This window comes from Micromonospora sp. WMMD998 (genome assembly GCF_029581235.1).
Lineage (GTDB): Bacteria > Actinomycetota > Actinomycetes > Mycobacteriales > Micromonosporaceae > Micromonospora.
On the sequence record NZ_CP120740.1, the window covers coordinates 4,291,625 to 4,347,631 of the forward strand.

The window sequence follows — 56,007 nt, forward strand, 5'->3', positions numbered from 1 at the left end:
CATCCGGCGCAGCGCGGTCCCGGCCGGCCCCCGCCACGGTTCGGTCGTGGGGTGGGGGGTGGCGGCGGCCGGGGCGGCCTTCTCCGCCGGCCCCGGCGTCGCGGCGTCCAGCTCACCCGGCGCGACGAGCCGGCCGACCGAGGCGTCCCGGGGCAGGGCGAAACCCCAGTCGAGCAGTTGCGCGCCCTGCTGCCAGCCGCGTACCGGCCGGGCCTCGGCGCCGAGCAGCGTGACCACCAGCCGCCGGCCGCCGCGCTGGGCGGCGCCGACGTAGCTGTGCCGGGCCAGCTCGGTGAAACCGGTCTTTCCGCCGAGCGCACCCGGATAGCGGTAGATCAACTGATTCTCGTTCTGGATCTGGAACCCGCCCTTCTTCAGCGCCGGCTGGGCCGGGATCTGGGTCCGCTCGGTCCGCGCGTACCGGCCGAACGCCGGGTCGGCGAAGCAGGCCCGGGCGATCAGTGCCAGGTCGTACGCGCTGGTGAACTGCCCCGGACCGTCCAGCCCGGAGGGCGTGACGGCCCGGGTCTGCAACGCGCCGAGCCGATGGGCCTCGGCGTTCATCTCGGCGACCCCGGCCCGGGCGCTGCCGGCGCCCAGCCGGGCCAGCATGTTCGCCGCGTCGTTGCCGGACTGGAGCAGCAGGCCCAGCCAGAGCGTCTCGACCGGGTAGCGTCCGCCGACCAGCAGCCCCACGGCCGAGCTGCCCGGTTCGATGTCCAGGTCGGCGCGGGTGGCGACGGCCACCTGCTTCGGGTCGAGCCGGTTCAGCATGGTGGCGGCCAGTAGCAGCTTCTGCGTGCTCGCCGGCGTGCCGTACGCGTGCGGGCCACATCCGCCGAGCACGGCGCCGCTGTCCAGGTCGGCGACCAGCCAACTGGTGGCGGTGACGGCCGGCGGCGCGGGACTGCCCGGCGGGGTGACGAGGCCCGGCCCGGCCAGCGCCGCGCCGCCCACGACCTGCTGCTCGGGCACCGACTCCGGCGGGGTGGGGCGCGGCGGCCGGGACACCTTCGGGGCGGGCAGGCGCGGGCAGGGCGCCGTCGCCGCGGGGACGGCGCCCGCCGCGGGCGCGCTCGCCGCCGGGGCGGGCGCCGCGGCGACGAGCAGGGTGACGGCGGGGACGGCGGCCAGGACCCGAGCTCTCACGAGGAGGCACCTTACCGAGCGCGGCCTCCGGGCCGGCGCGGCTCACCGGGCCGGTGACGCTGCGCCGATGCGCCGGCGGCGCGCCGTGGTCGGACGTGCGGCGTCAGCGGACCCCGCGCAGCCACCACCGCTGCCACGGCGTCTCCACGGCACGCGGGTGGTAGTGGGCGCGTACCCACGCCACCGCCCGGCCGGGGTCGAGCCCGTCCAGGACGGCCAGGGCAGCGAGCGCGGTGCCGGTCCGGCCGACGCCGCCGCGGCACGCCGCCTCGACCCGCTGACCCGCGTACGCGCGCCGCCACGCCTCGTGCAGCGCGTCGAGGGCGTCGGCGCGCTCCAGTGGCACCCAGAAGTCGGGCCAGCGGATCCGCCGAGCCGGCCAGGCCGGGTCGGGTGCGGGCGCCAGCACCAGCGCGAAGTCGGCCGGCGAGGCCGGTGCGGCGACCCGACGCCCCCGCACGGTGGCGCCGCCGGGCAGCGTGAGCAGACCGGCCGGATCCGTCCACGGCGTCGTCGTCTCCACCTCGCCATTCTGGCGCGTGCCCCGGACGCGCGGGTGCCCGCCGGACTCTCGTCCGGCGGGCACCTCACGCCCTCGCCCGGGATTGGTCCCGGGGCGCCTCGGTCAGCCGAGGCGACGGCGACGCCAGGCCAGCGAGCCCAGCAGCAGCACCGCGCCGGCCGCGGCCAGGCCGCCACCGAGCTTCAGCGGCGTGCCGATGTCGCCGCCCGTGACGGGCAGGTGCCCGCCGTGGTGCGGCGGACGCGGCTTGTGGGTCGGCCGCACCGGAAGGACCGTGCCGGTCGTGCTGGCGGTCCGGCCCGTCGTCTCACCGGTGGCGGTGAACGTGTAGCGGCCGACGCGGGTCGGCCGGTACGTGACGCGGAAACTGCCGTTCGCGTCGGCCTGCACGGTGAAGTGCGTCGGTGCCGGCTGCGGCGCGGCACGGTTCGGCGTGTAGGCCACCGCGGCCATCGCCACCGTGCTGCCGTCGCTGCGCCGTGCGGTCCCCTCGGCCGGAGCGGCGGCCGGGAGTCCGGTGATGGCGACGTCGATCGACACCGTCTCGTTCGGCCCGAAGCCGGTGCCGACCAGGGTGAAGGTCTCACCGAGGAAGATGGTCGGGTCGACCAGGGTCAGTGACGGTTGTGCGGGCGGGTAGACCGGTGGCTGCGGCTGTGCCGCCCCGGCCGCGGTCGGCGCAGCCGCGACGGCCAGGCCCACCGTGAGCGCCATGATGATGCGGGATAGCCGCATGATGGTTTCCCTCCTACTGTTCACATCTGGGTGCGTTGACTATCTGGGTGGTCCACGGGGTGACGGTGGGAGTGAGCACGAGCTCGGCCGTGCCCGAGCCGTTCTGTCCGGTGAGCAGCGTGACGTCGAGCGTCCGGGTCCGCCCCGGCCCCACCTCCACGTTCGCGACCGCCACCTGTCGGCGGCCGTCGGTTCCGCTGCCCATCGCGGTGTCCTTCCCGTCCAGTCGGCCGGTCAGGACCGCGCCTCCGCTCGGCGTGTGCACCGAGACGAAGGTCCGGGCGGTGTACTTGTCGCCGGACAGGGCGAGGCCCGTGACCGACGTGGTCAGGCCCGACCGCGGGGCGGTGGAGCGCACCGTGACCCGCAACCGCAGTTCGCGGCGTCCGTCCGGGTGGCATTCGCCGACCGTCAGGGTGGCCGAGAACCTGAGGTAGTAGCCGAGCTTCGCGCCGCTGCCGTCGTTGAGGAACACGCCGACCGTCGGCACCGTGTCCTTCTCCGGAAGCTGTCCGGCCAGGCGACTGCCGGCCAGTACACGCTGTTCCTCGGATCGGACACTCCAGAACAATATCCGACGTTCTTGTATTGAGCGGTCAATAACGGATAAAACACCTTTAGGGTCGACCGATCTGGTGAACAGCGCGTCGAACACGCCCGAGGTGGCCCGCGCGTAGAAGTCGTCCTGTCCGCCCACGTCGAGGTCCCGGTACGAGTCGCTGAGCAGGGTCCGCACGGCGGTGCCGCCGGACAGCTCCGGCCCGTCCGGCACGGCCACCGGGCCGATGGCGCCGAGCAGGTACGACAGCATCACCGGGTCCACCGCCATGACGCCGTCCACCGCGGTCCCGGTGCGGCGGCGCACCATCTCGCGATAGAGCGCGGCGGCGGTTGGAAAGTCCGGGCTGAGGTTGACGTCCGCCGGGAACATTCCCGGCAGGTCGGACCAGAGTCGGCGTATCTCCGGGGACACCGCGAGCGGCGGGTCGAACGACTTGAGATCGGTCGCGGAGCCCTGCCCGGCCAGCCGGATGCGACCGGCGTCGGCGTGCAGCACGGCGTACGCGCCGAACATGCCACCGGTGGCGCGCAGCTCGGCCGGATTCTGCGACACGATCAGATAGCTGCGCGGCCCGTCCGCGCCGAGCAACGGCGGCAGCAACCGGACGGCGCGGTCGGCGGCCGAGGTCAGGTCGCCCAACCGGTCCAACTCCTCGCGCAGGGCGGTGACCGCGTCCCGCACCTGGGCCACCAGGCCACCGGTCGGCACCGCCCGCAGGCGGTCCGCCGTCCGCCGGACCGCCTGGTCGGCGGCGGACACCTCGGCCGAGACCGCGCGCAGGCGGCCCAGGTCGAGCCGTCCCTGTTTCGGCAGGAACGAGGCGAGGTCGACCCGGAGCAGGGTGGGAAAGGCGAGCCGGGCCAGGTCGTCCACCGACACCGAGATCTGCCGCACCGCGGTCAGGTCGTCCCCGGCGTACGGGGTCTGCTGGCCGAGCCGCCAGAGCACGCCGCCGGTCGCCCCCCGGGCCGCGGTGGCCTGCTCCTGCAACGCGGACAGGGTCCGCTGGGCCCGCGCCAGGTCGCCGACCCGCACCTGGGCGCTGAGATCCTTGGCCAGCCCGGCGGCGTTCACCAGGTGGGCGCGGGCCTGCCAGCCCCGGAACGTGACCCAACCCCCCGCGCTCAGCAGCACCGAGGTGACGACGAGCCCGACGAGGAGGGCCCGGCGGATTCGCGCCCGACGGCGTCGCCGGGCGCGTCCCCGCCCTCGTCGGCGAGGCAAGACACCGGATTGCGTCACACCACTCTCCCCACACGCGAATCGGGCGTTGAGCACGTTTGACTGTTTTCTAGCAGAAGACCAACGCATTTGTCGGGTTTCTACTGATGCGCAAGCTAGATGACCTGAAGCGGGTTCTGTTCGTTTCGTCGCGATCCGGCGGCCTCGCGCAGCAGCCCTTCGACCCGCTCGACGCCGGCCCGCAGCGACATCTGCCGCAGGTACGCCTCCCGCCCCCGGCGGCCCATGTCGGCCCGGGCGGCCGGCGGGATCGCGGCGGCCAGCCAGAACCGGTCGGCAAGCGCGGTCCAGTCCTCGGGCGGGCAGGACAGCCCGGCCCGGGCCCGCTCCACCAGCTCGGCGGTGTCGCCGCCGGCCGAGGCGAGCACCGGGGCGGCGCAGGAGAGCGCGGCCTGCAACTTGCCCGGCACGGTGCCGCGCAACTCCGGCAGGTCGCGCTGCATGACCAACTGGTAGTCCGCGGCGGCGTACAACTGCGGCATGTCCGCCGGCGAACGCCGCTCGACGAACCGGATGTTGTCGGCGCCGAGTTCGGCGGCGAGGCCCCGCACCCGCCGTTCCTCGCTCCCCGAGCCGACCAGGACCAGGTCCGTCCGGTCGCCGAGCGCCGCCGCCGCGCGGACGGCGGTCTCCAGACCCTGTCGTACGCCGATGGTGCCGGCGTGCATCACCACGCACCTGCCGTCCCGACGGATCAGCCGCCGGGCCACCGGGCCGGGTTCGGCGGGGCGGAACAGGCGCTCGTCGGTCCAGTTGAGCACCGTGCGGACCCGGTCCGGCCGGGCCCCGCCGGCGAGCACCAGGTCCCGCATGGACGGCGCGCTGACCGCGACCACGGCCGCCTCCCGGTACAGCCGGCGCAGGCCGGCGTCCAGCCGCCGCGTCCACCGGCGCGACCCGCCGGGCCGGGCCGGGTCCTCCTCCGTCCACACGTCCTGCACGTGCAGCACCGTCGGCACCCGGCCCAGCAACCGGAGCAGTCCGGCCGCGGCGAAGGTCACCGCGGGAAGCTGGAAGACGTACAGCGCGTCGAGGTCCCTCAGGTAGCGCCGGCCGACGAGCGCCGCGCTGCCGGCGAAGGAGAGCCAGCCGGCCGTGCGCGCCCCGGGTGCACCGTCACCAGCGGTGTACCGGGGCACCCGGCGGACGGTCAGCCGCTCGCTGTGCGTCTGGTGCCGCCACCGCTGCCGCCAGCCCGGATAGACCTGCCCGCCGGGATAGTCCGGAAAGCCGGTCAGCACCCGCACCTCGTGACCGCGGGCGGCCAACTCCTCGGCGAGGCTGCCCGGGATGAACGCCGGTTCCGGCGGGAAGTGGTACGACAGGATGCCGATTCTCATGGTCACGCCCCCGGCGCGGCCCGCCGGGCCGTCGGCGTCCGCGCCGCGTACGATGCCGACATCCCCTCTCCGACCGGCTGTGACCGCCGGCCGTACGCCGTCGCGGCGCCGTTGCCGGCTCCCGCGCCGACCAGAGGGGTACGAATGCTCGACGGGTTGCTCTTCGTGTGCCAGGCCAACATGTGCCGGTCGCCGATGGCCGAGTTCATCGCCCGCCGGTTGCTGGCCGACCTCCCGGTGGTGGCCGCCAGCGCCGGCACCGACGCGGTCGACGGCGGCGGCATGCACCCGTACGCCGTCGAGGTGACCGGCGCGGACGTCACCGGTTTCCGCACCCGCCGGTTACGCCCGGAGCACCTGACCGGCGCCGCCCTGGTGCTGACCGCGACCCGGCAGCAGCGTTCGACCTGCACCGCGCTGGCACCGGCCGCGCTGGGCCGCACCTTCACGCTGCGCCAGTTCGCCCGGCTCGCCGCCGCGGCGACGCCCGCCCGCGCCGACGGGGACACCCCGCTGCGGGCGGCCGTGGCCGCGGCCGTCCGCGCCCGGGGGCGGCTGCAACCTGCCGCCCCCGGCGCGGACGACCTGCGGGACCCGGTCGGGGGTACGCCGGCCGACTTCCGGCGCTGCGCCGAGGAGATCGAGCGGTCGATCCGGCCCGTGCTCGCGCTCATCGCGACAGCCGGGTGAGTTCCTGCGTCCGGTCGCCCGTGGGCTCCTGCCCATCCCGCCGGGTCGCCTCGGCCCGGTCGGTCGGCACCGGCGGCGCGGGCACGACCACCTTGTACGTCTCGTACTGGTAGGCGTCCGCCTTGCCCACCTTGGACATGTTGAGCACGCAGCCGAGCAGGCGTACCGACACCGAGTTGAGCGCCCGGGCCGCCGCCGCCACCTGGCTGCGCGAGGTCCGCCCCTGCTGGGTGACGAGGAGCGCGCCGTCGGCCTGCACCGCCACCACCACGCCGTCGGTGACCGCCAACAGCGGCGCGGTGTCGATGATCACGATGTCCGCCGACTCGCGCAGCGCCACCAGGAGATCCGCCATCGCCTTGGACCCGAGCAGTTCGCTGGGGTTCGGCGGGGTCGCGCCGCTGGGCAGCACCAGCAGGGACTTCTCGCCCCACCGCTGCACCACGTCACCGACCTGGACGTCGCCGACGAGCACGTCGGTGAGGCCGACCCCGCCGTCGAGTCCGAGATAGTCGGCGGCCTTGGGGCGGCGCAGGTCGGCGTCGATGAGCAGGACGCGCCAGCCCGCCTCGGCCAGCGCGATGGCCGTGTTGCAGGCCATCGTGGTCTTTCCCTCGCCCTGGAGCGCGCTGGTGACCGCGATGACCCGGGCCGGCTCGTGCACGTCCACGAAGCGCAGGTTGGTCCGCAGCTTACGGACCGCCTCGGCGCGGGCCGAGATGGCCGCGTCGCCGACGATGAGCGGCGCCGTCCGCGCGGAGGTCTCGAACGGGATCTCACCCAGCAGCGGGCTGCCGGTCACCCGCTGGAGCGCGGCGGCGTCCCGCATCCGGACGTCGGCCAGGCCGCGCAGCACCGCCAGGGCGGCACCCGCCAGCAGGCCGAGCAGCCCGCCCAGGACCAGGTTGCGCACGGGCTGGGGCGAGACCGGGCTGGACGTCACCCGCGGACCGCTCACCACCTCGATCTTGATCGGTGACGGCTCGTTGTCCCCCGGCGTCTCCACCTTCTTGACCAGGTCGGTGAACTTGGCCGAGAGCGCCTCGGCGGTCTTGAGCGCCCGGTTCTGGTCGGTGTCGGTGACGGTGGCCGTGAGCAGCACCGTGTCCGGCTTGGTGGAGGTGGCGATCCGGCCGCGCACCTGGTCGGCGGTGAGCCCGAGCGGGGCGTCGGCGACCACGCTCTGCGCCAGCCGGTCGCTGGTGAGCAGGTCGGCGTAGGACTTCACCCGCTGTTGGAGGAAGAGGCTGCCCTGGTAGGCGGCGGTGACGCCCTGGCTCGGCGTGTTGACGAAGAAGGTCACCGAGGCCTGGTAGCGAGGCGTGGTGCGGACCGTCACCAGGGCGGCGGCACCCACGGTCAGCATCACCGTGACGAGCACGATCCACCAGTGGCGTCGGACCAGGCGCAGATAGCCGAAGACATCCATCAGGCTCCCCCTCGCGACACGCCGGTCTGCCGATGAAACTGCACGAAAGCCCCCTAAAAGCCCCAGTAGCCATGCCAGGATCGAATCACCCATTCACCACGTCGGGTGACCGGATGAATATAAACGACCAGACATGCACGGATGACGCAAATCCGCTTAATATGGATGGACTGCAGAGGGCAACCCATGGATCGTGAAGCCACCGCCGCCGAGGACGCCGTGCGACCCCACAGCCGAACCACCCACCGCGCCGCCACCCTCTCCCTGTTAACGCTCGATACGGCCGCGTGGTGCGGAGGATTTCTCGGCGCCGCCTGGACCCGGTACGAGTTCGAGCTGACCGGCGCCCGCAGCGCCCGCGCCCTCGGCGTGGCGCTCGCCTGCGCCGTGCTCTACGCGCTCCTCGCCTCGCTGCGATCCCGCGTCTACGGCCGCTACCCGATCGGCAGCGCCGGCGACGCCCGCGGGCTGGCCGCCACCGTCGGGATCGCCGCCGTGGTCACGCTCGCCGCCGTGCTGCCCTGGACGCAGCGGCCGGTCCCGGCGACCACCCCGCTGGTCGGCGGCGCCGTCGCGCTCGTCGTGATGGCGACCGGTCGCGGACTGTGGCGGGCGCACGCCGACCGGCGCCAACCGGTCCCGCGGCACGCCGAACGCTGCCTCGTCTACGGCGTCGACGCGGCCAGCGAGCGCCTGGTCCGGGTGCTGCTGCACGACCCGGACAGCAACTACCGGCCGGTGGGCCTGCTCGACGACGCCCCGGACAGCCGCGGCCTCCGGCTCGAAGGGCTCCGGGTGCTGGGCGGGCGGGAGCAACTCGGCACCGTGATCCGCGCCACCGGCGCCCGTACCGTCATCTTCTCGATGAGCGGCTCGAACCCGCGGCTGCTGCGCGACGTGCGTGCCCGCACGCTGGAGGCCGGGGCCGCGTTCAAGGTGCTGCCACCGGTGCGCGAGCTGCTCGACCGTCCGGTCGCCGTCACCGACGTACGCGACCTCCAACTCACCGACCTGCTCGGCCGCGCCCACCGGGTCGCCGAGCTGACCGTCGAACGCGGCGGGCTGGCCGGACGCCGGGTGCTGGTCACCGGCGCGGGCGGCTCGATCGGCTCGGAGCTCTGCCGGCAGATCGCCAGGTGCGAGCCGGACGAACTGATGATGCTCGACCGGGACGAGTCGGCGCTGCACGCGCTCCAGATGTCGCTGCACGGCCGGGCACTGCTGGACGGCCCCGAACTGATCCTGGCCGACATCCGCGACGCCGAGGGCATCGCCCGGGTGATCGCCGACCGGCAGCCCGACGTGGTGTTCCACGCGGCGGCGCTGAAGCACCTGACCATGCTCCAGCGGCACCCCGGCGAGGCCATCCAGACCAACATCCGCGGCACCCTCAACGTGCTGGAGGCATGCCGGGACGTGGCCGAGTTCGTCAACATCTCCACCGACAAGGCGGCCAACCCGACGAGCGTGCTCGGCTACACCAAGCGGATCACCGAGCGGCTCACCGCCCACCAGGCGCAGCGGCTGGGCGGCACCTACCTCAGCGTGCGGTTCGGCAACGTGCTCAGCAGCCGCGGCTCGGTGCTCACCGCGTTCCAGGCGCAGATCCGCGCCGGCGTGCCGATCACCGTCACCCACCCGGACGTGACCCGCTACTTCATGACCGTGCAGGAGGCCGTGCACCTGGTCCTGCAGGCCGCCACGATCGGTCGCGGCGGCGAGGCGCTGGTGCTCGACATGGGTGAGCCGGTCCGGATCGCCGACGTGGCACGCCGGCTGGCCGCCGAGGCGGACCACCCGGTGGACATCGTCTACACCGGCCTGCGTCCGGGCGAGAAACTGCACGAGCACCTCTTCGGCGCCGACGAGTCGGACACCCGCCCGCTGCACCCGCTGATCTCCCACGTGCCGGTGCCCCCGCTCGACCCGGAGGAGGTGCGCGGGCTGGACCCGTACGCCGACCCGGACGAGCTGATCAAGCGGTTGGCGGTGTTCTGCGACAGCGGCGCGTCCCTGCCGGCGTTGCCCGGGCAACGGTGAGCCGCCGGCCGGGGGGACCCCCGCGCCCGGATCATGAGAGACATGTCCCACCGGTTCCGCTCGCCGCCACCGGGAGCAGCCGTTACGGTTGATCCCGGTGTGCCGGGAAGCCTGGTCGGCGTCCACGTCGTCGACCCCTGCTCCCGAACGGACGCCGCATGCCCGAACAGACCCCGCCCCCGTTCCGCCTGCTGTCCCGCCGCTCCTGGCCGGAGGCCCGCTTCCTGGCCGACGTGCTGCGCACCGAGACGGTCGGCGGCGGGTTGCTGCTGCTCGGCGCGGTCCTCGGCCTGATCTGGGCCAACTCGCCGTGGCGCTCGGCGTACGCGGCGCTGGGCCGCCACGTGCCCTGGCCCGGCGGCGCGCCGCTGCACCTCGACCTCAGCCTCGGCACCTGGGCCGCCGACGGGCTGCTGGCGATCTTCTTCTTCGTGGTCGGCCTGGAGCTCAAGCGCGAGTTCGTCGCCGGTGACCTGCGCGACCCCCGACGGGCCGCGTTGCCGGTGGTGGCCGCGCTCGGCGGCATGGTGGCGCCGGCGCTGATCTACCTGGCGGTGACCGTGGGCGCCGGCGGCTCGGGGCTACGCGGCTGGGCGATCCCCACCGCCACCGACATCGCCTTCGCGCTCGCCGTGCTCGCCGTCGTCAGCTCGCACCTGCCGCAGGGGCTGCGGGCCTTCCTGCTCACCCTCGCCGTGGTCGACGACCTCTTCGCCATCACCGTCATCGCGGTGTTCTACACCGCCGACTTCCACCCGCTGCCGCTGCTCGGCGCGCTCCTGCCGATCGCCGGGTTCGCGCTGCTGGTGCAGCGGCGGCGCACCTGGTGGTGGGCGCTGATCCCGCTCGCGGCGATCGCCTGGACGCTCGTGCACGCCTCCGGGGTGCACGCCACGGTCGCCGGGGTGCTGCTCGGCTTCACCGTGCCGGTGCTCCGCAGCCGCCGGGGCGAGCCCGGGCTCGCCGAGCGGCTGGAACACCGCTGGCGGCCGGTCTCCGCCGGCTTCGCCGTACCGGTGTTCGCGTTCTTCGCCGCCGGTGTGACAGTCGTCGGCGTGGGCCTGGGCGACGTCCTCACCAGCCCGGTGGTGCTCGCCGTGGTCGCCGGCCTCGTGCTGGGCAAGGTCGTCGGCGTGTTCGGGTCGGCGTACCTGCTCGCCCGGTTCACCCGGGCCGAACTGGACGACGAGATCACCTGGACGGACCTGATCGGGTTGGCGCTGCTGGCCGGCATCGGCTTCACGGTGTCGTTGCTCATCGGTGAGCTGGCGTTCGGCGCGGGCAGCCCGGAGGAGGACAGCGTCAAGGTGGCGGTGCTGCTCGGCTCGCTGACCTCCGCCGTCCTGGCCGCGGCGGTGCTGATCCGCCGCAACCGGGCCTACCGGCGGATCAGCGAGCGGGAGAGCCGGGACGTCGACGGTGACGGCGTGCCCGACGTCTACCAGGAACGCCCGGCCTGACCTGCGCGGCGCCGGCCGCCGTGCCCCCGGAAGGCGAGGCACGGCGGCCGGCGCCGCGGGCGGGTCAGCGCCGCCCGGCGCGACGGGCCCCGTCGTCGTCCCCGGTCTCCTCCAGCGCGTCAGCGACCGGCTCGGTCAGGTCGTCACCCGGCACCGCGACCTGCTCGGCGCGGTCCCGCTCGTCCGCGCGACCGCCGGCCGGCGGCTCCGGCGCGGTGGCGCCCCCGGCGAAGCCGTACTCGTTGGGCTCGTCATGCCTGCTCATACGCGGAACCTCCCGCTCGTCGGATCTCGTCACACCGTCACGGCGTCACGCTTGGTCCTTACCCACCGAGGTCGTACCCGATCACCCGAGCCGGAATCAGCTCAGCTCCCGGATCGCCTCGAAGATCAGCCAGAGGCCGCAGATGGCGAAGAGCACGGCCGCGCCGTAGCGGATGGCCCGCTCCGGCAGGTGCCGGCCGAGCATCCGGCCGACCAGGATCGCCAGCGCGTCCGCCGCGACCATGCCGAGCGTCGAGCCGAGCCAGGTGCCGAACCAGCCGTACTTGGTGGCGAGCGTGATGGTCGCGAGCATGGTCTTGTCGCCCAGCTCGGCCAGGAAGAACGCGACGCCGACCGCGACGATCGCCGACCTGGTGCCGCGTTCGGCCTTGCGCTTCTCCTCATCGGTCAGCTTGTCACCGCGGAGCGTCCAGGCGCCGAAGCCGAGGAACGCCAGGCCGGCGACGAGCGAGATCCAGCCCGTGGGCAGGGCCGCGTGGAGACCGACACCGATGGCCACCGAGGCCAGGTGGACGACGGCGGTGGCGACGGTGATGCCGATGAGGACCGGCAGAGGCCGGAAGCGTGTGGCGAACGTCAGGGCCATGAGCTGGGACTTGTCCCCCAGCTCGGCGACGAAGATGACGCCGAAGCTGACCACCAGCGCGACGAGGAAACCGTCCATGTGAACCTTCCCGATCAAGCCGGGAGGAGAGACAGGGGTGCCCTCGACCCGGCTGCGACAGCCTGAGTCGAAGGTCTCGCCCGCCCCGGGGACCGGGGCCGCGTGGCCGGATGCGGAACGCACCAGTGTGTCGACCACGACATTGGGGGCTACTCCCCTTCGCGCCGGCCAGCCTAGCCGATCGCCGCCGCACGCGGTCGCCCGGTGTGGCCGGAACCACGGCGGCGGTCAGTCGGCCCGGGCCAGGCTCACCCCGAACAGCCCGGCCGGGTCGGTCCAGAACGCCTGCCGCGCGAACCCCGCCTCGGTCAGCTCCGCCGCGATCCCCGCCGGCCGGAACTTGGCCGACACCTCGGTGCGCAGCTCCTCACCCGCGGCGAACGCGACGTCGAGGTCGAGCACCCGCGCCCGGGTCGGACGCTCGGCGCGCAGCCGCATCTCGATCCACTCCCGGTCCGGGTCCCAGACCGCCACGTGGCGGAACGCCGACAGGTCGAAGTCCGCGCCCAACTCCCGGTTGATCACCCGCAGCACGTTGCGGTTGAACTCGGCGGTCACCCCGGCCGCGTCGTCGTAGGCGGGCACGATCACGCCCGGGTCCTTCACCAGGTCGGTGCCGATCAGCAGCCAGTCACCGGGCTCCAGCGCCGCCCGCGTCGCGGCGAGGAAACCGGCCCGCTCCGCCGGCAGCAGGTTGCCGATGGTGCCGCCGAGGAACGCCACCAGACGCCGGCCGCCGGTGGGCAGCCGGTCCAGGTGCCGGGTGAAGTCACCCACGATGCCCCGCACCCGCAGCCCCGGGTACGCGGCGGCGATCAGCTCGGTGGCGGAACGCAACGCGCTGACCGAGACGTCCAGCGGCACGAACGTGCCCAGGTCGCCGTGGCGGGTGAATGCGTCCAGCAGCAGCCGGGTCTTGTCCGAGGAGCCCGACCCCAGCTCGATCAGCGTCTTCGCGCCGGTCATCGCCGCGATGTCGTCGGCGTGCGCCGCCAGCACCGCCCGCTCGGCCCGGGTCGGATAATATTCCGGCAGGCGGGTGATCTCCTCGAACAGCTCGCTGCCCCGGGCGTCGTAGAACCACTTCGGCGGCAGCCACTTCGGCGCCGCGGTCAGCCCGACCCGTACGTCCTCCCGCAACGCGCGGTCGAGGTCCCGCTCCTCCAGGTGGATCTCCAACGGCTCCGCGTTCATCAGGCGTCCTCTCTGCTCCCGGCCGATACGGTCAGCTCCGCGGCGGTCAACTCCCGGATGTCCAGCCCGGTCGCGGTGGCCACCACCAGACGCCCGTCCGGCACCGCCCGCCAGCCGGGGTCGTCGTCCAACGGTTCGGAGGCCAGCAGCACCGAACCCGGGCCGCGCCGCACCGACAGCGCGTGCCCGGCCACGCTTGCCGCGACCGTCACCCCGTCGGTCAGCAGCAGGTTCAGCCGCGAGCCGGGCGCCGCCGCGCCGACCGCCGCGACCGTGTCGGCCACCGCCGCGCCGAGCTCCGCGCCGGCCCGCAGCCGGTGCCGCACCAACGCCCAGAGCAACGCCGCGTCGGTCGGCACGTCCAGGGTGAGCAGGTCGCGGACGGGCAGCCCGGCGGCGAGCGGGACGAGGCTGTCCGGCCAGCCCCGGACCACGCCGTTGTGGCTGAACAGCCAGCGCCCCTCCGCGAACGGCGCGGCGGCGGTCTCGTGCAGCGGCATGCCGACCGTCGCCGAGCGGACGGCGGCCAGCACCGCCCCGGCGGACGTCACCGCGGCCAGCTCGGGCAGCGTCGTGTCGCTCCACATCGGCTGGGCCCGCCGGTAGCGGACCGGGTCGGCGCCGTCCGGATACCAGCCGACGCCGAAGCCGTCGGCGTTGATGGTGCCGCCGCCGCGCATGTCGCGCGGCGCCCAGGACTGCCGCAGCAGCCCGTACGGCGGGTCGTGCAGCAGGCTCCGCAGGGTGACCGGGGGGCCGAGGTACGCGAGATGACGACACATCGGCCGCGTCACTCCCCGGGGTCGGCGTCGCGGGCGCAGCGGAAGCCGCTGAAGATCTGCCGCCGGATCGGGTAGTCCCAGTTGCGGAACGTGCCCCGGCAGGCCGACCGGTCGGTGCCGAACGACCCGCCCCGCAGCACCCGGTGGTCGTCGCCGAAGAAGACCTCCGAGTATTCCCGGTAGGGGAACGCGGTGAAGCCGGGATGCCCCCGGAACGGGCTGGCGGTCCACTCCCAGACGTCGCCGACGAGCTGGTGCACGCCGAGCGGCGAGGCGCCCAGGGGGTACGCGCCCACCGGCGCCGGCCACAGGTGCCGCTGCCCGAGGTTCGCGTGCGCGACGCCGGGGTCCTCGTCGCCCCACGGGTAGCGGCGGGAGCGGCCGGTCGCCGGATCCCAGCGGGCCGCCTTCTCCCACTCCGCCTCGGTGGGCAACCGCCGGCCGGCCCAGGCCGCGTACGCCTGCGCCTCGTACCAGCAGACGTGCACCACCGGCTCGTCGTCGCGCACCGCGGACCAGCGGCCGAACCGGCGGTAGGCCCAGCCGTCGCCGTCCCGCCGCCAGTGCAGCGGCGCGGTCAGACCGGCCTCGACCCGGTGCCGCCAGCCGGCCTCGCTCCACAGGCGCGGCTCGTCGTAGCCGCCGTCGGCGATGAACGCGCGGTAGTCGCCGTTCGTCACCGGCGTCGCGTCGATGCGGTATGCCGGCAGGTCGACGGTGTGCGCCGGACGCTCGTTGTCGAGCGCCCACGGGTCGGTGGAGGTGCCCATGGTGAACGGCCCGGCCGGCACCAGCACCTCGCCGCCGACGCGCACCCGGGGCTCGGGCGGGGGCGGGGCGGGCAGCACCGGAGCGCCGGCACGCAACTGGTGGGTGGCGAGCATGGTCTCGTCGTGCTGCTGCTCGTGCTGCACGATCATGCCGAACGCGAAGCCGTCCTCGACCAGCCTGCGGTCGGTGAAACGGATCCCGTCCAGCAGGTCGTAGACCTTGTCCCGCACCGTGCGCACGTAGGCGCGGGCCTCCGCCGGGGGCAGCAGCGGCAGCGACGGCCGGTCCCTGCGGGGCTGTTTGAAGGCGTCGTAGAGGTCGTCGATGTCGCGACGCACCGGGTCGCGCCCGCCCACGTCGCGCACCAGCCACAGCTCCTCCTGGTTGCCGACGTGCGCCAGGTCCCAGACCAGTGGCGACATCAGGGTCGAGTGCTGCCGGACCAGGTCGTCGTCGTCCACGGCGTCGGTCAGCGACGCGGTACGGGCGCGGGTGCGCTCCAACTCGGCCGCGATCCGGGCGCGCAGCCGCTCGGCGTCGGCACCCGGCCGCTCGATGGTGGTCACCGGTGTCCCCTCTCCGCGGCGGCACGTCGCCGCCGGATCGCTCGGTGGGTCTGGTCGTGGCGGCCGGCCGGCAGGCCCAGCCCGGGCAGGGCGGCCAGCGCCAGGTCGAACAGGGTCGCCGCGACGGTCGCCAGCGCACGCTCGGCCGGCCCGTGCCGGGCCGCCGCGTGCCAGCGGTCGGCGACCGGCGTGGCGGCGGCCAGCGCGTCCCGGGTGGTCGCCGGGTCGGCGAAGAGCGCGGCCAGCACCGCCACCGGCACGGTCCACTCCCGGCCCGGCTGGGCGTCCAGATAGCGCAGTTCCAGGTAGCCGCGCGGGCGGACCGGCGGGAACAGCGTGCTGACGTGGTATTCCAGGTCGTCGGTGGTGGGCGGGCGGGGCAGCGCCCCGGCCAGCCAGTCGGCGAAGGTCACGCCCTCCGGCGGGGCCCAGTCGGGGCCGTCGCCGCGCACGCAGAGCAGCGGCGCGGCGAGCGCGTAATCGGCCCAGGCCGCCGCCGGGTCGCGGTCGGCCCGCCCCGGGGACCACACCGGGCGGGTCCGTGCCGGCTCGATGGCCAGCCAGGCGGCCATCCGGGCGGACGCCCAACCGGTCCGCCGGCCCGCCTGCCGGTCGGCGGTGGCGAAGGCGGCCAGCAGCGGCGGGCCGACGGCGTGCGCGGCGGCCCAGCGCTGCGCCACCTGGTCCGGCTCACCGGCGTCCAGACAGACCTGGAGCCCGGCCGTGCTGTACATCATCGTCCGACCGGCCGGGCCGTGCCGGTCGAAGACGCCGCGCATGGCGCGGTAGCGGGGGGTCTCCACCACCGGACGCGGCGGTCGCCACGGGTCCATGCCGGAGGGGCCCAGCACGAGGCCGGCGGCGTCCAGCAGGGCCCGCAGCTCGGCGACGTCGGCCTCGGTGGCCGCGAGGAGCGCGGCGACCGACGGTCGCGGCGGCGCCGAGATCTCCACCTGCCCGCCGGGCTCCACGGTCACGGCGCCGCCGTGCCGGAGCTCGTCGGCCGGGCTGGTGGGGTCGAGGGTGACGGGGCGGTGCCGCCCCAACGCCCCGCGCAGTCGCTCGCGGTCGACCGGGCGGGCCGGGTCCGCGGCGTCGTGCACCGTCCATTCCAGTTCGACGCCGGTGAGGGTGGGTGGACCGGTCTTGAAGCAGATCCTGGCGAGGTGTCCGCGGGCCGCGGCTTCGTCCCCCAGGACGGTGCCCCGATCAAGCTCCGGCGACATCACCACGTGACGGCTCCTCTCCCGGAGACGGACGACCGCACCGTCTGCCCGCGTGTCCCACCATCCTCTGTCTAGCAGAAGGATCTGACGCTCTCGGGAAGATGAATATTTGTCCGGAGTTCGGCGGGGCGGACGGCTCAGTCCTCGTCGCCGCGACCGGGCTCGCCGTCGCCCGCGTCCGGTGGCGCCTTCGGCGGCGGTCCCTTCGGCGCCGATTCCTTCTGCGCCGGTCCCGTCGGCGCCGGCGTCATCCGCCGGCAGTAGCTCTCCACCTGGTCCGGGCCACCGGCGGCGGCCACCAGGTCGGCGAAGCCGGGCTTGGTCAGGGCCTTGGCCCGTTGCCGCTCCGGCTTGGCCAGGTAGGCGCGACAGTGGGCGGCGAGCTTGGCGTCGACCGGCGGCGGGACGGACGGGGCACCGGTCGGCGCGGCGGAGACCGACGGCGCGGGCGACGGCACCGCGCCGGACGCCTCACCGGGTGGGCCGCTGGGCGTGGGCCGCGACGGACCGGCGTCGGACGGCCCGGCACCCGACGTGCCGACACCGGACGGGCCGACGCCGGTCGAGGTCGACACCGACGGGCGCACCGGCTCCGGGCCACGGTCCAGGCGGACGGCGGCGAACGCCACCCCGGCGACCGTGGTGGCGGCGAGCCCGGACAACGCGGCGGCGACCCGCAGGCGGCGACGCGGACGCGATGCGGCAACCGGGGCCGGGGCCGCCCGGGCGGCCCGGAAGGCGGCGAGCGCCCGTTCCTCCCCGTCGAGTTCGTCGCGGGTGGCCGGGGCCGCCGCGGCGGCGAGCAGCCGGGCCAGCGCGTCGCCGCCGGCCACCGGTGGCGTCCCGGCGCGCGCGGCGTCGACGTCCGGCGACGTCGCGGCGGGTGCGGCGTCGGCCACCGGGGGCGTCGCGGCGCGCGCGGCGTCCAGGAGCCGGTCGGATTCCGACCGGTCGGCCGGCCCGCCGGGCCGGGCAGAGTTCATGCCGATTCCCCTCACATCAGCCCTCCGCCGGCTCGGCCTCGGGCGCGTGCGGCGCCGGGCGGTCGGTGCGGGGACGGGGCGCGACCGCGCCCGGGGCGTTCTCCGGGGCGGCGCGCTCCAGCAGCACGGCCAGCCGGCGCAGCCCGCGGTGCGCCGCCGTACGCACCGCGCCGGCCCGCCGGCCCAGCACCCGCCCGGCGGTCTTCGCGTCGAGGCCGATGACCGCGCGCAGCATCACCGCTTCGGCCTCGGCCGGCGGCAGCGTACGGATCAACGCCAGCGCGCTCGCGGTGCCGAGGGCCTCACCGGCCCGGTCGGCGGTGTCGGAGTCCGCCGCCAGGTCGCTGAGGTCCTGCGTCGGCACCGGCACCGTGGGACGACGTCGCTGCCGACGCAGGTGGTCCATGGCCCGGTTGCGGGCGATGGTGACCGACCAGGCGCGGAACTCACCGCCGGTGAACGACGGCAGGTCCCGGGAGATCTGGAGCCAGGTCTCCGAGGCCACGTCCTCGGCGTCGGCGCCCACGAGCGTGGTCAGGTAACGCAGCAGCGCCGGCTGGAGGGCGCGGTAGAGGAAGCGGAACGCCTCCTCGTCGCCGGCCTGCGCCGCGGCGACGGCCTCGTTCAGCTCCACGGTCACGGTCGGCGCCCGCGCGGGGCACGGGTGCGGGATCGGGCGTTCGCCGACGCGGGAGAGCACACCGCCATCCGCACCCCGGCCCCCCGCTGCTCGGCACCGGCACGGAACCGGTGCGCACCTCGACACTGCCGCCGGCACGGCCGGGGCGGGTCATACCGTACCGGCGTTCCGAGGCGAGCGGGAGCCGGGCCGACGCTAGGAGGCCACGGCGGGGCCGACAAGGCACGGACGGGCGAAAAGAGGAGAGAAATGTCTATCGCCGACGTCGGCGTGTCGATGTAACGAAGACCACCACCGCGTGCCGCCCATCGCGGAGCGGGGGCGAAAAGAACGGACATCCGGCGGGAGACCGGCACTTGCTGGCGGATCGCACCCGGTCGGTCACGGTCAGCGCACCGGCCGCGCCGCGGCCGACCGTTCGGTTGACCGGTGCGGAGCCGGTCGCCGGCAGCGACGGGAGAGATCGCCGGAAATACTCCGCGACCGCTGTGGGTACGGTATGGGGATGCTCACCTCCGACGTCGTACTCAGCGGTCGGTACCGCCTGGATGACCGTGTCGCCACCGGCGGCATGGGCGACGTCTGGCGCGCGAAGGACCTGGTGCTCGGCCGTCAGGTGGCGGTGAAGGTGCTTCTGCCGGCGCTGGTCTCCGACCCGGACTTCATCGCCCGGTTCCGCTCCGAGGCGCGGATCATGGCGTCGCTGCGCCACCCCGGCGTGGTCCAGGTCTTCGACTGCGGCGAGGACGAGCTGCCCGACGGCAGCCGCGCCGACTACCTGGTCATGGAGTTCGTGGCCGGGGAGCCGCTGTCCCGGCGGATCGAGGCGGCCGGGCAGCTCGGGGTCGCCGAGACCATGTCGATCGTGGCCCAGACGGCGCAGGCGCTGCACGGGGCGCACGGCCGCGGCATCGTCCACCGCGACGTCAAGCCGAGCAACCTGCTCGTGCAGGAGGACGGCACCGTGGTCCTGGTCGACTTCGGGGTCGCCCGGTCGACGAACGTCACCAGCATCACCAGCGCGAACGCGGTTCCCGGCACCGCCCTCTACATGGCGCCCGAACAGGCCGCGGGGCGTCCGGTCTCGGGCGCCACCGACCTGTACGCGCTGGGCGCGGTGGCCTACTGCTGCCTGACCGGGAACCCGCCGTTCACCGGCGACAACCCGCTCCAGGTCGCCGTGCGCCATCTCGACGACGAGCCGCCGGAGCTGCCGGCGGAGATCCCGGCGCCGGTCCGCGAGCTGGTGGCCCGCGCCCTGGCCAAGGACCCGGCGGACCGCTACCCGAGCGCCGCGGCGATGGCCGACGCGGCGCGGGCGGCCGGCGGCGGCTCGGCGACCGCGACGGTGCCGGCGGCGCTGCGGGGCGCGGCCGGTCCGGGGCGGACCCGCGACGAGCAGCCGGTGGTGCGCACGGCGGCCACCGTCGCCCGCCCGCGGCGCGGGGGGCGGCGCGGCGCGCTCGTCGGCGCGCTGGGCGCGGTGCTGGTGGCGGTGACCGCGTTGGGCGCGCTGCTGGCCGCCACCACGGACGCCAACGCCCCGGCCACCCAGATCGACTCCACCCGGCCCGCGGTCGCGCCGAGCAACTCGGTGGCGGACACCGCGGTCACCGCCGGGCCGTCGAGCGGCGGCGGCGACGTCACCTACCGTCCGGCGGGTCCGGGCGGCCGGCCGTCGACCTCGACCTCCGTCTCGCCGAGCGTCTCACCGAGCCCGTCCGACCAGCCGAGCCCGTCGAAGGCGCCGTCGACGACGCCGACCCCGCCGAGCGACCCGCCGACCACCACCTCGGCGCCGTCCCCGACCAGCGCCCCGACCGAGACGACCACCACCACGACCGCTCCGGCCGGGGGCGGCGACGACGACGCCGGCGGCCAGCCGGTCACCCGCCCCTGACCTCGGCGCCGGCCGCGGCGGGCAGCGGCAGCCGCACCTCGACCCGCCAGCCGCCAGCCGGCGTGGGGCCGGCGGCGAGGCTGCCCTCGTACACCCCGACCCGCTCCCGCATGCCGACCAGGCCGTGCCCGCCGGACGGCGCCGGCCGCACCACCGGACGGCCGCGTCCGTCGTCCACGGCCCGGACCGCGACGGTGTCGGGGTCCCAGTCGAGCGTCAGCTCCACCGACGCGCCCACGCCGGCGTGCTTGAGCGCGTTGGTCAGGCTCTCCTGCACCACGCGGTAGACGGTCAGCTCCAGGCCGGGCGGCAGCGGCACCGCCGTGCCGGCGCCGGCGCAGTCGATCCGCAGACCGGCGGCGCGGAACCGGTCGAGCAACCCGGGCAGTTCCACAAGCGCCGGGCGGCGGTGCGCCGGCTCGCCGGTGGGCCCGTCCGCCAGCGCGGCCGGCTCCGGCCGGCTGGCTTCCCGGAGTACGCCGACCAGCCGCCGCATGTCCTCCAACGCCTGCCGGCCGGTATCCGCCACCACCTTGGCCGCCTCCCGCGCGGTCGCCGGGTCCCGGTCGAGCGTGAACCGCACCCCGTCCGCCTGCACGATCATCACGGCCAGGCTGTGCGCGACCACGTCGTGCAGCTCGCGGGCGATCCGGGCGCGTTCCTCGGCGACCGCCGCCCGGGACTCCGCCTCCCGCTCCCGGTCCGCCGTCGCGGCGCGTTCCTCCAGGCTGAGCACGTAGAGCCGGCGGGTCCGCACGTTCAGCCCGACCAGCCACACCGCGCCGGTGATCAGGCCGTAGTAGAGCGTGCCCGCCCACCAGGGCGCCGGCCCCGGCCAGGAGAGCGCGCAGAGCAGCACGCCGATCGCGGCGCCGATCCCGGCCAGGATGCCGTCCCGCGCGCGGTCGGCGTACTTGACCACGCTGTAGAGGGCGATCAGCACGCCGATGTCGTAGCCCAGCGGGCCCCAGCCGACGATCACCTGGAGCAGCGCCAGCGCGGCCACCGCGACGGCGACCGCGGACGGGTGGGTACGCCGGAAGAGCAGCGCCACCGCCATCGCCACCCCGACCGTGAACGCCGGCAGGCCGCCCTGCCCGGCGGCGAGGCCCAGCACGGCGACGAGGACGACCAGCCCGGAGACGGCGACGTCGAACGCGACGCCGCGTAGCGGGCGGCCGAGGATGAGGCGGTCCACGGTCACCCAGCGTACGGGGTGGGTCAGGGGGTGAGCAGGACGCGCATCCGGCCGATCTCGGTGGTCTGCTCGACGGCCACCCCGTTGGCGAACTCCTGCATGGCCTGGTCGGCGCCGACCTTGAGCAGATCGGTGGACATCACCACGGCGCCCTGGTGGTGGGCGGTCATCATCCGCACGAAGAGCCGGTCGAACGCCGCGCCGTGGGCGGCGGCGAGCTGCCGCATCGACGCGGCGGACTGCATCCCGCGCATGGTGCCGTGGTCGTGGCCGGTGACCTCGGCGGGCAGGTCACGGGTGCTGAGCCAGGCCCGCAGCACGCCGACCTCCGGGCCCTGGGCGGCCCGGATCCGGTCGGCGACGGCGCGCACCCGGGGGTCGGCGGCCCGGCCGGGGGCCAGCGTCGCCATCTCCAGGGCCTGCTCGTGGTGCGGGATCATCATCCGGACGTACCAGACGTCGAGGCTGTTCCACCGCGGGGACGCGGCGTCGCGGAGCGGCCCGGCGGCACGGGTGGCGGCCGGCTCCCCCGGCCGGCCGGGAACCAGCACCGGTGGCGCCGAGACGGCGGCCGGGTCGGTGCTGGTGACGGTGGCGGACGGGCTCGGCCGGGCCGCCGCCGGACCGGTGTCGTCGCACCCGGCGAGCGCCAGGCCACCGGCGGCCAGCAGCGCCGCGAACGCTGTGACGGGAAGCCACACACGAGCCTGCCGGATGGTCATACGACCCTCCCTCCGGTCGAGGTGACAGCGATCCTATCCACAGCCGAAAGTTCCCGGATGTGACCGGCATCACATTGATGACGGTCGCATCTCGGTAAGGTGTGACGAATCATCATCCCCTTTCGAAGGGTGTTGCCGATGATCAACCTCCACGTGTCCCGTGCCCGGGTCGTCAGCCTCGCCGCCGCCGGCCTGCTACTGGCCGGCGTGGTCGCCGCGCCGCCGAGCAGCGCCCAGGAGATCCCCCGCGCCCGGCCGGCGCCGGCCACCGTGGACGGCGCCGTCCCCGGGGTCGACGAGATCTCCAGCAGCCCCAACCTGCGCCAGGTGGCGAACCTGCCGAAGCAGGGTCCGTTCGACACCACGTCCGCCCTCGGCACCGACATCGCCTTCCAGGGCCGGTACGCGTTCGTCGGCAACTACGAGGGATTCGTCATCTACGACGTGTCCCGACCGAGCCGGCCGACGATCGTGGCGCAGGTGCTCTGCCCCGGCGCGCAGAACGACATCTCCGTCAGCGGCGACCTGCTGTTCCTGTCGACCGACTCGTCCCGCAGCGACGACTCCTGCGCCAGCACCGCCCAACCCGCCTCGGTGGAGGAGTCCTGGGAAGGCATCAAGATCTTCGACATCCGCGACAAGCGCAACCCGCGTTACGTCAAGTCGGTCGAGACGGCGTGCGGCTCGCACACCCACACGCTGGTGCCGGGCAAGGACCGGCGCGACGTCTACCTCTATGTCTCCTCGTACGGCCCGCGGGACGAGTTCCCGGACTGCCAGCCGCCGCACGACTCCATCTCCATCGTCAAGGTGCCGGTGCGGAACCCCACCACGGCCGCCGTGGTCGCCACCCCGAACCTCTTCCCCGACGGCGGCTACCCGGGCGTGCCGGGTGAGAAGTCCGCCACCACCGGCTGCCACGACCTCACCGCGTACCCGTCGAAGGACCTGGCCGCCGGCGCGTGCATGGGCGACGGGATCCTCCTGGACATCGCCGACCGGGAGGCGCCGCGGGTGATCGAACGGGTCACCGACACCGAGAACTTCGCATTCTGGCACTCGGCCACGTTCAACAACTCCGGCACCAAGGTCGTCTTCACCGACGAGTTGGGCGGTGGCGGCGCGGCGACCTGCAACGAGGGGGTCGGGCCGAACCGCGGCGCGGACGCCATCTACGACATCACCGGCCGCGGAAGCGCCCGCAAGCTGGCGTTCCGCAGCTACTACAAGATCCCCCGGGCCAACGCCGACACCGAGAACTGCGTGGCCCACAACGGTTCGCTCGTCCCGGTCCCCGGCCGCGACATCATGGTCCAGGCGTGGTACCAGGGCGGCATCTCGGTGTGGGACTTCACCGACTCCCGCAAGCCGAAGGAGATCGCCTACTGGGAGCGCGGGCCGCTCGACGACACCCAGTTGCGCACCGGCGGCTCCTGGTCGGCCTACTGGTACAACGGCCACATCTACTCCAGTGACATCCAGAAGGGCCTGGACGTGCTGGAGCTGCGCGACCCGCGTACCTGGTTGGCCGAGCTGATCCGGGTGCCCGAGTTGAACGCCCAGACCCAGTCCGGATACCTGAGCTGGTGACCCACCCCCACCCCCTTTCCCACCCCGGGCACCGCTGTTTCCCGGAAAGAGGGCCCATTCCCGGGCCGGAAGCCACTCTTTGCGGGAAACAGCGCGCTCCGGGGGTGGGAGGGGGGAGGGGGGCGGTGCCGACGGACGAGCAGATCCGGGCGCTGCACGAGCGGGTCGCGCCCACGCCGGAGGCGTTCCGCCTGGTCTGGACGCACTGCCGGATCGTGTGCGAGGTGGCCGAGCGCCTGCTCGCCCGGCACGGTGCGGGCCTGGACGTCGCCCTGGTGCGGGCCGGCAGTCTGCTGCACGACATCGGCGTCTACCGCCTTTACGACCCCGCCGGCCGGCTCGACGAGGAGAACTACATCCGGCACGGGGTGCTGGGGCACGCGCTGCTGCGGGACGCGGGCCTGCCCGAGTCACTGGGCCGCTTCTGCTCCCGGCACACCGGGGTGGGGATCAGCCGCGAGGACGTGCTCCGGCAACGTCTCCCGCTCCCGGTCGCCGACTACACGGCGACCACGGGCGAGGAGCAACTGGTCATGTACGCGGACAAGTTCCACACGAAGACCACGCCGCCCACGTTCGTCTCCGCCGCCTCCTACGCCGCCGGCGTGGGACGTTTCGGAGCCGACAAGGTCGTCCGGTTCGCGGCGCTCGTCGAGCGGTTCGGCGAGCCGGACCTGCGCGCGCTCGCCCGCGCCCACCGGCAGCCGATCGTCTGACCGGCCCGGGTCAGCTCATCGGCAGTCGGTAGTCCCGGGTGCCGCCGCCCGCCGTGACCAGCCGCACCTCGCCGCCGCGCAGCCCGTACGTCACCGACCAACGGGTGTGTGCCTGCCGCACGCCGTCGAGCAGTCGCAGCGCCCCGGCCGGGTCCAGCACGCCGCCGACCCGGTCCAGCTCCTTCGCCAGCACCCCGTACCGGTGGTCCCGCCGCAGGTCCCGGTCCGGCACGCCGGCGGCGGGCACGTTCGTCAACGCCTGCCAGGGACCCCGCCGCCGGTCCACCGTCAGCTTCCCGTCGACGAACTCCACCACGGCGGACGCCCCGGTGGCGTCGGCGAGCAGGTAGTGCAGCGGCGGCCCGCCGTCGAAGTCCAGGTTGTAGCGCTCGAACACGGTGACCGCCTCGTCCACCGTGGCGGCCGAGTCGAGCACCAGGCGCAGGATGCGCACCGAACCGACGGTCGGCCGCCCGGGCACCGGCTCGGCCCGCGCGCCGTCGTCGGCGGCCAGCCCGACCGCGAGCCCCCGCTCGTTCATCCCGTCGAAGGGCAGCAGCGGCGCGTCGAGCAACCGCCGGTCCCCGGCCGGGTCGGCGGTGACGCCCAGGTAGGAGATGTCCACCAGGGAGATCGAGGCGTACCCGTCCGGCGGGTCGGTGCGCAGCACGAGCGCCGGGTTGGGCTCCCAGTCGAAGTTGCGGGCGAACAGCGGACGGTCGCGGTCGCCGAGGGCGGCGAACAGCGAGCAGCCGAACGGGCTCGGCGGGGCCGCGCCGGGCACCCCGACGGTCGGGTCGTAGTCGCCGACGTACGTCATCTCGTACAGCGGCAGGTCGTCGACCTTGCGCAGGCTCGCGAGGGTGCGCTCCACCTGGCCGGCGTCCTGCCGGGAGGCGGTCGGCGCGCCGGCGTCGGCCGGCGCGCGGCCGGGCCCGCACCCGGTGCCGACGAGCAGCAGCGCCAGCACGGTGGCGACGACGGTCCTCCGCATGCCCGCGACGCTAGAAGAGACGGCGGTCGCTGTCCATCGGGCGATCGGGGCCGGCAGTTCCTCCCGCGGCTCAGCCCGGCAGGGGCGCCTCGTCGCCGCCCCGGGTACGACGCGGGTTGACCAGCCGGCGGACCATCGGCGCGGCGTTCCACCGGGCCGCGCCGACCAGGTCGCGGGCGTGCTCCAGCACGGTGTAGTCGGGTCGGGCCAGGCCGTCGGCGATGGCCCGGTCGAGGTCGTTGCCGCAGCGGGTGAGCACGCTGTCGAAGTCCCGCCGGACCGGCTCCAGCAGGTGGTAGCCGAAGGAGCGGTGCAACCGGGCGAAGAGCGGCTTGTAGAGCCGGGCCCGCTCGTGCAGGCCGGACGAGTACGACATCGGGTTCTTCGGCCGCCGCCGGATATAGTCGGGCAGCAGGTCGGCGAAGGCCCGCCGGACGATCCACTTCTCCTGCCCGCCGCGCAGCTTCAGGTCCAGTGGCAGCCGCATGGCCAGCTCCACGACGCCGAGGTCGAGAAACGGCACCCGGGCCTCCACCCCGTGCCCCATGCTGGCCCGGTCCACCCGCTGCAATTCGGTCCGGCACAGGTTGCGGATGCGGTGCAGGAACAACCGGCGGGACCGCTCCGGCCCCACCTGGTGATACATCGGGTAACCGCCGAACAGCTCGTCCGAGCCGTCGCCGGTGAGCACCACCTTCACGCCCAGCTCGGCCAGTCGCCGGAAGATCGGCACCGAGACCACCGCGTTGATGATGTCGCCGTACTCGGTCAGCTCCGAGATCCGGATGGCCTCGCGCACGTCGGCCAGCCGGATGTCACGCGGGCGCAGCTCGATCACCTCGTGCGTCACGCCGAGGTCGGCGGCGAGACGCCGCGCGTACGCCACGTCGGGGCTGCCCGGCGCGCCGACGGTCACCGCCACGCAGTCGGGGTGCCGCTCCCGGGCGTGCAGCAGCGCGAGCGTGCTGTCCAGACCGCCGGAGAGCACCACGCCGACGGTGAGGTCGGTGTCCAGGCGGACCCGCATGGCGTCGGTGAGCGCGTCCCGGACGAGCAGCGCGGCCTCGTCCGGGTCGTCGATCACGGGTAGCCCGGCGCCGAGCGAGAGCAGGTCGACGTACGGGCGCAGCCGGACCGCGTCCGTCCCGGCCCAGCCGTGGTGGCCCGGCGGCACCTCGTTGATCGGGGCGCCGTGCCCCACCAGCGCCTTGACCTCGGAGGCGAGGTGCAGGCACGCCGGGCCACGGGACCAGTAGAGCGGCTTCACCCCGAGCGGGTCCCGGGCCAGGTACGCCCGGCCGCTGTCGCGGTCGACCACCACGATCGCGTACTCGCCGCGCAGCCGGCGCACCGCCTCCTCGCCCCACTGCCGGAACGCGGCGAGCACCACCTCGGTGTCGGCGGCGGTGCGGAACTCGTGGCCGAGCCGGGTCAGCTCGGCGCGCACCTCGTGGTGGTTGAAGATCTCGCCGTTGAAGCAGAGCAGGTGCCGCTCGTCGGGAGCGACCCAGGGTTGCACGGCCCGTTCCCGATCCACGATCCGCAGCCGGCGCACACCGGCGAGCAGGCCGCTCTCCTGCCGGGTCTCGGTCACCTCGCCACGCGGGGCGAGCGCGGCCAGCATCCGCCGGAAGGTGGCCGGGTCGGCCTCGGGGCCGATGCTCAGCGCGATCCCGCACACCGTCTCACACCCCCATCTCGGCCTCGTACGCCCGCCGGAACCTGCGGCGGGCGTCGGGCGCGAGGCAGAGGTGCCAGGCCTGCCCCTCGTCGACCACGTTGATCTCACCGGCGTCCTGCCGGGCCAGCAGCAGCCCGGCGAGGGTCGCGCGGGCGCCGAACCGCTCGAACCACTCCAGCTCCACGTCGGCCGCCCAGCCCAGGCAGTGTCCGCTGGGCACCATGGCGGCGTACCCCAGCCGGCGCAGCCGGTGCTGGTGCTCGGCGCTGCGGGCCAGGCTGGTCACCCAGAGCGGCGGCGTGCCGGGCCGGGTCGCCGCGGCGAACTCCCGGGCCAGGTCGTTGAGGAAGGCGATCATCTCGCGCCGGGCCCGGGGGAAGAGCAGGCCGGCGGTGCGGGGTGCGGCGTCGGGGCGTACCCGGCGCCCGAACGCCCGCAACCCGCGCCCCAGGACCGTGGCCGGCTGCTCCCGGTAGCGGAACTCGAGCAGCCCTCGGCGACGCGGCCATTCCAGGTCGACCAGGTCGACGGTGCCGCGTACCTGGTCGTCGGTGAGGAAGGTCGGGCTGTCCCGCCACCAGAGCACGTCGACGCGGGACAGCAGGTAGATCCGGACCAGGGCGGTCAGGTCCTGCGCCGAGGTGCGCGCGTTGGGCCGGTAGCGGGCCATCTCCAGCAGCAGCGTCTCCCGGGCGCCGACCAGCCCCTGCGGGGTGGCGTCGAGCACCGCGGCGATGGCCGGCTCCCGGAGCCGCTGGTCGAGCAGCACCTGCCGGGCCCCGGTCGACGGGGCGTCCGTCAACGCCCCCACCTCGACCAGCAGATCCGCCACCGCGGCCCGGTACGCGGCCAGGTCGGGGCGCGTGTCGGCGGGGGGCGGCGCGCCGGGCGGCAGCCGGCGGGCGGGGGTGGTGGACGCGACGGCGGAACCGGGTTGGCGGCCGGGGCTTCGGCTGGGCACTCGCATGGTCTCCGTCCCCTCTCGGCAGGACACGGTGTAATCAAACCTGCACACACGGTAATAAATCGCCCGGGTGCTGCCGCGCGTAATGCCGGGATCTCACCGAACTGTGCCCACTCGGCCGAGGCCGCGGGTCGCAGGCCATGCCGCCCCGGCGTCAGCCGCCCGGGCGGGGGCAGGTGGCGACCAGCTCGCTCACCGTGCGGGTGTCGCCGTCGTAGCTGCGGGCCGCCACGAACTCGCCGGCGGGCCGGCGCGTCCCGGCGACCGCCCGGGCCCGGCGACGGTCCGCGCCCCGGAAACGCAACGCCAGGCTCAGATGCGGGACCCACCGGCCCGGCAGGTGCCACGGGTGCGCGCCGGTCGCCTCGGCCAGCACGTCCCAGACCGCCCCGTGCAGCGCGACCAGTTGCGGCGTCGGACGGACCAACCAGACCAGCGGGGCGCTGCCGTCGAGGACCGTCAGCCGGTCCAGCCGCACGGGCAGCGGCAGCGCGGCGTCGCAGAGATCGGCCAGGCGCTGCTCGGCGCCGGGCGGGAACACGTCGACCGCGGCGAGCGTCAGGTGCGGCCGGTTCGTCGGGTGCGTGTTGCGGGCCAGGCTGGGCAGCCCGGCGGCGGCGAGCCGACTCCAGGCCGCCCGCACGGTCGCGTCCAGCTCCGGCGAGCAGAGCAGTTCCACCGTCCGCACCAGATCAGGCTAGTCCCCGGCGACGCGCCGCGACGTCCCGTGGGCCGGGTCCACCGAAGCCGCCCCGGAGCCGGCCCGGGGTGGCGTGGCGAACGTTTGCGCCGGTCGCCGCGACCCGCGTCGAGCGGTGATGAAAGGCTTGTCACATGAGCGCCGCACCGACCCCGACCGACCCCGTCACCCCCGCCGACGCCGAGGACGCCACCGCCTTCGCGGATCTCGGGCTGCGCACCGAGCTGCTGGGCGCGCTCGCCGCCCTGGGCTACGAGGAGCCGACTCCGATCCAGCGCGAGGCCATCCCGCCGTTGCTGGCCGGTCAGGACCTGCTGGGCCAGGCGGCGACCGGCACCGGCAAGACCGCCGCCTTCGCCCTGCCGCTGTTGCAGCGGATGCCGACGGCGCGGCCGGACGGTGACCCGGTGTCGCTGGTGCTGGTGCCGACGCGGGAGCTGGCCGTGCAGGTCTCCGAGGCGTTCCACCGCTACGGCAAGGACCTGGGCACCCGGGTGCTGCCGATCTACGGCGGGCAGCCGATCGGCCGCCAGCTCCGCGCCCTGGACCACGGCGTGGACGTGGTGGTGGCCACGCCCGGACGGGCGCTGGACCACATCGCCCGGGGCACGCTGCGGCTGTCCTCGCTGGCGACCGTGGTGTTGGACGAGGCGGACGAGATGCTCGACATGGGTTTCGCCGAGGACATCGAGGCGATCCTGGAGCATGCTCCCGCCGGCCGGCAGACGGTGCTCTTCTCGGCCACCATGCCGGCCCGGATCGACGGGCTGGCCCGCCAGCACCTGCGCGAACCGGTGCGCATCCGGATCGAGCGCGAGCGACAGGTGGCCGGCACGGCGCCCCGGGTGCGGCAGAGCGCCTACCTGGTGGCCCGGGCGCACAAGCCGGCCGCGCTGGGCCGGGTGCTGGACGTGGAGTCCCCCACCGCCGCGATCGTGTTCTGCCGCAGCCGCGAGGAGGTGGACCGCCTCACCGAGACGATGAACGGCCGTGGCTACCGGGCCGAGGCGCTGCACGGCGGGATGAGCCAGGAGCAACGGGACCGGGTGATGGGCCGGCTGCGGTCCGGCACCGCGGACCTCCTGGTCGCCACCGACGTGGCGGCCCGGGGGCTGGACGTCGAGCAGCTCACCCACGTGGTGAACTACGACGTCCCGTCCGCGCCGGAGTCGTACGTGCACCGGATCGGCCGGGTCGGCCGGGCCGGGCGGGAGGGCGTGGCGATCACCCTCGCCGAGCCGCGCGAGCACCGGATGCTGAAGACGATCGAGCGCGTCACCGGCCAGCGGATCGTGGTCGACAAGATCCCGACGGTCGCCGACCTGCGGACCCGGCGGTTCGAGCTGACCCAGGCCGCGGTGCGCGAGTCGGTGCTCGAGGACGACCTGGAGCCGTTCCGGGCGATCGTCGAGTCGCTCACCGACGAGTTCGACCTGATGGAGGTCGCGCTCGCCGCGGTCCGGCTGGCGCACGAGGCCACGCTGCCCGGCACGGCCGACGAGGAGGAGATCCCGCAGGTCGCCGTCCGTCCGGCCCGGGACGGGCGGGCCGGGCCCGAGGGCCGGGACCGGCGAGGTGGCGTGCGGTCCCGCGCCGCCGGCACCACGCAGGTCTTCATCGGGCTGGGCCGACGGGCCGGGGTACGACCGCAGGATCTGGTCGGCGCGATCACCGGGGAGACCCGGATGAGCGGGCGGGACATCGGCTCGATCGAGATCGCGGACCGGTTCTCGCTCGTCGAGGTGCCGCAGACCATGGCGGACGAGGTGATCCAGGGACTGCGGGGCAGCACCATCAAGGGCCGGAAGACGACCGTCCGGCGCGACCGCGACGGCACCGACCGCCGCTGACGGTGTTAAGCGGGGCCCCCGCCTCTACGAAATGCGTTAAGCGGGGGCCCCGCCTTACCTCACACCGCGGCGAGCGGCTGCGCGTCCACCTCGGCGGGACGCAGCGCCAGGGCGAGCACGTCCGCGACGTCGTCGAGGGTGTGCACGGTCAGCGCCGCGCGGACCTCGGCGGGCAGGTCGTCCAGGTCCGGCTCGTTGCGCTTCGGGATGATCACCTCGGTCAGACCGGCCCGGTGCGCGGCGAGCAGCTTCTGCTTCACGCCGCCGATCGGCAGCACCCGGCCGGAGAGGGTCACCTCGCCGGTCATCCCGAACTCGGGCCGGACCGGCCGACCGGTGACCAGGGACGCCAGCGCGGTCACCATGGTGATGCCGGCGCTCGGGCCGTCCTTGGGCACCGCGCCCGCCGGGAAGTGCACGTGGATCCGACGCCCGGCCAGCGCGTTCGGGTCGATGCCGAGGCGCCGCCCGTTGGAGCGCAGGTAGGACACGGCGATCTGCGCCGACTCCTTCATGACGTCGCCGAGCTGGCCGGTGAGGGTCAGCCCCGGCTCGCCGTCCATGCCGGTGGCCTCGATGAACAGCACGTCGCCCCCGGCCCCGGTGACCGCCAGGCCGGTGGCCACGCCGGGCACCGCCGTCCGCTCGGCCGACTCCGGGGTGAACTTCGGCCGCCCCAGATACCGGACCAGGTTGTCGGTGTCGACGCGGACCGGTCCCGGGTCGGACGCCAGCGCCACGGTGACCTTGCGCAGGATCTTCGCCAGGGCCCGTTCGAGCTGCCGGACCCCCGCCTCCCGGGTGTGCTCGCCGGCGATCAGCGCCAGCGCCCCGTCGGCGACGGTCACCTCCTCGGCGGTCAGCCCGGCCCGCTCCCGCTGCCGGGGCAGCAGGTGGTCGCGGGCGATGGCCACCTTCTCGTCCTCGGTGTAGCCGTCGAGCGTCACCAGCTCCATCCGGTCCAGCAGCGGGCCGGGGATCGCCTCCACCACGTTGGCGGTGGCCAGGAACAGCACGTCGGACAGGTCGAGGTCGACCTCGAGGTAGTGGTCGCGGAAGGTGTGGTTCTGCGCCGGGTCGAGGACCTCCAGCAGGGCCGCCGCCGGGTCGCCGGCGTAGCCGACGGCCAGCTTGTCGACCTCGTCGAGGAGGACCACCGGGTTCATCGAGCCGGCCTCGCGCAGCGCCCGCACGATCCGGCCGGGCAGCGCGCCGACGTAGGTGCGCCGGTGGCCGCGGATCTCCGCCTCGTCGCGCACGCCGCCGAGGGAGACCCGGACGAAGTTCCGCCCGAGCGCCCGGGCGATCGACTCGCCGAGGCTGGTCTTGCCGACGCCGGGCGGGCCGGTCAGGGCGAGCACCGCGCCGGAGCCGCGTCCGCCGACCACGCCCAGGTTGCGCTCGGCGCGGCGGTTGCGCACCGCGAGGTACTCCAGGATGCGGTCCTTGACGTCGGCCAGGCCGGCGTGGTCGGCGTCGAGCACCGCCCGCGCCGCGGCCAGGTCGGTGTGGTCCTGGGTACGCCTGTTCCACGGCATCTCCAGCACGGTGTCCAGCCAGGTGCGGATCCACCCCGCCTCGGGTGAGGCGTCGCTGGCCCGCTCCAGCTTGCCGACCTCGCGCAGGGCCGCCTCGCGGACGTTGTCCGGCAGGTCGGCGGACTCGACCCGGGCCCGGTAGTCGGCGGAGCCGTCCGGCTCGTCCTCGCCGAGTTCCTTGCGGATCGCGGCGAGCTGCTGCCGGAGCAGGAACTCGCGCTGGGACTTCTCCAGCCCCTCGCGGACGTCGCTGGTGATCTGCTCGGTGACCTCCTGCTCGGCCAGGTGCTCCTTCACCCAGCCGACGAGCAGTTCCAGCCGGGCGGTGACGTCCGGCGCGGCGAGCAGTTCGGTCTTCTGCGTCAGGCTGAGCCAGGGCGCGTAGCCGGCCGAGTCGGCCAGCTCGGAGAGGTCGGTCATCCGCTCCATCGCGTCGATGACCTGCCAGGCCCCGCGCTGCTGGAGCACCGAGGTGGTCAGCGCCCGGTACTCGCGGGCGAGTTCGCGGGCCCGGCCCGCCGGGGTGGGCTCGTCGAGAGCGGTCGCCTCGACCCAGAGGGCGGCGCCGGGGCCGGGCACGCCGGAGCCGATCCGGGCGCGGGCGAGTCCGCGGACGACGGCCGCCGGCTCGCCGCTGGGCAGCCGGCCCACCTTCTCGATGGTGGCGACCACGCCGACCGAGCCGTACTCGCCGTCGATGCGGGGCACGGCCAGCAGTTCCTTGTCTCCGGTCGCGCGGGCCGCGTCGACCGCCGCCTGGGTGGTCGGGTCGAGGGTCACCGGGATGACCATCCCGGGCAGCAGGACGGCGTCGGTCAGGGGAAGTACCGGAAGAGTTGCCATCGAACACCTGCCATCACGTTGGTTGAGCGTGTCTGACTCAAGTAACAAACCGTGCCCCTTGTTCCAGAGTGTGACCCATGCCACTCACGGAGCTGGACGGCGCCGGCATTTTGCCGGCCCCCGATTTCGCGACCCGCCGAATGGAACGGGGCGGGTATTGTTGCGGAATTACCGCCAGGTAGGTCAAACTCTTAGCCACACCCCGCCCGACACAGGGAGTAATGGCGATGGCAAGGAAAGTAATCACCGTTCTGACCGACGACCTCGACGGCGGAAAGGCCGATCGGACCGTCGAGTTCAGCCTGGACGGCGTGGCATACACGATCGACGTCTCGGACGAGAACGCGGGCGTCCTGCGTAAGGCGCTGGATCCCTACATCAGCGCTGGCCGGCGCATTGGCCGCGGGCCGGTCGACGCCGGCCGCGCGCCCCGGCGCACGTCCCGGCCGAGCACCTCGGGAATGGATCGCGAGCAGAACCGCGCCATCCGGGAATGGGCCGCCAAGAACGGCCACGAGATTTCCGAGCGGGGGCGCATCCCGGTCTCGGTGGTGGAGGCGTACAAGAACCGCTGAGCCCTCCCGGTTCACCGTCGGGCACCCCGGGGTCACGCTGAGACATCAGCGTGACCCCGGTCTGCTTTTCGCCGCTGATTTTCATCCGGCGGGATCGCGACGGCACGAAATTTCCTCCCCGGTGCCCTGTCGAGTCGCGGCCGGAAAGGATTTCCCACCCGCCCGACGCATCGGGTCGAGCGGGAAGCGGCCGGAGCCGCCCGGGACGATCCCGGGCGGCTCCGGCCGTCGGTGTCGTACTCAGTTGACCTGGATGCGCACCACGTCGATGGCGGGGGTCTGGTTCGCCCGCTCCATCATCGGAATGCGGTGCGAGCCGTCACCGGCCCAGACCGAGCACTGGGCCAGGCCCGAGTCCGGGAGACCGGGGATCTGGATCAGCACGTCGTCCGGCTGGTTGCTGCCCTTGCCGTCCTCGGTGGCGACGAAGAAGGCGGGCACGTCCTGCGGGTTCGGGGGCTGCCGGGTGCTGCCGAGCATCCGGCAGGCGGTGTGGAAGTGACCGCGGACCAGGCCCTGGTCGTTGAGCAGCGAGCTCTCCACGTAGTAGCCACCCTGACCGGCGGCGAGGAAGCGGTCCCGCACCAGGTTCTTGGTGGTGACCCGGAGCGTGAACGGCTGGTTGCGCCGCACCCGGTTCGGGAACTGGGTGATCAGCAGCGACGGGTTGCTCGCCGCGGCGCCGACCTCACCGAAGGCGGTGCTCACGCACCGGTTGCCGTTCTGGAACCCGTCGTGCCCCTGGAGCTTGCTGTTGGCGCAGTCCTTGGCCAGCACGTCGAGGCCGTTGTTGCCGCCGTTCTGCCCACCGTTGTTGCCGCCGTTGTTGTTGCCGCCGCCGTTGTTACCACCGTTGTTGCCGCCGCCGTTCTGCCCGCCGTTCTGGGCGTTGTCGGCGAGGGCACACGGCGCGAGCTTGTCCAGATCCTGCGGACGCTGACCGCCGCGCCCGATCGCCGTGGCGATCCGGTTGAGCGTCGCGGTCCGCTTGTCGGCGAGCGGACGGAGAATGGCGTTGTTGATGAAATCGCCACCGTTGCGCCCCTCGGCGGTGAGCCGCCGGTTCGCCTCGGCGATCTGGGCGTCCAGCAGCGCCAGGTTACGGTCCACCTCGGCGCGCGCCCGGGCGGGCACCTGCGGCAGCTTGCTCTTGACATCCGGGCAGGCCACGGTCGGGGCGCCCGCGCCGGCGCCGCCCGCCTTGGTCTGCTGGCACTCGGCCGCCGACATCTGGCCGTCACCCCAGTGGTTACGGACCCAGCGGCCGTTCTGCCAGGTCCGGGTGGTGCTGCCCTGACCACCCGGGGCGGTCGCGCCCGGGCTCGAGGCCACACAGGACGCCGAGGCGACACGGGTGGTCCTCCGCTGGTCCTGGGCGGACGAGATCTGGGTGACGGCGACGATGCCGCCGAAGACCGCGAGCGTGCCGACCACGGCCAGCATCCGCTTGCTCCGCGCGTTACCGGATGACCGGCGCGCCCGTGTGGACCTGCGCATCGAATTGCTCTCCTTTTCGATCCGGTAGCTGACTGGTGGTCCCGGCGGAAACTCGGGGTGGAACCACTGCGACGTTGCGGTCGCGCGTCAATGGCCGACGATGCCCTTCCGCACCGTCTCCGCGCCGTCGGTGGCGCGGCGGAGGATCCGCGTCCATTCCCGCTTAGGTACGGAGTGCCGTCGGCGAAGGTTCAACCGGAGATGGGAAAAAAATTGCGTGACCGCTCGGCTACCGGAGCGGTGGATCAGTCCGCGCAGAGATGGTCGAAGGCGAAACCGCCGTCGAAGGAGTCGCGCCGGCCGGCGAGGCGCCGTACCTCTTCGCGGAGGTCGTCGCGGTCCACCAGGGACGCCGCGGCGGGGTCCGGGGCGCGGAGCCGCTCCCCCAGCGCCACCGCGGCCAGGTCCTCGGCGAGCCGGCCCGGGTCCACCCCACGGACGACGCCCCGGGACGTCAGCCGCACCCGTTCCACCAGGCAGCGCCCGGGCCGCGCCTCGACCCAACTCCAGCCCTCCGCGGGGCCGTCGGTCCACCGCACGTGCAGGCCACGCACGATCGGGTCGGCCAGCCGTCCGGCCACGTACGCCGCGACCGCGTCGGCCCGGGCCAGCGCGCCGAGGTCGTTGACCGGACCACGCCGGCCGTCGGGCAGCCGGCCCACGATGTCCCGGAACCCGATCGTCTCCCCGCCGTCCGGGTCGGTGCCCTCGGCGTAGGAACGGGCGTCGAGCACGTACGCGACGAACCGCCGGACCTGCTCGCCCCCGCCCAGCGTCGACGACTCGACCCGCAGCAGCGGCAGGCCCGCCGCGACGCAGACCGCGTCGGTCAGCCGTTCGACGCGGCGGGCGGGCGAACCGTCGGGCGCGGGCGGGCCGAACCGCACGGCGAAGCGCGGCAGCCGGGTGTCGGCGGCGCACACCACCAGATCGAGGGCGGCCCGCCCGGCGGTGCTCCACTGGCTGCCGGTGACCCCGGGCGGACGGCCCTGCACCAGCTCGGCGAGACGCCGGTCGGCGAAGCCGAGGTGACCGGCACGGGTGAGCCGCGGTGCGGCCTCCGCCGGGACCGGCCGCAGCCAGGAGGCGGTCACGCCGCCGGTGCTCGTCATCTCGCCACAGTCCGTCCGTCGCTCTCGTCGACGCCCGAGTCTAGGGCGTCGATCATGGGGGCCGCCTCGGCGGTACGGGGAGAATCCGGGCCACCCTCGGGCGGTGCGTCGCCGGGTCCGACGATCTAGGCTCTGCGGGTGCACAGCGGACGGACCCCGGAGCGGTTCACCAAACACAGTCTCGTGGCCGTGTCCCACGCCATCGAACGGGCGGCCCTGGCGGAGGCCGAGGACGGTCCGCTCGTCGTGTTCGCGCTCTTCCAGCGGCTGCCGTACTTCGACCGGGAGCGGGAGATCTACCGGCGGATCGCCGGCCGGGCCACGGTCACCGTGGTCGGCATGGTCGGCGGTCCCCCACCCGACCACCTTCCCGACGGGGTGCAGGCGGTGGCGCTGGACGAGGCGGAGGAACTGGCCCGGGAGTGGAGCGTGGTGGCGCTCACCCCACGCTTCGGCGCCAGCCTGGTGGCGTACGACCGGGGTGAGGTCACGCCGGCCGCGACGCTGGAGACCGGCCGGCTCTTCGACGGTCACTGGGGATTCCGTCGGGACGCCGCTCTGCACGAGGTGATCCGGCTGCGGGAGCGGCTCGCCGAGCGGCTGCCCGGCCCGGCCCGGGTGGCGCTGGACGAGGCGGTCGCCCGGGTTCGCGACATTCCGGCCGGTGCGGGCGAGTCCCGGGCCGACGCGGCGCTGCGGTTGCTGGTCCGGCGCGGCTACCGGGGTGCGCCACCGGTCGAGACGGCGGACGGGATGCTCGACGAGGCCGGCCTGCGCCGATGGTCCGGCGCGGACGGGGTGACCGCCTCCGGCACCCTGCCGGTGGCGCTCGTGGGCCTGCGGGTGGCCGAACCGGCCGGCGCGCCGGAGCGCTTCGGGCGCCGCAGCGCCGCCCGGGAGAGTCAGGCCGTGCTCGCCGCGGTCACCAGCGTGCTGCGGCCGGTGGACCGGGCGGTCCGGGTCGCCGACAACGAGTTCCAGCTCGTGCTGCCGGCGCTCGGCGAGCCGGAGGCGCTGGCCGTGGTCGGCCGGCTGCACGAGAGCATCGGCGCGCTGGCCCGGGCGTTCCCGTTCGTCACGTACACCGTGCACGCGGCCGTCGCGGTGACCACCCGGCGACCGCTGCCGACGGCGGACCTGCGGGCCGCGGTGGAGTGGGCGGTGCGCGAGGGTGTGCCGGTGGCGGGCCTGCCGCCGGAGCCCGCGCCGGTCGGGGCCCGCTGACCGGCCGTGCGAGTGGTGTCGCTGGTGCCGTCGCTGACCGAGGCGGTCGCGGCGACGCGGCCGGAGGTGCTGGTCGGCGCGACCGACTGGTGCACGCATCCGGCCGGGCTGGACGTCCCCCGGGTCGGCGGCACGAAATATCCCGACCTCGACCGGGTGCTGGCCCTGGCGCCCGACCTGGTGCTGCTCAACGAGGAGGAGAACCGGCTGGCCGACGCGGAGGCGCTGCGCGCGGCCGGCGTGCCCGTCCGGGTCACCTTCCCGCGTACCGTGCCGGAGGCCCTCGACCAGCTCGGTGAGCTGGTCGCCGCGCTCGGGGCCGCGGCCGAGCCGCCATGGCTGCGCGCGGCCCGCCGGGCCTGGGCCACGCCGCCGGCGCCGGGGCGCGCCCGGACCGCGGTGGTGCCGGTGTGGCGGCGCCCGTGGGTGGTGCTGGGTCGCGACACGTTCGCCGGGGACGTGCTGCGCCGACTCGGCGTGGTCAACGGCTGGGCCGACGATCCGGAGCGCTATCCCCGCCCCACGCTCGACGAGTTGCGGTCCCGGTCGCCGGAGCTGGTGGTGTTGCCGGACGAGCCGTACCGGTTCACCGTCGACGACGGGCCGGAGGCGTTCCCGCGGGTGCCCTCGGTGCTGGTCTCCGGCCGGCACCTGACCTGGTACGGCCCGTCGCTGGCGGAGGCGCCGGCGCTGCTCGCCGCCCAGCTCGCCACCCCGGTCTGAGCCGGTCCGGTCCGAGCCGGTCCCGTCTGCACCGGTCCCGGCCCGGGCCGACCGGACCGGGCCGGGACGGGACCAAGGACCCGGGCACGCGGCACCGACGGCCCTGCTCCCGGCCGGCGCGCGACGGTGGAATGGAGATGCCACCGAAGCGCGGTGCCAGGGACAGAAGGGACGTGGACACCATGACCGCGACACGCGAGCGGACCCCCGCCATCACCACCGCTCCGGCGGCTGAGACCCCCCGCCAGAAGGCCACCCGGTACGTCTGGGCCGGGCTGCGCATCGCCCTGGGTTGGGTGTTCCTCTGGGCCTTCCTCGACAAGATGTTCGGCCTGGGGCACGAGACCCCGGCGAAGAACGCCTGGATCAACGGCGGCAGCCCGACCAAGGGCTTCCTCGGCTTCGGCGTGGCCGGCCCGTTCGAGGGCATCTACCACGACATCGCCGGCGCGGCCTGGGCCGACTGGCTGTTCATGCTCGGCCTGCTCGGCATCGGCGTGGCCCTGCTGCTCGGCATCGGCACCCGGATCGCCGCCGTCACCGGCGGGCTGCTGCTGGTCCTGATGTGGACGGCCGTGCTGCCCCCGGAGAACAACCCCGTCATGGACGACCACCTCATCTACGCGGGGCTGCTCGCCGGCCTGGCGCTCGTCGGCGCCGGCAACACCCTCGGCCTCGGCCGGGCCTGGGCGACGCTCCCCCTGGTCCAGCGCTTCCCCTGGCTGAGGTGAGAGCAGGCCGCCCCGGGGCGGGCGTCGCCGACCGGCGACGCCCGCCCCGTCGCCTGTCCCGACGTCGCCTGTCCCGACGTCGGCGGCGCGGCGGGTACCGGCGCGTATCGGTCGGTCGCGATCAGGCAGGATCGACGGTGACTTTCCCGTCAGCACCGAGGAGACCCGCTCATGGAGAAGCCCGAGGTTGGCCCGATCGAGGGCGCGCCGCCCGCCGATCTCGTCGTCGAGGACATCACGGTCGGCGACGGCCCGCAGGCCCAGGCCGGCCAACTGGCCAGCGTGCACTACGTGGGCGTGGCCCACTCCACCGGCCGCGAGTTCGACGCCTCGTGGAACCGGGGCGAGACGTTCGAGTTCCCGCTCGGCGGCGGCCAGGTCATCGCCGGTTGGGACCAGGGTGTGATCGGCATGAAGGTGGGCGGCCGGCGCCGACTCACCATCCCGCCGCACCTGGGCTACGGCGCCCGGGGCGCCGGCGGCGTCATCAAGCCGAACGAGACGCTTGTCTTCGTGGTGGACCTGCTCGGCGTGCGCTGAGCGCCCCCCGACCGTCGGGCCGTCGGCGTCGTGCCGGCGGCCCGACCGGCGTTCAGGCCGCCGCGCAGGCCAGCAGCTCCGGCTCGCGGCCCGACTCCCGCACCGGGACGACCCGGTGCAGGCCGGTCACCCGCAGCACCCGGGCCACCACCGGCTCGGGGTCGACAAGCACCAGCTCCCCACCGCGGGCCCGCACCCGCAGGTGGGCGGCGGCCAACGCGCGCACCCCGGCGGCGGAGAGCAGGCGCACGCCGGACAGGTCGACCCGCAGCACCGGCCGCGCCGGGGCCGCCCACAGCGCGGCCCGGAACGCCGACACGGTGGCGATGTCGATCTCGCCGACCGGGCGCAGCTCGACCACGTGGTCGCGCACGTCCATCGCCACCGCGAAGCGGTCGCCGCTGTCTCTCATACCGCCAAACCTACCCCCGCCCACCGACAGTTTCGGCTGCTCGCAGGCGCGGTTCCGGGTAGCGCCCGGGTGCCGACCCCGAGCCGTCTCAGGGTCATCCCGCAGCCGCCCGCCCTGCCGGGGCCGGTCCGCGCACGCGGACCGGCCCCGGCCGTTCCTCCCCGGTTCAACCGCCGCTGTTGCTCCTGGTCGGGGTGGGCGCGGGCGACGAGCCCCCGGCCACCGCGCCCGGGTGCGGCGTCGCGCTCGGCGTCGGCTTCAGCCCCGCCGGTACGGGCAGCGCGCTGCCCTTGGCGAACTCGTCCCAGCTGACGTTCCAGGCGGTGAAGCCGTTGCCCGGCTGGAGCTTCACCTCGGTGCCCTTGACGGTCACCAGGTCACCGACCTGCGTGACGCCCATCAGCCAGTCCGCGCCGGCGGCCGAGACGTTCGTGCAGCCGTGCGAGGTGTTGTTGTAGCCCTGCTCCCCCTCCGACCACGGCGCCGAGTGGATGAACTCCCCACCCCAGGTCAGCCGCTGGGCGTCGTCCACGTCGACCACGTAGCCGCCGTCCGGCTCGCCCCGCGTGTCGAACGTGGTGTGCTCGTGCTTCTCCATGATCACCATGGTGCCGCTGGAACTCGGCGTGCTGGGCTTGCCGAGGCTGACCGGCAGCTTCCTGAGCACCTTGCCGTCCTGGTAGACAGTCATCTGCTTGGTGGTGTTGTCGATGTCGAGCGACACCCGCCGGCCCACCCGGGCGGTCGCCACGTGGTCGGCGTCGCCGACCGCCTCCTTGCCGATGGGCAGCCCCTCCAGCGCGCTGCGCACGCTGATCTTCGTGCCGGGCTTCCACTGGTCGGGGGCCCGGTACTCGGCCTGCTTGCCGTCGGACATCCACGACCAGGTGCCCGGCTGCGGCGGATCGGTCTTCACGAACAACCGCCGCTGCACGTCCGCCCGCGCCTGTTCCGGAATCGGCGGGTCGAACCCGAGCACCACCGGCATCGCCGTCCCGTACGTCTCTTTGTCCCGGAAATACAATTCGCTGGTGACGGCCGGTTTGGTGGATTTGGCCATCGTCGTGAACGTCGTCTTCCGCGTCGCGGTCTTCCCGGAATCGCCGGTCACGGTCACCTCCGCCGTGTACGTCCGGGAATTCGCCAGCGGACGGTCCGGCACCCAGCCCGATCCGTCCTCGCGCGGCTGCGCCGGCACCGGGCGGCCCCTGTCGTCGGTGAGCTTCACGCCGGTCACCCTGCCGTTGCTGACCTTCGTGCCCACCTCCGCGCTGATCGGCACGTCGCGGGCCCGGTCGGCCGGCGTCACCGTGACCGACGGCGGCGTCGCCTCGGCCTTCCGGACCACCGACTTCGGGCCGGCGGTGCACGCGCCGACCGCGAGCGGCGCGATCGCGACAGTCACCGCGAAAAGCGTCAGTCGCCGCCTCACAAACATATGTCGCCCCCCATTTCCGCCAACCCCTCGCCCACATTCTGTAGGCCCGGCGTCATGGAGTGGCACCTTCGGCGGAATTGCTCGGAAACGGCTGCGAAAAGTGGGTGGGCGACGACCGGATCGGCATTCCCCCACCCCGATCGTCCGGTTGCGCGAGACCAGCGGGGATCCTGGTACGAGAGCGCCCCTTCGGGGGCCGTCTCGTACCAGGATCCCCGGCCGGGACGGGGGTCAGACGTTCGCGATCAGCAGGGCGGGACGCTCCATGCAGTCGGCCACGTGCCGCAGGAAGCCGCCGGCCACCCCGCCGTCGCAGACCCGGTGGTCGAAGGTGAGGCTGAGCTGGGTCACCTTCCGGACGGCGAGCTGCCCGTCCACCACCCACGGCTTGTCCACGATCCGGCCGACACCGAGCAGCGCCGCCTCCGGATGGTTGATGATCGGCGTCGAGCCGTCCACCCCGAACACGCCGTAGTTGTTGAGCGTGAACGTCCCGCCGGTCAGCCGCGCCGGCGGCAGCGTACCGGCACGGGCCGCCGCGGTGGTCTCGGCGAGCGCGGCGGCCAGCTCCCCGGTGGTGAGCCGCTGGGCGTCGCGCAGCACCGGCACGACCAGCCCCCGGTCGGTCTGCGCGGCGATGCCCAGGTGCACCCCGGCGAACTGGACGATCCGCTGCCCCTCGGTGTCGACATGCGCGTTGAGCTGCGGGTACTTCCGCAGGGCGCTGAGGCAGATCCGGGCCAGCAGGGCCAGGATGCTCACCGGCGCGTCCGGGGTGGCGGCGTTGATCGCGGCCCGGGTCTCCAACAGCCCGGTGGCGTCCACGTCGACCCAGATGGTCACCTCGGGGATCTCCCGGCGACTGCGGGAGAGCTTGTCGGCGATCACCCGGCGGATGCCGGTGAGCGGAATGACCACGTCGTCGCCGGCGGCCGGGGCCGACCCGACCTGCGCGTCCGGCACCGCCGCCAACCGGGCCGCCGGGGCGTCCCCGGCGGACTCCACGTCGGCCCGGCGGATCACGCCACCCGGCCCGGTGCCGCGCAGCGACGCCAGATCGACCCCGCGTTCCCTCGCCAGCCGTCGCACGATGGGCGAGATGACAAGCGGCGCGGCGGTCACCGCGGACGGACCGGGCACCGCCGCGACGGGCGGGTCCGGCCGTTCCGGCGCACCGGGATCCGGGGCGACCGCCAGGCGGGGACGGCGTCGCCGCCGCCCCGGGCCGCCGTGCCCGGTGCCGTACCCGATCAGGACGTTCCCGGAGCCGGCCCGCTCCTCCTCGCGGTAGGTGGCGTGCGCATCCGGCGCGTCGCCGCCGTCGACCGGGGCGATGGTGACCAGCGGCTGGCCGACCGGACGTACCTCACCCTCCGCGCCGTGCAGGGCGACGACCCGGCCGGGGTACGGGCAGGGCACGTCGACCACGGCCTTGGCGGTCTCCACCTCCACCACGCTCTGGTCCACGGTGACCACGTCGCCGACGGCGACCCGCCACTGCACGATCTCCGCCTCGCTCAACCCCTCCCCCAGGTCCGGCAGGAGAAAATCACGGGTCCCGACAGTGCCGCTCATGCGCTCGGTCATGCCGCCACCCACCGCGTGTCGGGCTGGTCGTCCCACTGCAACCGGGCGACGGTGTCCAGCACCCGGTCCACCGACGGCAGGTGGGTGTGCTCCAGCATCGGCGCGGGATAGGGGATGTCCAACCCGGACACCCGCAGCACCGGGGCGTGCAGGGCGTGGAAGCAACGCTCCTGGACCCGGGCGGCGATCTCGGCGCCGACGCCGGCGAAGCCCTGCGCCTCCTGGATCACCACGCAGCGGCCGGTGCGGCGCACCGACTCGGTGACGGTGGCGTCGTCGAACGGCACGATGCTGCGCACGTCGACCACCTCCAGGTCCCAGCCCTCCTCGCCGGCCGCCTCCGCCGCGGCCAACGCCACCGGCACGGCCGGGCCGTACGCGACGAGCGTGGCGTCGGTGCCGGGGCGGCGCACCACGGCGGTGCCGATCGGCGCGGTGCGCGCCGGCAGCTCCGCCTCGGCGCTGCCGAAGTAGAGCTTCTTCGGCTCCAGGAACACCACCGGGTCCGGGTCGTCGATCGCGGCGCGCAGCAGCGAGTACGCGTCGTCGACGGTGGCCGGGGTGACCACCTTCAGCCCGGGGGTGTGCGCGTAGTACGCCTCCGACGAGTCGCAGTGGTGCTCCACGCCGCCGATCCCTCCGGCGTACGGCACCCGGATGACGATCGGCACGCTGAGCGCGCCGCGGGTGCGGTTGCGCAGCTTCGCCACGTGCGAGGCGATCTGCTCGAACGCCGGGTACGCGAACGCGTCGAACTGCATCTCGACCACCGGGCGCAGCCCGGACATGGCCAGGCCGACCGCGAAGCCGACGATGCCGGCCTCGGCGAGCGGGGTGTCGAAGCAGCGCTTGTCGCCGAACCGGGCCTGCAACCCGTCGGTGATCCGGAAGACGCCGCCGAGTTGGCCGACGTCCTCGCCGAAGACGACCACCCGCTCGTCGTCGAGCATCGCGTCGGCGAGCGCGGCGTTGAGGGCCTTCGCCATGGTCACGGTGGCCATCAGGCGTCCCCGTCCTCGTCGTCGGCGGCGGCGGCCAGTTCGGCCCGGACCAGTTCGCGCTGCTCGATGAGCTGCGGCGTCGGCTCGGCGTAGACGTGGTCGAAGAGGCTCAGCGGGTCCACGGTCGGCTGCTCGTCCATCCGGCGGCGCAGCGTCGCGGCGTACGCCTCGGCCTCCTCGGCGACGGCCGCGACCGCGGCGTCGTCGAGCACGCCCCGGGCCCGCAGGTACGCCTCCAGCCGGGCGATCGGGTCGCGGTCGCGCCACGCCTCGACCTCGTCGGCGTCGCGGTAGCGGGTCTGGTCGTCGGCGTTGGTGTGCGGCTCCATCCGGTAGGTGTGCGCCTCGATCAGGTAGGGGCCCCTGCCGGCGCGGGCGTGCGCGACCGCGCGGTTGAGCACCGCCAGCACGGCCACCGGGTCGTTGCCGTCGACCTGCTCGCTCGGTACGCCGTAGCCGACGCCCTTGTGGGCCAGGCTCGGCGCGGCGGTCTGCCGGGACAGCGGCACGCTGATCGCGTACTTGTTGTTCTGCACCAGGAAGACCACCGGCGCTTTGAACACGGCGGCGAAGTTGACGCCCTCGTGGAAGTCGCCCTCGCTCGTGGCGCCGTCGCCGATGAACGTGAGCGCCACGGTGTCCCGCCCCTGGTACCACTCGCCGTAGGCCAGTCCGGCGGCGTGCACGCACTGGGTGGCGAGCGGCGTGCACTGCGGCGCGGTGTGGGTGACGGCCGGGTCGTACCCGCAGTGCCAGTCGCCGCGCAGCAGCGTGAGCACCTCGACCGGGTCCAGGCCGCGGGCGGTGAGCGCCATCGACTCCCGGTAGGTGGGGAAGACCCAGTCGGAGTCGCGCAGCGCGAGCACGCCGCCGACCTGGCACGCCTCCTGGCCCCGCGCGGACGGGTAGACGGCGAGCCGGCCCTGCTTGGTCAGCGCGGTGGCCTGGGTGTCGAAGCGACGCCCGACGACCATCCGGCGGTACATCTCGCGCAACGTCTCCACCGGCGGTTCGGGGTAGTCGTCGCGGGGCGGCAGCGGGGTGCCGTCGGGGTCGAGCAGCCGGACCGGCGTGGACTGCGGGAGCAGGCCGGCGGACGGGTCTTCGGCGGCCGGGGTGGCCGGCCGGCGGGTGCGCGGGGATGCCCTGCGGACCGCCTGGGGTGTGGTCGTCACGGCGGGGACCTCCTGGACGTGTGGTGGGCCTATGGTCCTGCCGATGGATGATTGACTCAACATCCGCGATGAACGCGGGACGAATGGCGTGGGAAGGTGAGCGACGTGAGCCAGGAGACCGGGACCACAGCGGGCACGGCCGGCGGAACGGGACGTTCGGCCGGGCCGCTCGACGAGGTGGACCGGCGGATCCTGCGGGAGCTGGTCGCCGACGCCCGGCTCTCGATCAGGACGCTCGCCGAACGGGTGCACGTCTCGCGCACCAACGCGTACGCCCGGGTGGAGCGGCTGCTGCGCGACGGCGTGCTCACCGGCTTCACCGCGCGGGTGGCGCCGGAGCCGGCCGGGCTGGGGACGTCGGCGTACATCGCGTTGACCATCGAGCAGAACACCTGGCGGGAGGTCTCCGCCGAGCTGGCCCGGGTGCGCTACATCGAGCACGCGGCGTTGCTCAGCGGCGAGCACGACGTGCTGGCGCTGGTCCGCGCGCCGGACAACGCCACGCTGCGGGACGTGGTGCTGGACCGGGTGCAGAGCATCGCCGGGGTGCTGTCCACCCGCACCTGGCTGGTGTTCGAGGAGTTCGACGGCACGCAGAGCCCCTGGGCCTGACCCGCTACCGTTCCGGCGGCGACTCCAGACCCTCGGCGTCGGCCAGCGCCAGCAGCGGCTCCAGGGAGAAGCGCCGCTCGTCCAGGCCGGCGTGCGGGTCGCCGCGCCCGGCGAACCGGGCCGGCATGCTGAGCACGTCGAAGTCCTCCGGCCGGGCGTCGTCCAGCTCGGCCCAGTCCAGCGGCGCCGAGACCAGCGCCGCCGGGGTGGGCCGGATCGAGTACGCCGAGGTCATGGTGTGGTCGCGGGCCATCTGGTTGTAGTCGACGAACACCGGCCGGTCGCGTTTGTCGCGCCACCACGTGGTGGTGACCAGGTCCGGCCGCCGGCGCTGCATCTCCCGCCCGAGCGCCAGCACCGCCCGCCGGCACTCCCCGAAACTCCAGCGCGGCTCGATCGACACGTAGACGTGCAGGCCCCGGCCGCCGGTGGTCTTCGGGAACCCCGCCAGGCCCAGCTCGGCGAGAAACGCCCGCACCTCGTGGGCCACCGGCACCACCTGGGCGAACTCCACCCCCGGCATCGGGTCGAGGTCGATGCGCAGTTGGTCGGGGTGCTCCACGTCGGCCTTCGACACCGGCCACGGGTGGAACCGCAGCGTGCCCAGGTTGGCCGCCCAGATCACCACGGCCAGCTCGCTCGGGGCGACCTCGTCGGCAGTTCGGCCGCTGGGGAACGTGATGTGCGCGGTGCGCACCCAGTCGGGCGCGCCCGCCGGCAGCCGCTTCTGGTAGAACGCGTCGCCCTTGTTGGTCTGCCGGGTGGCCACCTTCGCGCCCTCGAACACCCCGCGCGGCCAGCGCTCCAGCATCGTCGGCCGGTCCCGCAGCGCGCGCAGGACGCCGTCGCCGACGGAGAGGAAGTAGCGGACCACGTCCAGCTTGGTCAGCCCGCGCTCCGGGAAGTAGGGCTTGTCGGGGCTGGAGACGCGGACCAGCCGCTCCCCCACCCGGATCTCCTCGGCCGCCGCGGTCGCCACGCCACACACGGTAGGGCACCGGACGGTGCCGCGGGCGTGTCCTCAGCTCACCAGCAGGACCCCGACCACGATCAGCGGCACGCCGACGAACAGGAAGATGCCGACGCCGGTGAGCACCCGACCGCCGCCGCCGTCCTGCCGCTCCGGCGCGAGGCCGAACGCGGACCTCGCCGGCAGCATGCCGATCCGGCTCAACGTCAGGTCGCCGGTCATCCCGACCAGGCCGCCTACCAGCATGAACGCCACCCCCAGCCGATGCACGAAGCCACCGCCGTCGATCGCCACCCAGATGCCGACCACCGCCGCGATCACCACCGCCGCGATCAGGAGCAGCACCAGCGCCTCCCGCAGGCCCCGCAGCACCGTGGACATGCCCACCTCCCCCCAGCGGGCCACCCGGCCCGGCGGACATTCTGCCGCTTCGATACCGGATGGCGCTGCCCCGTGGGCCGGAGCCGCCGGGCCGGGCCGCCGCGGTTACCCGGCGTCGACCCCGGGTACCGGGAGCCGCATGGCGGAGTTGGCAGCGCTCTGGATCGTCCGGCACGGCGAGAGCACCGCGAACGTCGCGGCCACCACGGCCGAGACGTCCGGCGCCGAGCTGATCGACCTCACCCACCGGGACGCGGACGTGCCGCTGTCGCCCACCGGCGAGGAGCAGGCCCGGGCGACCGGCCGGTGGCTCGCCGGCCTGCCCGCGGAACGCCGGCCGGACGTGGTGGTGGCGTCGCCGTACCTGCGCGCCGTGCGCACCGCCGAGCTGGCGCTGGCCGGCACCGGCCTGCCGATGAGCCGGGACGAGCGGCTGCGCGACCGGGAACTGGGCATCCTCGACGGGCTCACCGGGCACGGTGTGCGCGCCCGCCACCCGGAGGAGGCGCGGCGGCGGGCCTGGCTCGGCAAGTTCTACTACCGCCCGCCCGGCGGCGAGTCGTGGACCGACGTGGCGCTGCGACTGCGGGCGCTCCTCGGCGACCTGCGCCGCGACCACGACGGCGGCCGGGTGCTGCTGTTCGGCCACGACGCGCTTGTCTTCCTGCTCCGTTACCTGGTGGAGGGGCTCACCGAGGCGGAGCTGGCGGCGCTCACCCGTGAGCAGGTCATCGCCAACTGCTCGGTGACCGGCTGGCGCGCCGACGACGCCGGCCGGCTCACCCCCGAGCTGTTCAACGACGTCGCCCACCTGCACCAGCAGGGGGCGCGGCCCACCAGGGAGGACGAGGTCAATGCCGAGCCGGTCTGACGTGATCACCCCCGCGCTGCTGCGGGACTGGGCGCTGCCGGTGCCCACCGGCGGCAAGGAGGCGCGCGGCACCGTGCTCGTGGTCGGCGGCTCCCGGTTCACGCCCGGGGCGGTGCTGCTCGCCGGCGTCGCCGCGCTGCGCGCCGGCGCCGGCGTGCTCCAGTTGGCCGCCGCCGAGTCCACCGCCGCGTCGCTGAGCATCCAGGTCCCCGAGGCGCTCGTCGTCGGCCTGCCGGAGACCGACGAGGGCGCGGTCCGGGGCGACCCCGGCGACCTGCTCGGTGATCTGGTCGCGGACGCGGACGTGGTGGTGGTCGGCCCCGGGCTGAGGGACATCGACGCCACCGGGGAGGTGCTGCGCGTGGTGCTCGACGCGGCCGGCCCGGAGACCGCGCTGGTGCTCGACGCGTACGCGCTGGGGGCGCTCAGCCACGAGCCGGGCCTGCTGGTCGGCTCGGGCCGCAAGGTGGTGCTCACCCCGAACCTCACCGAGGCGCGTCACCTGCTCGACCGCGACCCCGGCGACGACCTGGACGCCGAGGCGGTGGCGCTGGCCGACCGGTACGAGGCGGTGGTCTCGCTCTACGGCCACATCGCCACCCCGGACGGCCGGGCGTGGCGGGAGGAGAGCGGCGACGCCGGGCTGGGCACCTCCGGCAGTGGCGACGTGCGGGCCGGGCTGCTCGCCGGGCTGCTCTCCCGTGGCGCCGACCCGGCGCAGGCGGCCTGCTGGGCGGCGTTCGCGCACGCGGTGAGCGGGCAGCGGCTGGTGCCCCGGTACGGCCGGATCGGCTTCCTCGCCCGGGAGCTGCTGGACGAGATCCCGTACACGCTGGCCACCGTCTGATCCGCACGGTTTGTGCCGATCGGGGCCGGGGTACCGGGGCGTCATCAGCCGACCTAGGAGGTAACCGGTGTCCACCGACGCGATCGTCCTGCTCAAGGAGGACCACAAGGAGATCCGCCGACTGTTCACGGCGTTCCAGGATGCCGAGGACGGGCCGGCGAGCCGGCGCGGGAAGATCGTCGGGCAGATCATCGAGGCGCTGACGGTGCACACCTACCTGGAGAACGAGGTGATGTACCCGGAGATCCGCAAGCTCGTGCCCGACGTCGAGGACGACATCCTCGAATCGTACGAGGAGCACCACGTCGCGGACGTGCTCTGCCTCGAACTGCACGCCATGGACGCCGACGACGAGCGGTTCGTCGCCAAGACGACGGTGCTGATGGAGAACGTGCTGCACCACGTCGAGGAGGAGGAGCAGGAGTGGTTCCCGAAGGTGCGCGACGCGCTCGGCCGTAACCAACTCCAGGAGATCGGCCAGCGCATGCTCGACCTGCGCCCGAAGGCCCCGACGACGCCGACCGCCCCGAAGGCGCTGAAGAAGGCACACGACGCCGTCGTCGCCTGACCCGGATGTAAGGCGGGGGCCCCGCTTAACACGTGGATGTTAAGCGGGGCCCCCGCCTCTACCGAATGCGTTAACCGGGGCCCCCGCCTTACACCTCACCGGGTGCGCTCCGGTGGGCCGCCCAACCCCGCAGGTCCGGACCGGCGCGGACCGCTAGGATCTCCCACGGGCCGTGACTGGCGCGTGGAGATGGAGCACCATCGGGGAGCGGCCTCGTCACGAGGACGCATGCCGAGCGCCTGGGCCTTCCGCACGTCACCAGGAGGTCGCATGTCGCACAACGCCGAATCCACCGCCTTCCGCAGCGCGCTGGAGGTGATCCGCGCCGTGGAGCCGCGGGTGGCGGACGCCATCTCCGCGGAGCTGGCCGACCAGCGCGAGTCGCTGAAGTTGATCGCCAGTGAGAACTACGCCTCCCCCGCGACGCTGCTGGCCATGGGCAACTGGTTCAGCGACAAGTACGCCGAGGGCACGGTCGGGCGTCGCTTCTACGCCGGCTGCCAGAACGTGGACACGGTCGAGTCCCTCGCCGCCGAGCACGCCAAGGAGCTGTTCGGGGCCGCCCACGCGTACGCGCAGCCGCACTCCGGCATCGACGCCAACCTGGTCGCCTTCTGGGCGATCCTGGCCGACCGGGTCGAGTCCCCCGCGCTGAAGAAGGCGCAGGTGCGCCAGGTCAACGACCTCACCGAGGCGGACTGGTTCGCGCTGCGCCGGGAGCTGGGCAACCAGCGGATGCTCGGCATGTCGCTCGACGCCGGGGGCCACCTCACCCACGGCTTCCGGCCGAACATCTCCGGCAAGATGTTCGACCAGCGCAGCTACGGCACCGACCCGACCACCGGCCTGATCGACTACGACCGGGTGGCCGAGGCGGCGCGCGAGTTCAGGCCGCTGATCCTGGTGGCCGGCTACTCGGCGTACCCCCGGAAGGTCAACTTCCGGATCATGCGGGAGATCGCCGACTCGGTCGGCGCCACCTTCATGGTCGACATGGCGCACTTCGCCGGCCTGGTCGCCGGCAAGGTCTTCACCGGCGACTTCGACCCGGTGCCGCACGCGCACATCGTCACCACCACCACGCACAAGTCGCTGCGCGGCCCGCGCGGCGGCCTGGTGCTCTGCGGCCCGGAGCTGGCCGACCAGGTCGACCGGGGCTGCCCGATGGTGCTCGGCGGCCCGTTGCCGCACGTGATGGCCGCGAAGGCGGTGGCGCTGGCCGAGGCGCGTCGCCCCGACTTCGCCGACTACGCCCGGCGGATCGTCGACAACGCGCAGGCGCTCGCCGACGGGCTGCTGCGCCGGGGCGCGACGCTCGTCACCGGCGGCACCGACAACCACCTGGTGCTCATCGACGTCTCCGGATACGGCCTGACCGGCCGCCAGGCCGAGCAGGCGCTGCTCGACTCCGGCATCGTGACCAACCGCAACGCGGTGCCGCAGGACCCGAACGGCGCGTGGTACACCTCCGGCATCCGGATCGGCACGCCCGCGCTGACCACCCGCGGCCTCGGCGCCACCGAGATGGACGCCACCGCCGAGCTGATCCACACCGTGCTCACCCAGACCACCGCCGGCACCGGCCCGGACGGCGCCCCGTCGAAGGCGAAGTACGTGCTGGACCCGGCGACCGCCGAGTCGGTCGGCAAGCAGGCCGCCGACCTGCTCACCCCGTTCCCGCTCTATCCCGAGGTCGACCTGACCTGAGCCGGTGCGCGCCCCTGCCGCACGACGACAGGGGCGCGCAACCTCAGCGCAGCGGACGCTTGAGGTGGTAGCGGTGCACCTCGGTGCTGCCCTGCACGTTGTTCACGTCCTCGGCGGCGGTGACCAGCTCCCAGCCCTCCCGGCCGACCCGGTTGAGGTGCGCGACCGCGGTGTCGCCGTACGCGGTGACGTCGGTACGGGACCCGTCCGGGCCGTACCAGACGAACGAGACGTGGAAATTCCGGCCCTGCCCCTGATAGCGGCGGACCAACAACGCGTACTCCCAGGCAACCATCCGTCCATTATCAACGGATAGCCGACGCGCGGGAACACGTGAGGTGCCGGCCCGACGACGGTGCGGCGTCAGGCCGGCGCGACCACCGCGGCCGTGGTGTCGGCGACGAGCGCGGCGAGCCGGTCCAGGCCCAGGTCGATCTGCGCCGGGGTGACCGCGCTCACCGACAGCCGCAGCGCGCGCACCGGCGTGCCGGCGTCGTAGAAGTGCGCCATCGGCGTCCAGAGCACGCCGTACTCCCGGGCCGAGCGGTGCAGCAGCGCGTCGTCGACCGCGAACGGCACGGTGACCACCACGAAGAATCCGCCGGCCGGCACCGTCCAGCGCACCGGGCCGCCGGCCGGGAAACGCCGGGCCAGGCCGTCGACCAGGTGGGACAGGTTGCGGGCGTACGCGGCCCGTTCCCGGACGTTCGCGGCCACCAGCGAGCAGTCGTGCGCCAGCAGCGCGCCGCCGATCACCGCCTGGCTGATCGGCGAGGTGTTCACGGTGACCATGCTCTTGATCTTCGCGAGCTGGTCGGCGAGCGGGCCGACCGCGCCGTCCGCGCCACCCACCCGCTGGTCGGCCACGACGTAGCCGACCCGGGCGCCGGGCAGCACGGTCTTGGCGAACGAGCCGAGGTAGACCACCCGACGGGCGGTGTCCAGCGCCTTGAGCGTGCGGCGACGGTCCGTCCCGGCGGCCGGGAAGAGGCCGTACGGGTTGTCCTCGATCAGCAGCAGCTCCTCCTCGGCGGCCAGGTCGAGCAGCCGACGCCGGTGCGCGGTGTCCATGCTGACCCCGGACGGGTTGGCGAAGTCCGGCATCACGTAGCAGGCCCGCGGTCGGAGCCCCTCGGCACGGGCCCGGCGCACCCCGGCGCGCAGGTCGGCCAGGTCGACGCCGGCCGGGCCGCCGGCCACCGGCCGCACCGGCAGGTCGACCAGGCGGGCCGCGCCGGTCAGCCCGACGTACGTCGGCGCCACCGCGAACAACACGTCCGCCGGGCCGGCCCGCAACGCGCGCAGGACCAGGAACATGGCCTCCTGGCAGCCGACGGTCACCACGATCGACTCCGGGTCGACGGTGACCCCCTCGTCCACGGCCAGGTTGCGGGCGATCAGGTGGTGCACGATCCCCTTGGTCCGGCCGTACTGCAACAGCGTCCGGTCGACCTGCGCCGGGGTGAGCCCGAGATCGTCGGCGAGGTGCCGGCGGAACCGGTCCAGGTGCGCGTGCAGCAGCGTCGAGTCGAAGAACTCCTCGTACGGCCGGCCGGCGGCCAGCGACACCGCGTCCGGGTAGTGCTGCGCCACCTCGTTGAGGAAGTTCATCGAGTTCAACGCCGGGTCACCGACGCTGCCGTGCAGCGCCTCGACGGCCAGGTCCACCGGTTCCACGTCAGCCTCCGATCCGGGTGCGCAGCCGCCGGGCCGACGCCGGGTCGGGGCAGCCGCTGAGGATGAGGGCGTCGCGCAACTCGGCCGCGAGCAACGCCAGGGCGGCCTCGGCGCCGGCCCGGCCGCCGGCCGCGAGGGCCCAGAGCAGCGGCCGGCCGACAAGCACCCCGGACGCGCCCAGGGCCAGCGCGCGCAGCACGTCGACGCCGCCGCGGACGCCGCTGTCCAGCAGCACCGCGCACCGCTCCCCCACCGCCTCGACCACGTCCGGCAGCACGCTCGCGCTGGCCGGGGCGGCGTCGAGCTGCCGGCCGCCGTGGTTGGAGACCACCACCGCGTCCACGCCGGCGTCCGCCGCGCGGACCGCGTCGCGCGCGTCCAGGATGCCCTTGACCAGCAGCGGCACCGGGGTACGCTCCCGCAGCCAGGCCAGGTCCGCCCAGCTCAGCGCCGGGGCGAAGACCGCGCCGGTGTGCGCCGCCACGGCCGAGACGCCGGGTGTGCCCTGGTGGGCCAGGTCGTCCCGGCCGCCGGGCAGGTTCGCGGCGGTGACGTGCGGCGGCAACGCGAACCCGTTGCGCGCGTCACGCAGTCGCCGGCCGAGCACCGGCACGTCCACGGTGACGACCACCGCGGCGCAGCCGGCGGCCAGCGCCCGGTCGAGCAGGTCGGCCACCAACGCCCGGTCCCGCAACCAGTAGAGCTGGAACCACACCGTCGCACCGGCCGCGGCGATCTCCTCGATCGGCGTGCTGGACAGCGTGCTGGCCGCGTAGGGCACGCCGGCCGCGCCGGCCGCCGCGGCGAGCGCCGGCTCGCCGTCGGGGTGCAGCAACCGCTGGTACGCCATCGGCGCGACCGCCACCGGCAGCGCGTACCGGCCGCCGGGCAGCGACGCGGAGGTGGACGGCTCGTCGACGCCGGCCAGCATCCGGGGCAGCACCGCCACCCGGTCCAGCGCGGCCCGGTTGGCGGCGAGCGCGGTCTCCGTGCCGCTGCCGCCGTCGACGTAGTCCCACACGTCGTCGGGGAGCACCGCCCGGGCCAGCGCCGCGAAGTCGTCCAGGCAGGCCGGCGGCACGAAGCCCGTCCCAGATTCAGCCATTCTCGGTCCCGACGGTCGCCCGAGTTGTCGCCGGGTCGAGGCCGAAGTGTCGGCGCAGGAACGCCGCGACCCGCTCCTGGGCGTCGCGGCCGGCGTCGAACACGCCGGGCATGGCGAAGAAGCCGTGCACCATGCCCGGGTAGTCGACCGTCTCGGTGGGCACGCCCGCCTCCCCCAGACGCTCGGCGTACCGCCGGCCCTCGGCGTGCAGCGGGTCGTGCCCGGCGGTGACCACGAGCGCCGGCGGCAGGCCGGACAGGTCGTCGGCGAGCAGCGGCGAGGCCAGCGGGTGCGCCGCGTCGCCCGGGTCGGCCAGGTAGTGACCGCGGTACCACGCCACCGAGTGCCGGTTGAACAGCAACGGGTCCTCGTCGCCGGCCGGGCGCGACCCGGGACGCTGGTCGGTGTTCGGGTAGACGAGCACCTGGGCGGCGAGCGCGGGGCCACCGTCGGCGCGGGCCAGCAGCGTCACCGCGGCGGCCAGGTTGCCGCCGGCGCTGTCCCCGCCCACCGCCAGCCGCCGCGGGTCGACCCGGAACTCGGCGGCGTTGGCGACCAGGTGGCGCAGCGCCGCCTGACAGTCCTCCACCGCCGCCGGGAACGGATGCTCGGGGGCGAGCCGGTAGCCGACCGTCACGGTCTGGCAGCCGGTCAGGTTGACCAGCCGGCGGCAGATCCCGTCGGCGGTGTCCACGCTGCCGAGGGTCCAGCCACCGCCGAAGAGGTAGACGAGCGTGGGCAGCGGGCCGTCGCCGGCCGGCCGGTGGATCCGCACCGGCAGCGGCCCGGCCGGGCCGGGCACCGTCGTGTCGCGTACCTCCTCGACCGGCTCGACCGCGCCGGCGCCGGCGCGGATCGCGGCGAGGTCGGCGGCGCGGGCCTCGGTCAGGGTCTGGGCGTAGAGCGGCGTGACGCCGGCCGCCGCGCGCGCGGCCCGCCACGCGACGACCTGCGGATCGAGCGTCATCCGGCCTCCCCGGTGGTGACGAAGAGCTTGTCGATGCCGCGCAGGAAGAGGCTACCGCTGTAGGTGTACGGCTGGGTGATCGCGAGCCGGGGGAACCGGGCGAACAGCCGGGGCAGCGCGAGCCGTCCCTCCAGTTTCGACACCGCCGAGCCGAGGCAGAAGTGCAGCCCGACGCCGAAGGCCAGCGACGGCGGCCCGTCGCGCCGCGGGTCGAAGCGGTCCGGGTCGGGGAACCGGGCCGGGTCCCGGTTGGCGGCGGCGATCAGCAGCAGCACGTTCTCGTCCCGGCCCACCGGGACGCCGTCCAGCTCGGTGTCGGCCGGCGCGGAGCGGGCCAGGAAGTGCACCGGACTCTCCATCCGCAGCACCTCGTCCACGCAGCCCCGGGCCAGCGCGTCGTCGCCCGGCAGCGCGGCGGTCACCTCCGGGTGGTCGAGGAGCAGCGGCAGGCCGTTGCTGAACATGTAGACGGTGGTGACGAAGCTGGCGTTGAACAGCACGATCAGGTTGCTGACCAGCTCGTCCTCGGTGAGGTCGACACCACCGGCGTCGAGCACCTCGACCAGCCCGCTGATCAGGTCGGCGCCGGGCGAGCGGCGCCGGTGGGCGATCAGGTCGCGGTAGTAGGCCCGCAGTTCGTCGGCGGCCTGGTTGGCCCGGGCCAGCCGCTCCGGCGTCTTGCCGGAGACGTCCATGTACTCGTCGATCCAGTCGACCCGCTGCCGGTACCAGGCCAGGTCCGCCGCGGGCAGACCGATGAACTCGGCCATCACCAGGGCCGGGACCGGGTACGCGAAGTCGGCCACGAAGTCCACCTCGGCGCCGCCCGCGCCGGCCTCGGCCATCGCGTCCAGGCGTTGGTCGACGATCCGCTCGATCACCGGCTCCAGCGCGCCGAGCCGGCGTGGGGTGAACGTCTTCGCGAACACCGCGCGCATCCGGGTGTGGTCCGGCGGGTTGACGAACATCATCGAGGTGAGGAACGTCCGCAGGATCTCCTGCTCCTGCCAGCCCGGCGGAAAACCCTTGTACCACCCGGGATCACGCAGGATCCGGTCCACCACGTCGTAACCGCCGGCGACGGCGGTGACGGTGCTGTGCTCGGCGCGGGTGGGAACGGCGTTCATCGGCCCGTGCGCGTGCAGGGCCGCGTAGAAGGGATACGGGTTCTGCCGGCCCTGCTCGCTGTACAGGCCGGTCAGGATCTCGCTGACGTCCACGGCGCTTCCTCCCCAGGAAAAGACGGCGGGGGCGGCCGCCGTGCGCCGCCGCCCCCGCCCGGTGTCACAGCCCGAGCAGCCGCAGCGGGA

53 protein-coding genes and 1 riboswitch (2 of these 54 only partly in view) are annotated in these 56,007 nt (G+C 74.3%); of the genes, 17 read left to right on the forward strand and 36 right to left on the reverse strand.

Annotation, left to right across the window (positions count from 1 at the left end; translation table 11 throughout):
* The 5 genes from O7619_RS19645 to O7619_RS19665 all read right to left on the reverse strand — a co-directional run.
* Positions 1-1,149, reverse strand: the 5' portion of a protein-coding gene (locus tag O7619_RS19645; RefSeq protein WP_282282553.1) for a serine hydrolase. 126 nt of this gene lie to the left of the window's left edge; 1,149 of the gene's 1,275 nt are visible here — the first part of the coding sequence; it begins with the start codon at positions 1,147-1,149; its stop codon lies beyond the left edge, outside the window.
* A 103-nt stretch (positions 1,150-1,252) separates the two neighbouring features.
* The gene (locus O7619_RS19650; RefSeq protein ID WP_282282554.1) at positions 1,253-1,672 is read right to left on the reverse strand and encodes a protein phosphatase; all 420 of its coding nucleotides are present in this window, start codon (positions 1,670-1,672) and stop codon (positions 1,253-1,255) included.
* A gap of 102 nt (positions 1,673-1,774) precedes the next feature.
* Positions 1,775-2,407, reverse strand: coding sequence for a hypothetical protein (locus O7619_RS19655; protein WP_282282555.1), 633 nt, complete (start codon positions 2,405-2,407; stop codon positions 1,775-1,777).
* 13 nt (positions 2,408-2,420) lie between these two features.
* Positions 2,421-4,103, reverse strand: coding sequence for a DUF4012 domain-containing protein (locus O7619_RS19660; protein ID WP_282282556.1), 1,683 nt, complete (start codon positions 4,101-4,103; stop codon positions 2,421-2,423).
* Positions 4,104-4,306: 203 nt separating this feature from the next.
* The gene (locus O7619_RS19665) at positions 4,307-5,551 is read right to left on the reverse strand and encodes a glycosyltransferase family 4 protein (protein WP_282282557.1); all 1,245 of its coding nucleotides are present in this window, start codon (positions 5,549-5,551) and stop codon (positions 4,307-4,309) included.
* A gap of 144 nt (positions 5,552-5,695) precedes the next feature.
* Between O7619_RS19665 and O7619_RS19670 the strand changes: the two genes are divergently transcribed.
* Complete coding sequence (locus O7619_RS19670; RefSeq protein WP_282282558.1) at positions 5,696-6,241, forward strand: low molecular weight phosphatase family protein; 546 nt, start codon at positions 5,696-5,698, stop codon at positions 6,239-6,241.
* Here the strand turns inward: O7619_RS19670 and O7619_RS19675 are convergent.
* Entirely contained in the window at positions 6,222-7,670 is a 1,449-nt protein-coding gene (locus O7619_RS19675) for a polysaccharide biosynthesis tyrosine autokinase (RefSeq protein WP_282282559.1), read from the reverse strand. The genes O7619_RS19670 and O7619_RS19675 overlap by 20 nt on opposite strands.
* A 186-nt stretch (positions 7,671-7,856) precedes the next feature.
* Between O7619_RS19675 and O7619_RS19680 the strand changes: the two genes are divergently transcribed.
* Together O7619_RS19680 and nhaA are read left to right on the forward strand one after the other, a co-directional pair.
* A complete protein-coding gene (locus O7619_RS19680; protein ID WP_282282560.1) occupies positions 7,857-9,710 on the forward strand; it encodes a nucleoside-diphosphate sugar epimerase/dehydratase in 1,854 nt (617 codons plus the stop codon).
* 158 nt (positions 9,711-9,868) lie between these two features.
* On the forward strand, positions 9,869-11,170 hold the full coding sequence (gene nhaA / locus O7619_RS19685; RefSeq protein ID WP_282282561.1) for a Na+/H+ antiporter NhaA: 1,302 nt from the start codon (positions 9,869-9,871) through the stop codon (positions 11,168-11,170).
* A 64-nt stretch (positions 11,171-11,234) separates the two neighbouring features.
* Here the strand turns inward: nhaA and O7619_RS19690 are convergent, their stop codons facing one another.
* From O7619_RS19690 to O7619_RS19725, 8 genes are all read right to left on the reverse strand, one after another.
* Entirely contained in the window at positions 11,235-11,435 is a 201-nt protein-coding gene (locus O7619_RS19690) for a hypothetical protein (protein ID WP_282282562.1), read from the reverse strand.
* A 96-nt stretch (positions 11,436-11,531) separates the two neighbouring features.
* The gene (locus tag O7619_RS19695) at positions 11,532-12,119 is read right to left on the reverse strand and encodes a TMEM165/GDT1 family protein (protein ID WP_282282563.1); all 588 of its coding nucleotides are present in this window, start codon (positions 12,117-12,119) and stop codon (positions 11,532-11,534) included.
* Between the two features lie 228 nt (positions 12,120-12,347).
* Entirely contained in the window at positions 12,348-13,313 is a 966-nt protein-coding gene (egtD, locus tag O7619_RS19700) for an L-histidine N(alpha)-methyltransferase (protein ID WP_282282564.1), read from the reverse strand.
* The gene (gene egtC, locus O7619_RS19705) at positions 13,313-14,095 is read right to left on the reverse strand and encodes an ergothioneine biosynthesis protein EgtC (RefSeq protein ID WP_282282565.1); all 783 of its coding nucleotides are present in this window, start codon (positions 14,093-14,095) and stop codon (positions 13,313-13,315) included. The genes egtD and egtC overlap by 1 nt, the downstream gene beginning before the upstream one ends.
* Positions 14,096-14,103: 8 nt before the next feature.
* Positions 14,104-15,432 (reverse strand): ergothioneine biosynthesis protein EgtB, encoded by a 1,329-nt coding sequence (gene egtB, locus O7619_RS19710; RefSeq protein WP_282282566.1) that lies wholly within the window; start codon positions 15,430-15,432, stop codon positions 14,104-14,106.
* The gene (egtA, locus tag O7619_RS19715; RefSeq protein ID WP_282282567.1) at positions 15,429-16,664 is read right to left on the reverse strand and encodes an ergothioneine biosynthesis glutamate--cysteine ligase EgtA; all 1,236 of its coding nucleotides are present in this window, start codon (positions 16,662-16,664) and stop codon (positions 15,429-15,431) included. Before egtA ends, egtB begins: the two co-directional genes overlap by 4 nt.
* Positions 16,665-16,795: 131 nt before the next feature.
* Entirely contained in the window at positions 16,796-17,641 is an 846-nt protein-coding gene (locus tag O7619_RS19720; RefSeq protein ID WP_282282569.1) for a hypothetical protein, read from the reverse strand.
* Positions 17,642-17,657: 16 nt separating this feature from the next.
* Positions 17,658-18,281 carry an RNA polymerase sigma factor gene (locus tag O7619_RS19725; RefSeq protein WP_282282571.1) on the reverse strand — a complete coding sequence of 208 codons (624 nt, stop codon included), beginning with the start codon at positions 18,279-18,281 and terminating at the stop codon, positions 17,658-17,660.
* A gap of 505 nt (positions 18,282-18,786) precedes the next feature.
* Here O7619_RS19725 and O7619_RS19730 point away from each other — a divergent pair.
* The gene (locus O7619_RS19730) at positions 18,787-20,181 is read left to right on the forward strand and encodes a serine/threonine-protein kinase (protein ID WP_282282574.1); all 1,395 of its coding nucleotides are present in this window, start codon (positions 18,787-18,789) and stop codon (positions 20,179-20,181) included.
* On the opposite strand, the gene O7619_RS19735 is transcribed toward O7619_RS19730, so the two are convergent.
* Positions 20,168-21,385, reverse strand: a complete 1,218-nt coding sequence (locus tag O7619_RS19735) for a sensor histidine kinase (protein WP_282282576.1) — start codon at positions 21,383-21,385, stop codon at positions 20,168-20,170. The genes O7619_RS19730 and O7619_RS19735 overlap by 14 nt on opposite strands.
* A 17-nt stretch (positions 21,386-21,402) precedes the next feature.
* Positions 21,403-22,101 carry a DUF305 domain-containing protein gene (locus tag O7619_RS19740; protein WP_282282577.1) on the reverse strand — a complete coding sequence of 233 codons (699 nt, stop codon included), beginning with the start codon at positions 22,099-22,101 and terminating at the stop codon, positions 21,403-21,405.
* 138 nt (positions 22,102-22,239) lie between these two features.
* Here O7619_RS19740 and O7619_RS19745 point away from each other — a divergent pair, with 138 nt between their 5' ends.
* Positions 22,240-23,691, forward strand: coding sequence for a hypothetical protein (locus tag O7619_RS19745; protein WP_282282578.1), 1,452 nt, complete (start codon positions 22,240-22,242; stop codon positions 23,689-23,691).
* Positions 23,692-23,816: 125 nt separating this feature from the next.
* The gene (locus tag O7619_RS19750) at positions 23,817-24,407 is read left to right on the forward strand and encodes an HD domain-containing protein (protein WP_282282579.1); all 591 of its coding nucleotides are present in this window, start codon (positions 23,817-23,819) and stop codon (positions 24,405-24,407) included.
* 10 nt (positions 24,408-24,417) lie between these two features.
* On the opposite strand, the gene O7619_RS19755 is transcribed toward O7619_RS19750, so the two are convergent.
* The 4 genes from O7619_RS19755 to O7619_RS19770 all read right to left on the reverse strand — a co-directional run bounded on the left by O7619_RS19755 (position 24,418) and on the right by O7619_RS19770 (position 28,734).
* A complete protein-coding gene (locus O7619_RS19755; RefSeq protein ID WP_282282580.1) occupies positions 24,418-25,401 on the reverse strand; it encodes a linear amide C-N hydrolase in 984 nt (327 codons plus the stop codon).
* A 70-nt stretch (positions 25,402-25,471) separates the two neighbouring features.
* Positions 25,472-27,082, reverse strand: a complete 1,611-nt coding sequence (locus O7619_RS19760; RefSeq protein ID WP_282282581.1) for an asparagine synthase-related protein — start codon at positions 27,080-27,082, stop codon at positions 25,472-25,474.
* Positions 27,083-27,086: 4 nt separating this feature from the next.
* Positions 27,087-28,049 carry a hypothetical protein gene (locus tag O7619_RS19765; RefSeq protein WP_282282582.1) on the reverse strand — a complete coding sequence of 321 codons (963 nt, stop codon included), beginning with the start codon at positions 28,047-28,049 and terminating at the stop codon, positions 27,087-27,089.
* A gap of 151 nt (positions 28,050-28,200) precedes the next feature.
* The gene (locus O7619_RS19770; RefSeq protein ID WP_282282583.1) at positions 28,201-28,734 is read right to left on the reverse strand and encodes a 2'-5' RNA ligase family protein; all 534 of its coding nucleotides are present in this window, start codon (positions 28,732-28,734) and stop codon (positions 28,201-28,203) included.
* A 146-nt stretch (positions 28,735-28,880) separates the two neighbouring features.
* On the opposite strand from O7619_RS19770, the gene O7619_RS19775 reads away from it, so the two are divergent.
* Positions 28,881-30,596 (forward strand): DEAD/DEAH box helicase, encoded by a 1,716-nt coding sequence (locus tag O7619_RS19775; RefSeq protein ID WP_282282584.1) that lies wholly within the window; start codon positions 28,881-28,883, stop codon positions 30,594-30,596.
* 59 nt (positions 30,597-30,655) lie between these two features.
* Here the strand turns inward: O7619_RS19775 and lon are convergent, their stop codons facing one another.
* Positions 30,656-32,977 carry an endopeptidase La gene (gene lon / locus O7619_RS19780; RefSeq protein ID WP_282282585.1) on the reverse strand — a complete coding sequence of 774 codons (2,322 nt, stop codon included), beginning with the start codon at positions 32,975-32,977 and terminating at the stop codon, positions 30,656-30,658.
* A 227-nt stretch (positions 32,978-33,204) separates the two neighbouring features.
* Between lon and O7619_RS19785 the strand changes: the two genes are divergently transcribed.
* Positions 33,205-33,552 carry an Lsr2 family protein gene (locus tag O7619_RS19785; RefSeq protein WP_282288881.1) on the forward strand — a complete coding sequence of 116 codons (348 nt, stop codon included), beginning with the start codon at positions 33,205-33,207 and terminating at the stop codon, positions 33,550-33,552.
* A 240-nt stretch (positions 33,553-33,792) separates the two neighbouring features.
* Here O7619_RS19785 and O7619_RS19790 read toward each other — a convergent pair whose 3' ends face one another.
* Together O7619_RS19790 and O7619_RS19795 are read right to left on the reverse strand one after the other, a co-directional pair.
* Entirely contained in the window at positions 33,793-34,995 is a 1,203-nt protein-coding gene (locus O7619_RS19790; protein WP_282282586.1) for a hypothetical protein, read from the reverse strand.
* A gap of 299 nt (positions 34,996-35,294) precedes the next feature.
* Complete coding sequence (locus tag O7619_RS19795; RefSeq protein WP_282282587.1) at positions 35,295-36,161, reverse strand: DUF2726 domain-containing protein; 867 nt, start codon at positions 36,159-36,161, stop codon at positions 35,295-35,297.
* A gap of 138 nt (positions 36,162-36,299) precedes the next feature.
* Here O7619_RS19795 and O7619_RS19800 point away from each other — a divergent pair, with 138 nt between their 5' ends.
* From O7619_RS19800 to O7619_RS19815, 4 genes are all read left to right on the forward strand, one after another.
* Positions 36,300-37,385 carry a DICT sensory domain-containing protein gene (locus O7619_RS19800; RefSeq protein WP_282282588.1) on the forward strand — a complete coding sequence of 362 codons (1,086 nt, stop codon included), beginning with the start codon at positions 36,300-36,302 and terminating at the stop codon, positions 37,383-37,385.
* A 6-nt stretch (positions 37,386-37,391) separates the two neighbouring features.
* Positions 37,392-38,108, forward strand: coding sequence for a helical backbone metal receptor (locus tag O7619_RS19805; protein ID WP_282282590.1), 717 nt, complete (start codon positions 37,392-37,394; stop codon positions 38,106-38,108).
* Positions 38,109-38,281: 173 nt separating this feature from the next.
* On the forward strand, positions 38,282-38,839 hold the full coding sequence (locus tag O7619_RS19810) for a DoxX family protein (protein ID WP_282282592.1): 558 nt from the start codon (positions 38,282-38,284) through the stop codon (positions 38,837-38,839).
* Between the two features lie 171 nt (positions 38,840-39,010).
* Positions 39,011-39,379: an FKBP-type peptidyl-prolyl cis-trans isomerase gene (locus tag O7619_RS19815; protein ID WP_282282593.1), complete on the forward strand. Its 369-nt coding sequence runs from the start codon at positions 39,011-39,013 to the stop codon at positions 39,377-39,379.
* Between the two features lie 52 nt (positions 39,380-39,431).
* Here O7619_RS19815 and O7619_RS19820 read toward each other — a convergent pair whose 3' ends face one another.
* From O7619_RS19820 to pdhA, 5 genes are all read right to left on the reverse strand, one after another.
* A complete protein-coding gene (locus O7619_RS19820; protein ID WP_282282594.1) occupies positions 39,432-39,791 on the reverse strand; it encodes an anti-sigma factor antagonist in 360 nt (119 codons plus the stop codon).
* A gap of 166 nt (positions 39,792-39,957) precedes the next feature.
* Positions 39,958-41,229: an Ig-like domain-containing protein gene (locus tag O7619_RS19825; protein ID WP_282282595.1), complete on the reverse strand. Its 1,272-nt coding sequence runs from the start codon at positions 41,227-41,229 to the stop codon at positions 39,958-39,960.
* A gap of 231 nt (positions 41,230-41,460) precedes the next feature.
* On the reverse strand, positions 41,461-42,828 hold the full coding sequence (locus O7619_RS19830) for a dihydrolipoamide acetyltransferase family protein (RefSeq protein WP_282282596.1): 1,368 nt from the start codon (positions 42,826-42,828) through the stop codon (positions 41,461-41,463).
* Positions 42,813-43,817, reverse strand: coding sequence for an alpha-ketoacid dehydrogenase subunit beta (locus O7619_RS19835; RefSeq protein WP_282282597.1), 1,005 nt, complete (start codon positions 43,815-43,817; stop codon positions 42,813-42,815). Before O7619_RS19835 ends, O7619_RS19830 begins: the two co-directional genes overlap by 16 nt.
* Positions 43,817-45,025, reverse strand: a complete 1,209-nt coding sequence (gene pdhA, locus O7619_RS19840; protein WP_282288882.1) for a pyruvate dehydrogenase (acetyl-transferring) E1 component subunit alpha — start codon at positions 45,023-45,025, stop codon at positions 43,817-43,819. The genes O7619_RS19835 and pdhA overlap by 1 nt, the downstream gene beginning before the upstream one ends.
* A 72-nt stretch (positions 45,026-45,097) precedes the next feature.
* On the opposite strand from pdhA, the gene O7619_RS19845 reads away from it, so the two are divergent.
* On the forward strand, positions 45,098-45,604 hold the full coding sequence (locus O7619_RS19845) for an Lrp/AsnC family transcriptional regulator (RefSeq protein WP_282282598.1): 507 nt from the start codon (positions 45,098-45,100) through the stop codon (positions 45,602-45,604).
* A gap of 4 nt (positions 45,605-45,608) precedes the next feature.
* On the opposite strand, the gene O7619_RS19850 is transcribed toward O7619_RS19845, so the two are convergent.
* Both O7619_RS19850 and O7619_RS19855 read right to left on the reverse strand, forming a co-directional pair.
* Complete coding sequence (locus tag O7619_RS19850; RefSeq protein WP_282282599.1) at positions 45,609-46,592, reverse strand: DNA primase small subunit domain-containing protein; 984 nt, start codon at positions 46,590-46,592, stop codon at positions 45,609-45,611.
* 33 nt (positions 46,593-46,625) lie between these two features.
* Positions 46,626-46,955: a hypothetical protein gene (locus tag O7619_RS19855; protein WP_282282600.1), complete on the reverse strand. Its 330-nt coding sequence runs from the start codon at positions 46,953-46,955 to the stop codon at positions 46,626-46,628.
* A 139-nt stretch (positions 46,956-47,094) separates the two neighbouring features.
* Here O7619_RS19855 and O7619_RS19860 point away from each other — a divergent pair, with 139 nt between their 5' ends.
* The 4 genes from O7619_RS19860 (at position 47,095) to O7619_RS19875 (ending at position 50,948) form a co-directional block, all read left to right on the forward strand.
* Positions 47,095-47,826, forward strand: coding sequence for a histidine phosphatase family protein (locus tag O7619_RS19860; protein WP_282282601.1), 732 nt, complete (start codon positions 47,095-47,097; stop codon positions 47,824-47,826).
* Positions 47,810-48,673, forward strand: a complete 864-nt coding sequence (locus O7619_RS19865; RefSeq protein ID WP_282282602.1) for an NAD(P)H-hydrate dehydratase — start codon at positions 47,810-47,812, stop codon at positions 48,671-48,673. The genes O7619_RS19860 and O7619_RS19865 overlap by 17 nt, the downstream gene beginning before the upstream one ends.
* A 67-nt stretch (positions 48,674-48,740) precedes the next feature.
* Positions 48,741-49,241, forward strand: a complete 501-nt coding sequence (locus O7619_RS19870) for a hemerythrin domain-containing protein (RefSeq protein ID WP_282282603.1) — start codon at positions 48,741-48,743, stop codon at positions 49,239-49,241.
* A 162-nt stretch (positions 49,242-49,403) separates the two neighbouring features.
* Positions 49,404-49,493, forward strand: a riboswitch (ZMP/ZTP riboswitch).
* A gap of 18 nt (positions 49,494-49,511) precedes the next feature.
* Complete coding sequence (locus tag O7619_RS19875) at positions 49,512-50,948, forward strand: glycine hydroxymethyltransferase (protein WP_282282605.1); 1,437 nt, start codon at positions 49,512-49,514, stop codon at positions 50,946-50,948.
* A 43-nt stretch (positions 50,949-50,991) separates the two neighbouring features.
* On the opposite strand, the gene O7619_RS19880 is transcribed toward O7619_RS19875, so the two are convergent.
* The 6 genes from O7619_RS19880 to O7619_RS19905 all read right to left on the reverse strand — a co-directional run.
* The gene (locus tag O7619_RS19880; RefSeq protein WP_107160278.1) at positions 50,992-51,243 is read right to left on the reverse strand and encodes a hypothetical protein; all 252 of its coding nucleotides are present in this window, start codon (positions 51,241-51,243) and stop codon (positions 50,992-50,994) included.
* Positions 51,244-51,311: 68 nt separating this feature from the next.
* Positions 51,312-52,625, reverse strand: a complete 1,314-nt coding sequence (locus tag O7619_RS19885) for a PLP-dependent aminotransferase family protein (RefSeq protein WP_282282623.1) — start codon at positions 52,623-52,625, stop codon at positions 51,312-51,314.
* 1 nt (position 52,626) lies between these two features.
* On the reverse strand, positions 52,627-53,730 hold the full coding sequence (locus O7619_RS19890) for an alpha-hydroxy acid oxidase (protein WP_282282624.1): 1,104 nt from the start codon (positions 53,728-53,730) through the stop codon (positions 52,627-52,629).
* A complete protein-coding gene (locus O7619_RS19895; RefSeq protein WP_282282626.1) occupies positions 53,723-54,697 on the reverse strand; it encodes an alpha/beta hydrolase in 975 nt (324 codons plus the stop codon). The genes O7619_RS19890 and O7619_RS19895 overlap by 8 nt, the downstream gene beginning before the upstream one ends.
* Complete coding sequence (locus tag O7619_RS19900; protein ID WP_282282627.1) at positions 54,694-55,917, reverse strand: cytochrome P450; 1,224 nt, start codon at positions 55,915-55,917, stop codon at positions 54,694-54,696. The genes O7619_RS19895 and O7619_RS19900 overlap by 4 nt, the downstream gene beginning before the upstream one ends.
* A 64-nt stretch (positions 55,918-55,981) precedes the next feature.
* Positions 55,982-56,007, reverse strand: partial view of an SGNH/GDSL hydrolase family protein gene (locus O7619_RS19905; protein WP_282288883.1) — the 3' portion only. The gene runs 1,258 nt beyond the window's last position; the window shows 26 of its 1,284 coding nt (coding positions 1,259-1,284); its start codon lies beyond the right edge, outside the window — the gene reads right to left on this strand; the stop codon is at positions 55,982-55,984.

What these genes read in the sequence shown, in the direction of transcription:
- O7619_RS19785 (WP_282288881.1), top strand. Translation starts at nt 33,205, where the DNA reads ATGGCAAGGAAAGTAATCACCGTTCTGACCGACGACCTCGACGGCGGA.
- O7619_RS19875 (WP_282282605.1), top strand. Translation starts at nt 49,512, where the DNA reads ATGTCGCACAACGCCGAATCCACCGCCTTCCGCAGCGCGCTGGAGGTG.
- O7619_RS19825 (WP_282282595.1), bottom strand. Translation starts at nt 41,229, where the DNA reads ATGTTTGTGAGGCGGCGACTGACGCTTTTCGCGGTGACTGTCGCGATC.
- O7619_RS19695 (WP_282282563.1), bottom strand. Translation starts at nt 12,119, where the DNA reads ATGGACGGTTTCCTCGTCGCGCTGGTGGTCAGCTTCGGCGTCATCTTC.
- O7619_RS19860 (WP_282282601.1), top strand. Translation starts at nt 47,095, where the DNA reads ATGGCGGAGTTGGCAGCGCTCTGGATCGTCCGGCACGGCGAGAGCACC.
- O7619_RS19890 (WP_282282624.1), bottom strand. Translation starts at nt 53,730, where the DNA reads ATGGCTGAATCTGGGACGGGCTTCGTGCCGCCGGCCTGCCTGGACGAC.
- O7619_RS19755 (WP_282282580.1), bottom strand. Translation starts at nt 25,401, where the DNA reads ATGCGGAGGACCGTCGTCGCCACCGTGCTGGCGCTGCTGCTCGTCGGC.
- O7619_RS19795 (WP_282282587.1), bottom strand. Translation starts at nt 36,161, where the DNA reads ATGACGAGCACCGGCGGCGTGACCGCCTCCTGGCTGCGGCCGGTCCCG.
- lon (WP_282282585.1), bottom strand. Translation starts at nt 32,977, where the DNA reads ATGGCAACTCTTCCGGTACTTCCCCTGACCGACGCCGTCCTGCTGCCC.
- O7619_RS19655 (WP_282282555.1), bottom strand. Translation starts at nt 2,407, where the DNA reads ATGCGGCTATCCCGCATCATCATGGCGCTCACGGTGGGCCTGGCCGTC.
- O7619_RS19720 (WP_282282569.1), bottom strand. Translation starts at nt 17,641, where the DNA reads ATGAACTCTGCCCGGCCCGGCGGGCCGGCCGACCGGTCGGAATCCGAC.
- O7619_RS19745 (WP_282282578.1), top strand. Translation starts at nt 22,240, where the DNA reads ATGATCAACCTCCACGTGTCCCGTGCCCGGGTCGTCAGCCTCGCCGCC.
- O7619_RS19690 (WP_282282562.1), bottom strand. Translation starts at nt 11,435, where the DNA reads ATGAGCAGGCATGACGAGCCCAACGAGTACGGCTTCGCCGGGGGCGCC.
- O7619_RS19815 (WP_282282593.1), top strand. Translation starts at nt 39,011, where the DNA reads ATGGAGAAGCCCGAGGTTGGCCCGATCGAGGGCGCGCCGCCCGCCGAT.
- O7619_RS19790 (WP_282282586.1), bottom strand. Translation starts at nt 34,995, where the DNA reads ATGCTGGCCGTGGTCGGCACGCTCGCGGTCTTCGGCGGCATCGTCGCC.
- egtD (WP_282282564.1), bottom strand. Translation starts at nt 13,313, where the DNA reads ATGAACGCGGAGCCGTTGGAGATCCACCTGGAGGAGCGGGACCTCGAC.
- nhaA (WP_282282561.1), top strand. Translation starts at nt 9,869, where the DNA reads ATGCCCGAACAGACCCCGCCCCCGTTCCGCCTGCTGTCCCGCCGCTCC.
- egtC (WP_282282565.1), bottom strand. Translation starts at nt 14,095, where the DNA reads ATGTGTCGTCATCTCGCGTACCTCGGCCCCCCGGTCACCCTGCGGAGC.
- O7619_RS19895 (WP_282282626.1), bottom strand. Translation starts at nt 54,697, where the DNA reads ATGACGCTCGATCCGCAGGTCGTCGCGTGGCGGGCCGCGCGCGCGGCG.
- O7619_RS19665 (WP_282282557.1), bottom strand. Translation starts at nt 5,551, where the DNA reads ATGAGAATCGGCATCCTGTCGTACCACTTCCCGCCGGAACCGGCGTTC.
- O7619_RS19765 (WP_282282582.1), bottom strand. Translation starts at nt 28,049, where the DNA reads ATGCGAGTGCCCAGCCGAAGCCCCGGCCGCCAACCCGGTTCCGCCGTC.
- O7619_RS19855 (WP_282282600.1), bottom strand. Translation starts at nt 46,955, where the DNA reads ATGTCCACGGTGCTGCGGGGCCTGCGGGAGGCGCTGGTGCTGCTCCTG.
- O7619_RS19680 (WP_282282560.1), top strand. Translation starts at nt 7,857, where the DNA reads ATGGATCGTGAAGCCACCGCCGCCGAGGACGCCGTGCGACCCCACAGC.
- O7619_RS19820 (WP_282282594.1), bottom strand. Translation starts at nt 39,791, where the DNA reads ATGAGAGACAGCGGCGACCGCTTCGCGGTGGCGATGGACGTGCGCGAC.
- O7619_RS19880 (WP_107160278.1), bottom strand. Translation starts at nt 51,243, where the DNA reads ATGGTTGCCTGGGAGTACGCGTTGTTGGTCCGCCGCTATCAGGGGCAG.
- O7619_RS19675 (WP_282282559.1), bottom strand. Translation starts at nt 7,670, where the DNA reads ATGGATGTCTTCGGCTATCTGCGCCTGGTCCGACGCCACTGGTGGATC.
- O7619_RS19865 (WP_282282602.1), top strand. Translation starts at nt 47,810, where the DNA reads ATGCCGAGCCGGTCTGACGTGATCACCCCCGCGCTGCTGCGGGACTGG.
- O7619_RS19835 (WP_282282597.1), bottom strand. Translation starts at nt 43,817, where the DNA reads ATGGCCACCGTGACCATGGCGAAGGCCCTCAACGCCGCGCTCGCCGAC.
- O7619_RS19730 (WP_282282574.1), top strand. Translation starts at nt 18,787, where the DNA reads ATGCTCACCTCCGACGTCGTACTCAGCGGTCGGTACCGCCTGGATGAC.
- O7619_RS19740 (WP_282282577.1), bottom strand. Translation starts at nt 22,101, where the DNA reads ATGACCATCCGGCAGGCTCGTGTGTGGCTTCCCGTCACAGCGTTCGCG.
- O7619_RS19670 (WP_282282558.1), top strand. Translation starts at nt 5,696, where the DNA reads ATGCTCGACGGGTTGCTCTTCGTGTGCCAGGCCAACATGTGCCGGTCG.
- O7619_RS19775 (WP_282282584.1), top strand. Translation starts at nt 28,881, where the DNA reads ATGAGCGCCGCACCGACCCCGACCGACCCCGTCACCCCCGCCGACGCC.